The sequence below is a fragment of the Mesorhizobium sp. NPDC059025 genome (assembly GCF_042739655.1).
Lineage (GTDB): Bacteria > Pseudomonadota > Alphaproteobacteria > Rhizobiales > Rhizobiaceae > Mesorhizobium.
Genome location: NZ_JBHYIM010000008.1, coordinates 73,810 through 129,571, shown reverse-complemented (window position 1 = coordinate 129,571; position 55,762 = coordinate 73,810). Strand labels below are relative to the sequence as shown.

Genomic DNA, 55,762 nt, shown 5'->3' with positions numbered 1-55,762 from the left:
GGACATCTTCCGCCCGTCGGTTGCTGCTGCCGCACTCGGTTTTGCACGGCGTGCGCTCGACGAAGCGGTGGCGCATGCCAAGGCGCGCAAGATGTTCGGCGCCACACTGGCCGACCTGCCGACAGCGCAGAGCACTCTGGGCGAGATGGCGACAGCGATCGATGCCGCGTCGCTCCTGACCGTGCGCACCGCCTGGCGGCGCGATGTGCAGAAACTGCCGATCACCCGCGAAGCGGCGATGGCCAAGATGACGGCGACCGAAAACGCGCAATGGGTGATCGACCAGGCGCTGCAGATGTTCGGCGGGCGCGGCGTGCGTGTCGGCGAGATCACCGAGACGCTGTACCGCGAGATCAGGGCGCTGCGCATCTATGAGGGCGCCACCGAAGTTCAGAAGCTGATCATCGGCCGCGAGCTGATGAAGAGCGCGAAATGACTGGAGTAGACATGACTGTGACCGCAATCTCCGAACACAAGGCCGCCACGACGCCGCACCGGGTGCTGCAGCCCGAAGGCTGGGCGAAGCCGATCGGCTATGCCAACGGCATGGAAGCGCGCGGCCGTACCATCTTTGTCGGCGGCCAGATCGGTTGGAACAGCCAGTGCAAGTTCGAGGTGCATGATCTGCCGGGCCAGATCCGGCAGACCTTGGAGAACGTCATCGCCATCCTGCGTGAGGGCGGCGCCGGTCCCGAGCATATCACGACCATGACCTGGTACGTGATCGACCGCAAAGCCTACTCCTCGTCGCTGAAGGAGATCGGCGCGGCCTGGAAGGCGACCATGGGCCGCAACTTCCCGGCCATGGCCGTGGTTCAGGTGTCTGGCTTGATCGAGGACGAGGCGCTGGTGGAAATCCAGGCGACCGCGGTCGTTCCGGATTGACAGCCCTTTCCCTTCTCCCCTTGAGGGAGAAGGTGGCTCGGCGCGTAGCGCCGAGCCGGATGAGGGGTGTTGGAAGAAACCAGTATTATCAATATTTTACGCTGGTGTCGGTGTCGCTCAGGCCGGGGAGATCGCACTCCTTCCAGCACCCCTCATCCGACCTCGCCCATGGCGAGGCCACCTTCTCCCACAAGGGGAGAAGGCAAAGTTCGAGGCAAACGCTCTACAGCACCGTACGGACGGTCCACAATTCCGGGAACAGCACCACTTCCAGCATCTTGCGCAGGTAGGAAACGCCGCCGGTGCCGCCGGTGCCGCGCTTCAGCCCGATGATGCGCTCGACGGTGGTGACGTGGTTGAAGCGCCAGCGTCGGAAATAATCCTCGAAATCGACAAGCTTCTCGGCGAGTTCGTAGAGGTCCCAGTACTTCTGCGGCGCGGCATAGACCGCTTTCCAGGCCTCGAGCACCTGCGGGTTCTCATCGCGCGTCTCGCGCCAGCTGGTGCGGCTGGCGTCGGCGCCGATGTCAAAGCCGTTGCGTGACAAAAGCAGCAGCGCCTCATCATAGAGGCTGGGTTCCGCCAGGATTTCCTCGAGCCTGGCGATCAGCTCCGGCTGGTGTGCGTGCGGCCGGAGCATGGCGGTGTTGCGGTTGCCGACCAGGAACTCGACCGCGCGGTACTGATAGGACTGAAACCCGGAAGATTGGCCGAGCGAATTGCGGAACTCGGTGTATTCGCTGGGTGTCATGGTGCGCAGCACGTCCCAGGAATTGTTCAGCTGCTCGAAGATGCGCGCCACGCGCGTCAGCATCTTGAACGCCGGTTGCGGGCGATCGGAACGGATCTCGCGCATGGCCGAGCGGATCTCGTGGATCGCCAGCTTCATCCAAAGCTCGGATGTCTGGTGCTGCACGATGAACAGCAACTCGTCATGCGCGGTGGAAAGCGGCTCCTGTGCATCCAGCACGCGCTCGAGATGCAGATAGTCGCCATAGGACATGCGTTCCTTGAACGACATCTGCGCGCCTTCCTGGGAAGGATCGTAGGGCTTGCTCATGTCACCAGGGCTTTCTTGCGGTACTGCGGCTCGTCCCAGCGCTTGTTCTTCATGACGTCTTCGAGCACGCTGACCGCGCCGAGCACTTCCTGCTCGCCGATGTACAGCGGCGTGAAACCGAAGCGGACGGCGTCAGGCGCACGGAAGTCACCGATGACGCCGCGCGCAATCAGTGCCTGCATGATGGCGTAGCCTTCAGGATGGCGGAACGAAACCTGGCTGCCACGCTCTGCACCATTGCGCGGCGAGGCGAGCGTCAACTCGGGACAACGTGCCTCGACCTCGCGGATGAAGAGGTCGGCGAGTGCGATCGACTGCTTGCGCACATCGGCCATGGAAACGCCCTCCCATGCGTCCATCGCCGCATCGAGCGCGGCCATGGCGATCACCGCCGGCGTACCGACGCGCATGCGGTCGATGCCGGCGCCCGAACGGTAGTCGAGGTCGAAGGCGAAGGGACTTTCATGGCCGAGCCAGCCGGACAGGGCCGGGCGCACCTTGCCGGCATGTTTCGGCGCGACATAGATGAAGGCCGGAGCGCCAGGGCCGCCATTGAGATATTTGTAGGTGCAGCCGACGGCGAAGTCGGCCTTGGCGCCTTCGAGGTCGACGGCAAGCGCTCCGGCCGAATGCGCCAGGTCCCAGACGGTCAGCACGCCGGCTGCATGCGCCTTGGCGGTCAGCTTCTTCATGTCGTGCAGACGGCCGGTGCGGTAGTCGACCTCGGTGATCATCAGCACGGCGACGCTTTCATCGATCGCGGCCTCGACTTCTTCCGGATCGACCACCTTCAACTCGTAGCCCTTGTCGAGCGAGCGCAGCAGGCCCTGCGCCATGTACAGGTCGGACGGGAAATTGCCGTTGTCGGAGAGCACGACGCGCCGCGACGGATTGAGGTCCAACGCCGAGGCAAGCGCCTGGTAGACCTTGATCGACAGCGTATCGCCGACGACGACGGTGCCTTCCGGAGCGCCGATCAGCTTGCCGATGCGGTCGCCGAGCCTGCGCGGCTGCATCATCCAGCCGGAAGCATTCCAGCCACGGATCAGCTGTTCGCCCCATTGCGCGGTCATCATCTCCTGCACGCGCTGCGTAGCGCTTTTCGGCAGCGGCCCCAGCGAATTGCCGTCGAGATAGAACACGCCGTCCGGCATGTGGAAGAGGCTGCGTGTCCTTGTAAAGTCGGTCATGGTCAGTGCATGTCTTTCAAGCGGAAACGTTGGATCTTGCCGGTCTGGGTTTTCGGCAGCGCATCGATGAACTTGATCGAGCGCGGGTATTTGTAGGGGGCGATGGTCGCCTTGACATGGTCCTGCAGGCGCTTGGCGGTCAACTCATCGGCTGCCACGCCTTCCACCAGCACGACATGCGCCTGCACGATCTGGCCTCGCTCCTCGTCGGCCGCGCCGATGACGGCGCATTCCTTGACGTCGGTGTGCGACAGGAGTGCTGCCTCCACCTCCGGCCCGGCGATGTTGTAGCCGGCCGAGATGATCATGTCGTCTGAGCGCGCGGCGAAGTGCAGATAACCGTCCTCGTCCTGGAAGAAGGAATCGCCGGTCAGGTTCCAGCCCTTGCGCACATACTTCGTCTGGCGGTCGTCGGCCAGATAACGGCATCCGGTCGGGCCGCGCACGGCCAGCCGCCCGACTTCGCCACGCGGCAGCTCGTTCATGTCGTCGTCGACGATCTTGGCCTCATAGCCGTTGACGGGCTTGCCGGTGCAGGCCGGCTTGGAATCGCCGAAACGGTTGGAGATGAAGATATGCAGCATCTCGGTGGCGCCGATGCCGTCGAGCATCGGCTTGCCGGTCTTCTCCATCCATTCCTCGTAGACCGGCGCCGGCAATGTTTCCCCGGCGGAGACCGCGGCGCGCAGCGAGGACAGATCGGCCCCCTTGTCCATCGCCGCCAGCATGGCGCGATAGGCAGTCGGTGCCGTGAAGCACACGGTGGCGCGATAGGTCTGGATGATCTCGACCATGTTGGGCGGCGAGGCGTTCTCCAGCAGGGTCGCGGCGGCGCCGAAGCGCAGCGGGAAGATCGCCAGCCCGCCGAGGCCGAAGGTGAAGGCGAGCGGCGGCGAGCCGATGAAGACGTCTTCCGGCGTCACGCTCAGCACCTCGCGGGCATAGCCGTCGGCGATGATGAGAAGGTCGCGGTGGAAATGCATCGTCGCCTTCGGCATGCCGGTGGTGCCGGAGGTGAAGCCGAGAAGGGCGACGTCGTCGCGCCCGGTCTTGACTGCATCGAAGCGCACGGACTTGTCGAGCGCGACGCGATCGAGTTCCGCGTCATGGTTGGCGGTGCCGTCGAAACCGATGACCTGCTTCAGGAATTTACTCTGCTTGGCGCAGGCTACCATCTCTTCCATCAGCCTGGTGTCGCACAGCGCCAGCGTGATCTCGGCCTTGTCGACGATCTGGGCAAGCTCGCCGGCGCGCAGCATTGGCATGGTGTTGACCACCACCGCACCGGCCTTGGTGGCGGCAAGCCAGCAGGCGACCATGGCAGGATTGTTGGCCGAGCGGATCAGCACGCGGTTGCCCGGTTTGACACCGTAATTCTCGACCAGCGCATGCGCCAGGCGGCTGGTCCAGTCGGCCAGTTCCTTGTAGGTGCGGCGGCGGCCGTTGCCGATCAGCGCTGTGTGATCGCCGAAGCCCTGTTCGACCATGCGGTCGGTCAGTTCGACGCCGGCATTGATGTGGTCGGGATACTCGAAGCCTTCGAGCAGGAAATCGGGCCAAAGGTCCGGAGGCGGGAGATTGTCTCGTGCAAACGTGTCGGTATGCGCCGTCGGCCCAAGCATCTCGTTCGATCTCCCAGCTTCCGTAGGGTCTGCGTTGGCCATCTTGATGCAGCCTTGTCATGCGGTGGTGTGGAGTCGCCTTGCTGCGTGCTTGTCCGTTCCGCTAATGGAAACGCTCGCATAGCACCAAGGTTATTTCAAGCATAAAGTTTATCGTTGCGCTGGCCCGGCGCTTGCCTATGGTAGAGGCCGAGGATGCCGGCCGGAGCAGGTGGGAGAGGGACAGCGATCATGGTCGTTCACAAGATTGTCGACTGGGACAACGCCTATACCAATGGCGCCAACATTGCCGGAGGCGACCGTTGGCCCGAAGCCTGGGTAGCACCCGCGGCCGCTTATCGCGACGAGCTGACGGCATCTGGCCGCGCGCAGCTCGACATCGCTTATGGTCCGGGAACACGCAACCGGCTCGACCTGTTCCTGCCGACAGGCACGGCGAAGGGGCTCGTCGTCTTCGTGCATGGCGGCTACTGGATGGCACTCGACAAGAGCTTCTGGTCGCATCTGGCGCGCGGCGCCGTCGAAAGCGGCCATGCGGTGGCGATGCCGTCCTATACGCTGGCGCCCGAGGCACGCATCGGCCAGATCTCTGCTGAAATAGGCGCTGCCATAACGAAGGCAGCGGAGCTGGTCGCCGGTGATATCCGTCTGACCGGCCATTCGGCCGGAGGCCATCTGGTCACGCGCATGATCTCGGCGACATCGCCTCTGCCGGAAGCGGTGCGTCGCCGTATCGTCAACACGGTCTCGCTGTCGGGCGTGCATGACCTGCGGCCGATCATGAAGACGGGCATGAACAAGACGCTGAAAATCGATGCTGCCGAGGCAGCGGTCGAGAGCCCGGTGCTGCTGTCGCCGATGGATGGCGCACGGCTGGTGTGCTGGGTCGGCGGTGGCGAACGCTCGGAATTCATCCGCCAGTCCGAACTGCTCGCCAATATCTGGACCGGTCTCGGAGCGTCGACTGGCTTTTACGCCGAGCCGGATCGCCACCATTTCAGCGTCATCGACGGGCTGGTGGATTCGGCGCATCCGCTGACCAGGACCCTGCTCGAAAGCTAGGTTGGTCTCAGACCTGCTGCGCCTCGAAGCGGCAGGCCGGGGCGCCGCAGGCTGCGCATTCGATTTCACGTGCGATGACGACGCCTTTGTCCAGCACCATGCGACCGACTGCAGTGACCATACCTGCAATAGCATGGCAGACCGGTTGTGACGCGGAGCCATAGCCAGTCGCGAAGGGGCTGTTGCGGACGGTGAGTTCAATGCCGCCAGTGCCCCGGGCGAAAGACCAGACGCCCCAGCCGAGGTCAGGCGCGGTGTTGGCCACGGTCGACAAAAGGGCGTCGGCGTCGCCCCCGCCATGTGCCTTGTAGGCACGTGCGCTGTCGCCGCCCATTTCGATCACAGAAGCCGCAAGCGCCTCCAGCGCCTTCTGACGGGCTTCATCATCGAGCCGACGAAACATCCCCATCAGCGCCTCGGGCCGCATCAGCATGTAGCGGCGGCTTTCGTCGAGCACCTGGCCATTGGCGCCATCGAAGTCCAGCCGCTCGCGAAAAGGCGGTTTCACGATGCCGCTCCGGCAAAGTCGCGCACCACGCCGTTGAAGGCGTCTCGCACCACGTCGACATCGGAGGCGAGCACCACGAGGTGATACCCCTCGGCGCGTCGCTCGAGGGCCTTGTCGATGGTGCCGGTGAAGATGCCGCAAGGAACACCGGCGCTGGCACAGGCTTCCTTCACGCGCAGGCAGCCCGCTTCCGTCGCGTCGCCGCCCTTGCCTCGCGCCGCGTAGGAGATGCCGAGATCGCCGGTACCGATCAGCACGAAGTCCAGCCCGGGAGTGGTTACGATCGCATCTGCCTGTTCAACCCCCTCGGCGGTCTCGATCATCAGGCCGACGGCGACGCGGCCTGCCCGTTCGAGATAGGTGCCGAAACCCATGGCCAGTGGCCGCACGCCGCCGCCCGAGCGATGGCCATGCGGCGGAAAACGGGCGGCGGATATCGCCTGTTCAGCCTGTTCGCGGCTCTCGATCAGCGGCACCAGCACGCCGTCGCAACCGGCATCCAGCGCATTGCCGATCGCCGTCGTCGAACCGTCCGCAACGCGCGCGATCACCGGGGCGGCAGCGGCGGCGATGCCGACCGTCGTCTCCAGCGACCGGCGATCCCACAGCCCGTGCTGCAGGTCGATGACAAGCGCGTCGGCGCCGGAATGCGCCGCCATTTCGGTGATCGAGGCATGACCGAGCGTCAGCCAGACAAGGCCGAGCTGTTCTTTGGCGGCAAGTCGGGTCTTCAGCCGGCCGGACAGGACAGGGGACATCGGCTGGTCTCCGTTATTGGCCGTTTAGAGTGAGAAAGCGCCCGTGGGCGTAGAAGATCGGCTCGCGCTCGACGCGGTCGAGCGTCACCCTGGTCACCAGTCCGATCAGGATCAGATGCGAGGCGCGTGCGATGATCTCGCCAACCCGGCATTCGAAAACGGCGCGGGCGCCGACCAGCAGGGGCGCGCCGGTTTCGCCGCGCACCCATGAGCCCGCCGCAAAACGCGCCACGCCCTTGGCGGTTGTCATGCCGCCGAAGACGCGCGCGACATTTTCCTGATCCGCGGCCGGCAGGTTGACCGAAAAGGCCATATCCTGCCGCGTCAGCGAGGCGAAGGTGCTGTTCTTGTGCACGCAGGCGAGTAGCGACGGCGGCTCGGTACTGAACGAGCAGACGGCGGTTGCGGTTAGGCCGAAGCAGCCATGCTCGCCATCCTCTGCGGCCAGAATCGCGACCGCACCGGCCATCGCGCGCATGCCCTGCTTGAAACCACGCGGGTCGACGGTGCCGTGCACGGGCAACGCGCCGGTTGCAGTGTCCATCAGTTCATCCTCAGCCCGGCTTGGCGCATCAGCGGCAGCACGCGGTCGCAGAAGAACGGCAGGTCGTAGGTGTAGTTGACGAAGGAGAGTGCCGCGCCCGCATACCCCTGTTCCATGATGCGGATCAGGTCGTCGACGATCTTCTCCGGCGTGCCGACAAGTGGATAGGTGCCGGCGCCGCCGGCAAAACGCTGTCGGTATTCGGTGAATGCCTTGTCGTCGTGGGAATGCGCGAATTCCTTCTTTTTCTTCATATGCTCGTCGACGGCGCCCTTGTCGGCGAGTTCGAGCGCATAGCGGCGATAATAGTCCTCCGCCTCCTGCTGCGTTTCGCGGCAGACCACGTGGCAGACCGTATAGACGCCGACGTCGCGGCCGACTTCGGCAGCGCGGCTGGCGATGTCGACGACATGGGCGCGGCCTTCCGAGATTTCCGAGAAGGTCGAGAACAGATAGTCGCAATGGCGCGCCGCGTAGTCGCGGCCCGGAGCGCCGAACGCGGCGTTCATCGTCACCGGGCGCGGCGCCTGCAGGCTGGCCGGCCGGCTGACCACGCCCTTGAGGTCATAGAACTCGCCGGCGAAGTCGAACGGTTCGCGCGATTTGTAGGCGCGTTCGATAATGGTGATCCACTCCTCGGCCTGGTCGTAGGTGCGCTCGCCGACTGTCTGGCCGAACATCGCGAACTCGTCCGGGTTCCAGCCGCAGACGATATTGAGGCCGGCGCGGCCACCGGAGATATGGTCGACGGTGGCCAGTGCCTTGGCCGCCTGCAGCGGGTGGACCAGCGGCACATGCACGGTCATGAACAAAGCGATGTTTTCCGTCGCCGTCGCCAGTCCCGCTGCCCAGGTGAAGGTCTCGAACGACCATTCTCGCGCATGGGTGACGCCGCCGAAACCGCGCCAGCGCGCGATCGGCAGCAGGAATTCCAGCCCGGCGCTATCGGCGATGCGGGCTGCGTTGAGGTTGTCGTCCCAGCGCGCACGCCAGCGCTCCGGTGCCGTCGTCATCGCCAGGCCGCCGTCGGCATTCATGGAGAAGACGCCGAGCTTGAACTTGTTCGGGCCCTTGAGTGGATGCGGCTTGATCATAACGATTGTCCCTGGGAACGCCGTCCTTCTTCGCTGGCGGTTTCCAGCGCCCTGGTGAGTGCCACGAAGCGCTCCTCGGCGTGCTGGATGAAGGTTGTCATGTGGTCGAAAGCGGCCATCGAGTCGCGGCTTGCGAAGGCGTCGTAGAGCCTGCGCATGCCGGCAAGCACGACAGCCTGTGTTGGCTGGTGCGTCAGCGTGCCGAGGCGCACGACCTGCACGTGGTCGGCGAAACGGGCGATGGCGGAGGCCAGCCTGTCGTTGTCGACGGCTTCGAGCCACGAGCGGCGGAAGCGGACGTTGGCCTGGAACAGAAGTTCCGCATCGGCGGTCGCGACGGCGTCCTCGGCATCCTTGAGCGCTGCGGCCAGGCGTTCCATGCCGGACGCATCGAGCGTGCGGGCGGCATGAGCGGCGGCACGTGGTTCCAGGCAGCGCCGCACCTCGAAGATGTTGGCGACGTCGGTCGGTGTCAGTGTCGGTAGCATGAAGCCGCGCGTGGTGCCGACGAGATAGCCTTCATGCGTGAGTTGCAGCAGGGCTTCCCTCACCGGCATGCGCGACACACCGAGATTGCCCGCGATCTCCACATCGACCAGCCGGTCGTTGCGACCCAGCGCGCCGCGATGGATGCGGTCGCGGATGTCTTCGTAGATCTGGGCGCGCAGGCTGCCGCCGGAGCCTTTGAACGGTCTCTCGTCAGACATCAGACCTCTCCACAATCAGTATACTGTTTTTGCCCGATTTTCTTGTTGCACGAGTCTGAATGTTCGACCTGTCTGCGACGAGAAATGGCTCAAAACGTCGATTTCCATCAAAGGTAACGCGTATTCCAAGAGAAGTGCAAGCGGTTGGATAAAAAATTTTAGGCTTGAACAGTATACTGTTTCATGCGTTATTGAGTGAGTTGGTTGGACTGAGCCTGCACCGCACGGGAGCTGCGTTCCTGCGCGTCCTTGGCCTGTATGTCGTTGGGAGGGACTGCCATATGACCTTGAGCAGAAGTGGCGCATCCGCCTATCCGGCGAATGTCCGGCCCTTTCCGCCGCTCGAGGGCATTCGCCCGCAAATACAGGACCTGCGCACCGAAAACATCGCCCAGCTGGCCGCCAAGGCGCAGAGCCTCGGCGATGTCATTCCTCTCTGGTACGGCGAGGGCGACATGGTCACGCCGGGCTTCATCATCGATGCCGCCAAGGCGTCGCTCGATGCCGGCCAGACTTTCTATATTCCCAACATGCGCGGTCTCGGTTCGCTGACGACCACGCTTTCCGAATACCAGAGTAGATTGCATGGCCGTCCGATCGCGGTCGAACGCTCGACGGTGACGCCGGGCGGCATGCATGCGGTGATGCTGGCGATGGAACTGCTGGTCGATGTCGGCACCAACGCCGTCTACATCGAGCCGCAATGGCCCAACATCCATAACGCCATCCATCTGGTCGGAGGCGAACCACGACCGGTGGCGCTTGCCTTCGATGGCGAATGGCGGCTCGATCTCGACGCTGTGTTCGCGCGCTGCGATGCCCGAACGCGCGCCATCTTCCTGTCGACGCCAAGCAATCCGCTGGGCTGGACAGCGACGCGCGAGGAGTTGCAGGCACTGCTCGATTTCTCGCGGCGCACCGGCATCTGGATCGTCTCCGACGAGGTCTATGGACGTCTCTATTTCGATGGCGAGGTCGCCCCTTCCATGTTGCAGATCGCCGAGGACGACGACCGTGTCCTGGTGGTCAACTCCTTCTCCAAGGCCTGGGCAATGACCGGCTGGCGTATTGGCTGGCTGTCGCATCCGACCGGTGTCGCCGACCAGATCGCCGCCATGACGCAATATGCCAACAGCGGCACCGCCGCCTTCGTGCAGGCGGGGGCCGAGGCGGCATTGCGCCAGGGCGAGCCGCTGGTTGCCGAAATCCGCGAGCGGGCGAGGCTCGGCCTCGACATCGCCTACGAGGCGCTGGCCAGGCTGGACGGCATCATCCTGCCATCGAAGCCGAAGGGCGGCATGTATGCCTTCTTTGCTTTCGAAGGGCAGGAGGATTCGCGGGAAGCCTGCGCCCGCGTCATCGAGAAGGCACGCGTCGGCCTGTCGCCGGGATACCTGTTCGGCAACGCGTCGCGATCCTTCCTCAGAATGTGCGTGCTGCGCGATCCGGATCAGATCCGGGAGGCCGCCGCCCGCATGGTATCAGCACTTTCATGACGAAGGGTCGCGTCCTGACAGACCCATCCCGCGGCAACGAACCGGCGGGCAAACAGAAGGGGAACCAAAAATGCTTCTCAATCGCCGCAATCTGATCGGTGCTTTCGCGGCGCTGACGATGGGCCTCGGCGCATCGCTGGCACACGCCGAAACGCTGCTGGTGGGTGCCTATCCGGCCAATCCGCCATGGGAAAACAAGCTTGAGAACGGCCAGTTCGAAGGTTTCGAGGTCGACCTCGTCAAGGAGATCGGCAAGCGCATCGGCTCGGACGTCGAAATCCAGGACCTCGGCTTCCAGGCGCTGTTTTCGGCAACCGTTTCCGGCCGTATCGATCTCGCCATCTCCTCGATCACCATCAACAATGATCGTCTGCAGAACCAGGCCTTCACGCAAGGTTATTACGACAGCGACATCGCGCTGGTGGCCAAGAAGGACACGCCGCTGAAGACGCTGGAAGACATGAAGGGCAAGACGGTCGGCGCGATCTCGGCTTCGGTCGGCGAGGCCTGGATCAAGGCCAACACCGAGAAATACGGCATCAAGGAATATCGCGGCTACGACACGCAGCAGAACCTGATCCTCGACGTGCAGTCGGGCCGGCTCGACGGCGCCATCGGCGACATCGCCGGTTTCCAGTTCGCCTTCACCAAGATGCCCGACATGGCGGTGGTGACAGCGATCCCGACCGGCGACAAATTCGGCATCATGATGAAGAAGGGCTCGCCGCTGCTCGAAAAGGTCAACGGCGCCATCGATGCCATCAAGAAGGACGGCACCATGGCAGCGCTTCACAAGAAGTGGCTGGGTGCGGACGCCGCCGCGGATTCCTCCACCAACAAGATCCTGCCCATTCCGCAGGCTCAGTAAGCCGGGCGGGGGCTCGGCCGATGCCGGTGGCGACACGTTGGGCGCTGCCGGCATCGTGTTGTCCGGGAGGCTGCCACGGAGCAGGCCGCCGGGCTACAATTGTGATCAGCGCCAAGCCTGCCAGGACCAACCCTGATTGTCGCAGGATTGCCGGAAGTCCGAGGCTCCCGGCATGCGGCCGTAACGACGCGGACGGATCGTCACGATGGGATTGTTAGAAACCTTCTTCAACTGGGACGTTCTCGTCCGTGCCTTCCCCATGCTGATCCGGGGGCTCGGCAACACGCTGCTGCTCGGTTGCACTGCCATCGTCTTCGGCGGGCTGCTCGGCCTCGGTGTCTGCCTGATGCGGCTCTATGCGCCGAAACCGCTGCGCCTGCTGGCGGTAGGCTTCATCGATATCTTCCGTGCGACGCCGATCCTGGTCGTGCTGATCATGATCTACTACGCACTGCCCTTTGTCGGCATCCGTCTGTCTGCCTTCACCTCGGCAACGCTCGCCCTCTCCATGGTGCTGGGTGCGTTCACGGCGGAGGTTTGTCGCGCCGGCATCGAGAACATCCCCAAGGGCCAGTTCGAGGCCGCAGCGGCACTTGGCCTGCCGTTCTGGACAGCCATGCGCAAGGTGATCCTGCCACAGGCACTGCGCATCGTCGTGCCACCGCTGACCAGCAACGCGGTTTCCATCTTCAAGGATACCGCGCTGGCTTCGGTGGTGGCGATGCCGGACCTGCTCAAGCAGGCGACGGACGCGCAGGCATTGATGGCCAATCCGACGCCGCTGGTTGGCGCGGCGCTCATCTATCTGCTGTTCCTTTGGCCGCTGGTCCGGCTGGTCAGCTGGCTGGAGCAGCGCTCGAAGGCCGATCCGAGGGCGTAAAGCAGGATCCCGCAAATCATGCGGCAATAAAGGAAAAGGGCCGGCCAGGTGAACCCTGGCCGGCCCTTTTGCTGGTGGCGGTCAGCCCATGCGCGCGAGCACCGCTACGGCACGGCCGCGCCTGTCCAGCAAAGTGAGCTTGCGGCGACGCTGGTCGACGCGCCAGCTCCGTGTTTCGCGCAGTGCGGCGTGGAACTTGGTTTCCTGATCCAGGATCGCCGGCGCGCAGGCCATCTGCGTGCTGACCAGCATGCCGAAGCGGATGCGGTTGCCGGTGATGGTCGCCTTGCCGCCGTAACCGTTGCAGCCGCCCTTACCCGACACGGTGCCATTGTCTTCGATCTTGAGCGTGGTCTGCAGGTTGTCGATCACACCGCGGCCGTTGATGTCTTCGGCAAGCCATTCGCCGGCTATGCCGAGTTCGGCGCTCGGTTCGCCCGCGACACGCTCGACGCGGATCTCCGTGTCGTTCGGCCCGCCGTCGAAAACCGTATGGCGCGTCGTGTTGATGAACAGCAGCTGCTTGCCCTGGGTGATCCGGGCCTGCAGTGCATAGGTGCGGCCTTTGCGGATCTGGCTCGAATCGAACGCCAGCCTGTAGCGGATCGGGCTGGCACGAGCGCGCCGGATGACATGGCGGGCGATGGTCTTGGCAGGCGCGTCGGCCAGCGAGATGTCGACCAGCGAAACCTCGACCGTCGAATTCGGCAGCATCATCATCCGTTCGCGATAGGTCACCGTTCCGGTCAGCGTCATGCTTCGCGCTTCGGCCTGCACCGCTGGCAAGGCAAAGGCGACGGCCATCAGTCCGATCATGTGGCGGCGGTTGAGGTTCATCGTGGCAATCCTTTCCGTGGCTGGCCGGTCCTGCTTGATGGTGTGGACCGGCCGGACTGTCTCCCTGTGGTGCTCATAAGAAGCAAGGTATGAACCCTTGCTGAACAGCCTCCGGTTGCAGCTTTGTCGGCATCGACAATCAGGTTACAGTCCTGGGGGAAAAATGCATATTCCAGACGCAACGAGCTTGTTTGACTTTTGTCAGTCGTCGTGAATAATGTCGAAAACGAGATTTCGACCCATGGCGATCCGGGCGGCAGATCAGATCATTCACAAGGCGGCGTGGCTTTACTACACGCACGGGCTTCGCCAGGACGAGGTGGCCAGGAAGCTTGATATCTCGCGCGCTTCCGTCGCTACCTATCTGCGCAAGGCGCGTGAGACCGGCATCGTCAACATCTCCACGTCGACTCAGCTTTTCACCGAGGATACGCTGGCGCGGGAGGTGGAGGATGCGTTCGGGCTCACCACCGTCTGGATCGCACCGCAGGATCGCCAGGCGCTCGATGCCAGCGTGGAAGTACCGGCTCTTGCCGCCGGCGTCTTCCTCGAACTCGTCAATCGCGGCGACCGCATCGGCGTTGCCTGGGGGCGCACCGTTTATGCGGTAGCCGACGTTATGTCCTTTGCCGACCTGCAGGATGTCACCGTCGTGCAACTGTGCGGCAACCTCGGCGCGCCTTATTCGCAGCGCCCCGATCAGTGCACCATGGAGATCGCGCGGCGGCTCAATGCAAAGGGTCTCAACTTCTATGCGCCGCTGTCCCTGAGTTCGGAAAGACTGGCACGTGAATTGCGCGACGAGCCGGTCATCAAGGAACAGCTGTCGCTGGTTGCGCGCTGCGACCTCGCTCTGTTTTCAGTCGGCACCATCGATGCAGAAAGCCACATCGTCAAATGTGGTGCCTTGACCCCTGCCGAAATGTTCGCGTTGCGCGATCGGGGTGCGACAGGCGTCATCGCCGGCCAGCTCATCGACGCCACCGGCAACCTGCTCGACTGCGACTACAACCGTCGTGTCATTTCGGCCGATCTCGCCTCGATGCGTGCCATCCCCAAGCGCATGATGGTGGTGCAGGAGGACAACAAGCTGGAGCCGCTGCAAGCGGCGCTGGCCGGTGGTCTCTGTTCGCACCTCGTACTCCCTGCCGGCATGGCGCGGCGCCTGCTCGATACGCAGGATTCACGCCTGTCGCAAAAGCAAGATCGGCCTGACCTATAAGAATCTTGGAGCATCCGGCGAGCCGAAACGCTCGCCGGATGGCCGGTGCATGCAATCCGACCCTTCTATCCCAATTGAAAATGTGGACGACCCGATGAAAAATCTCTGGAACGACGCCGAAGCCGAAAACGTGGTCAAGGCCTATGCGGCAAAGGGCGTGGGCCGCGATCTGGCGCTGCGGGTCTACACGACGCGGCTGCTCGGCGGCGAGCCGAGGCTTGTCCTGCACGGCGGTGGCAACACGTCGGTCAAGACCAAGGTCACCGATTTCGTCGGCGACGAATGGGACGTGCTCTGCGTCAAGGGCAGTGGCTGGGACATGGCCGTCATCGAACCGCAGGGCCTTCCGGCGGTGAAACTCGGGGCGCTGCTCAAGGCGCGCAAGCTGGATAGCCTGTCGGATGAAGACATGGTCGCGCTGCAACGCGCCAACCTGATCGATCCGTCCTCGCCGAACCCGTCGGTGGAGACATTGCTGCATGCCTTCCTGCCGCACAAATTCGTCGACCACACCCATTCCACCGCGATCCTCGCCATCGTCGACCAGGGCGGCGACAGCGAAGCGCTGTCGAAGAAGGTGTTCGGCGACAAGATGGGTTTCGTGCCTTACATCAAGCCGGGTTTCGATCTCGCCAAGGTCGCCGCCGATGTCTATGACGCCGACCCGAGTGTCGAAGGCCTGATCCTCGACAAGCATGGCATCTTCACCTTCGGCGACGATGCCAGGCAGGCCTATGATCGCATGATCCACTATGTGACGGTGGCCGAGGACTATGTCGCCAGGAATGGCAGCAATCCGCTGAAGCCGGCATCCTTGCCGGCCAGCCTGGCGAAGCCGGAGGAGGTCGCTTCGATGCTGCGCGGCGCCGTCGCGGTCGCCAGGGGCGAGGGCCGCTTCGATCGCATGGTCAGCGATTTCCGCACTTCCGGCGCCATCCTGGAATTCGTCAATTCGGCGGCGATTGCCGACTACGCCGCCGCCGGTGTCTCGACGCCGGACCTGTCGATCCGCATCAAGACCGGGCCGATGGTGTTGCCGGCGCCTGATGCCTCTGATCTCGCCGGCTACAAGGCCGAGATCGGCAGGCGGGTCGCCGCCTACATGGCTGAATACACCCGTTATTTCGAAGAGAACGATGCGCTGGACGACGTCAAGCGCACCATGCTCGACCCGATGCCGCGCCTGTCGCTGGTGCCGGGCCTCGGCATGTTCGGTCACGGCCGCACGCTGAAGGACGCCAGGATCGCTTCGGATGTCGGCGAGATGTGGATCGAGGCGGTCAAGGGCGCGGCCAGCGTCGGCGCCTTCCGTCCGCTCGCCAAGTCCGATCTGTTCCCGCTCGAATACTGGTCGCTCGAACAGGCCAAGCTTGCTTCCAACAAGCCAAAGCCCCTGACCGGCCAGATCGTGCTGGTCACCGGCGGCGCCGGTGCCATAGGTGCTGCCACCGCCAGGGCTTTCGCCCGTGAAGGCGCGCATGTCGTGGTGGTCGACCTGGATGCCGCCAAGGCCGCGGAAGCCGCCAGGGCTGCCGGCAACAGTTCGATCGGTGTCGGCGCGGACATCACCAATCCGGCCGAAGTGCGCGCTGCCTTCGATCAGGCCGTGAAGGTGTTTGGTGGCATCGACATCGTCGTTTCCAACGCTGGCGCTGCCTGGGAGGGCATGATCGCCGACATCGATGACGCGCTGCTGCGCAAGAGCTTCGAGCTCAACTTCTTCTCGCACCAGAGTGTGGCGCAGAACGCGGTGCGCATCATGCGTGAGCAGGGCACAGGCGGCGTGCTTCTGTTCAACGCTTCCAAGCAGGCGGTGAACCCGGGCGCCAAGTTTGGCGCCTATGGCCTGCCCAAGGCGGCGACGCTGTTCCTGTCGCGCCAGTACGCGCTGGAGTATGGTCCGATCGGCATCCGTTCGAATGCCGTCAACGCCGACCGTATCCGCTCCGGCCTGTTGACCGATGCGATGATCGCCAGCCGTTCCACCGCACGCGGCCTGTCGGAAAAGGACTACATGTCCGGCAACCTGCTCGGGCAGGAAGTCACCGCCGACGACGTTGCCCAGGCCTTCCTGCATCAGGCTTTGGCCGAGCGTACCACTGCGGATGTGACGACCGTCGACGGCGGCAACATCGCGGCGGCGCTGCGATAATCGGGTCCCTCTGCCTGCGCAGAGAAATTCGATCGTTCTGAAACAACAATGAGCGTCCATCAGGGCGCTCATTGTTGTTTTGGACATAAGCTGGGGCCCCCGAACAGGCTGCGTACCAGAAGATTGCGCGCAACAAAAAAGAGCAGCCCGCCGAAGCGGGCTGCTCTCATGCTGTCTCTGTCGTCGATGCTTACTTCGCGTTCGGGTTCGGCATCCACTTCGGCATGGCGACATCAGCATGGGCGAATTGCGGCAGCTTGGCTGACAGTTCTTCCATGTTCTTGATGTCCTTTTCGACCAGTTCCTTCTGGGTGATCAGCGTCGGCGGCACGATCACGCTTTTGCCGGGATCTTCACCGGCCAGCAGCTGGGCCAGCGCGCGCACCGAGACCTGGCCGACGACGGCCGGGTTGGTGGCGGCGGTTGCTGCCCAGGCGCTGTCAGGCTCGCGCATCGCCGCGATGTCGGAGGTCGAAATGTCCGCCGAATAGATCTTGACGTCCTTCGACAGGCCGGCTTCGTCCACCGCGATCTTCACGCCCTTGGCGAATTCGTCGTAGGGCGCGAACATCACCTTGATGTCGGGGTTCGCCGACAGCACCGAACGGGCCTGGTTGGCGACCGAGTTGGCGATCGGGTTGTCGAGGGTGCCGAATTGCGCGGCTTCCTTGATGCCTGAATACTTCTTCTTGAATTCCACCCAGGTCTCGTTGCGGCGGTCGAGCGGCGCAATGCCTGCGACATAGACGTAGCCGGACTTCCAGCTTTCGCCATTGTCCTTGATCGCCTGTTCCAGAGCCAGTCGGGCAAGGTCGCGATCCGACTGCTCGATCTGCGGGATCTTCGGGTTCTCGACGTTGACGTCGAAGGCCACCACCTTGATGCCGGCGTCGACCGCGCGCTGGGCGGCTTCCTTCATCGATTCGGTCAGGCCGTGCTGGATGATGATGCCGTTGACGCCAAGTGCGATCGCCTGGTCGACCATGTCGGCCTGCAGGGCCGCGTCCTGCTTGGAATCCAGCACGCGAAGGTCAACGCCGAGCGCCTTGGCCTGCGATTCCACGCCGGCCAGATAGGCCTGGAAGAAGTCACCGGTGGAGAGATAGCGCACCAGCGCGATCTTGACCTGGCCCGGCTTGTCGAACGGCGCCGGCTTGTCTTGCGCCAGCGCTGGCGAAAAGCCCAGCGCCGTCGCGCCGAGCAGGCCGACGGCCAGCTTGGCGAATGTTCTGCGATCGAATTTCATCTAAGTCCTCCGCTTGGTTTTTTAGTCGTTGATTGCCGCAATTACCTTTTGGCCCTGGTCGACAGGGCAAATGTGAAGACGAGCGCGATCACCAGCACTGCGCCCTTCACGAAATCCTGGGTGTAGTAGGGCGCGTTCATCATGGTCAGTCCCTGCAGGAGCACGCCGACGAACAGCGCACCGACAGCAGTGCCGAAGGCGTTGGGCTTTGACGCACCCAGCACGGCAAAACCGATCAACGCCGCCGCCACCGCGTCGAGCAGCAGATTGTTACCCGAGGCGATGTCGCCGCGTCCAAGTCGGGCGGCGAGCAAAATCCCGCCGATTGAGGCGAATATACCGGAAATGACATAGGCCCAGATCTTGTATGCCTTGACAGGCGCGCCGGCGAGTTCGGCTGCACGTTCGTTGGAGCCGACCGCGTACATCATGCGGCCGAAACGCGTGTATTCAAGGAAGAACCAGATCGCCACCGCCAGCACCACCAGCACCACGACGGATACCGGAACCAGGTTCGGTGCGAAGAAATCGAAACGGTAGCGGCCGAGCGCCAGGAAAGCGTCGCTGAACTTGCCGGGCGCGACCGACCCGTCGGGCATGGTCATGCCGGCAGCGATCGAGCGGCCTTCGGTCGGGATGCGCTGCAGGCCGAGCAGCAGGAACATCATGCCGAGCGTCGCCAGGAGATCCGGCACGCGCATATAGACGATGAGGAAGCCGTTGATCAGGCCGATCAGCACGCCGATAGCCAGGCAGGCGAGAACCGCAACCAGCGCATTCTGGTCCAGCACAACCATGACATAGGCGGCCGCCATCATGGCGCTGGTCGCCACGGAACCGATGGAAAGGTCGAAACCGCCGACCACCAGGGTCGCTGTCACGCCGAGTGCCAGGATGCCGGTGATCGCCACCGACTGGAAGATGAACACCGCGCTTTGCGGCGACACGAAGCCATCGGCGGTGGAGGCAAAATAGGCGACCAGTGCCGCGAACAGCACCAGAAAGCCGTAACGCACGGCGATGTCACGCATTTAGGCGCAAACCTCGCTGCTCATGAAATCGCCGGATAGCTGCGCCATTCGCGCCCCCTTTATCGTTATCATTTTCAGGCAGCGCCCCGCGCCGTCTGGCCGGCGACCTCCGCCAGCAGGCGGTCCATGTCGATGCGCTCGTTCCTGTGCTCGCCGACGATCGTGTGCTCGGACATGACCAGGATGCGGTCGGCAGTCTCCAGTGCCTCATCGAGTTCGGTGACGAAGACCAGTGTCGCGCGCCCGGCGGCATTTGCCCTGAGTTTTGCGGCGATATCGCGCCGCGCGGCGATATCCACGCCCTGGAATGGCTCGTCCAGCATGAACAGTGAGGAGGGGTGCGTCATCCAGCGCGCCACCATCACCTTTTGCTGGTTGCCGCCCGAAAGCGTCGACATTTCGTCCTTCTCGGTCCGACAGACAATGCCCAGCTCGCTGATCTGACGGCGGGCGATGGCACGCTCGGTGCGGCGGCGCAGCACGCCGAAAGCCGAAATCCGTTTCAGGAACGGCAGGGTCATGTTCTCGTAGATGTTGAAAGCGCCGACGATGCCGCTTTCGCTGCGGTCCTTGGCCACCAGGAAGGCGCCGGCGCTGATCGCTTCGGCCGGTGTGCGGGGGCTGTAGCCGTGCCCGTTCAGGGCCATGGAACCGCTGAGCGGCTGGCGCAGTCCAAACAGCGTCTCGGCAAGCGCCGTCTTGCCGACGCCGACCAGGCCGGTGATGGCGACGATCTCTCCGTCGCCCAGGGAAAGCGAGATCGGCCTGGCGCCGTCGGCGATCACCAGATTGTCGGCGGCGAAGATCGTCTTGCCGCCCGCATTGGGGGCGAAAGCGCTTTGGTGAATCCTGCGCCCAAGCATGGCATTGACCGCGCCTTCATAGTCGAGCGGCTTGCTGTCGAACGTGCCGACGATCTGGCCGTCGCGCAGCGAGACGATGCGATCGGCCAGCCGGCGGATGTCCGACATGCGGTGCGAGATATAGAGAATGGCGACACCGTGCGATTTCAGCCGGTCGACGAGCGAAAACAGTCGGTTGGCCTCGGCACTGGACAGCGAGGATGTCGGCTCGTCGAGGATCAGCACCTTCGGCTCGTGCGCCATGGCGCGTGCGATCGCGACCATCTGGCGGTCCGCCAGCGTGAGATCCCCGATCGCGGCGCCAAGGTCGATGTCCAACCCCATGCGCTCGGCGACGGCGCGGGCTTCGCGCTGCACGCGGCGCGGGTTGAAGACGAGGGGCTGGCCTTTGCCGCTGAGACGATCCAGCGTCAGGTTGGTGCCGACGTCGAGCGCTGCGACGACGCCGTCATTGATGTTTTGGTGCACGGTGACGACGCCGGCGCGGATGGCTTCTGCCGGAGTTTTCGGCGCGAAGTCGGCGGCGCCCAATGTCATGGCGCCGCCATCACGCGAATAGACGCCGCTGATGACTTTCACCAGCGTCGACTTACCCGCTCCATTGGCGCCCATCAGCACCGTCACCTCGCCTGGATGCAGGTCGAGGCTGACGCCGCCAAGAACTTGGATCGGGCCGAAGGATTTCTTCAGATCCGCGATGCGGAACACGGCTTCTGCGGCCATATTCTCCTCCTTGACCCCGACGCTAGGAACAATCTCGTCATTTGTCAACACGATTGACAAATGACAGAATGGTTCCTAGCCTTTTACCCGTCATGACCGTTCGCTAACAGAAACGGGGACGCGGATCGGGAGGCCGACATGGCAAAAAATGCTTCGTTCGAGGCTCTGACGGTTGAAACTTTGGCCACGAGGCTCGGCGCTCTGCCGGCGCTGACCGATCAGCTCGGCGACGATGTTTCCGCCTGGCGTGTACGCGAGGTTGGCGACGGTAATTTGAACCTCGTCTTCATTGTCGAAGGGCCGGCCGGTTCGGCCGTCGTCAAACAGGCGCTGCCCTATGTCCGGCTGGTCGGCGAAAGCTGGCCGCTGCCGCTGAAGCGCTCCTTCTTCGAATACCGCGCGCTGGTCAGGCAGGAAGCCCGCGCTGGTCAAGGCACGGTGCCAGCGGTGCTGCATTTCGACGAAGCGCAGGCGCTGATCGTCATGGAATATCTGACGCCGCACATCATCCTGCGCAAGGAACTGATCGCCGGCCGCGAATTGCCGCGCATCGGCGTCGACCTCGGCCTGTTCGTGGCGCGTACGCTGTTCCGTGGCTCGGACCTGCACATGGCGGCGCGTGATCGCAAGGCCGACCTTGCGCTGTTCGCCGACAATGTCGAACTCTGCGACATCACCGAAAACCTGGTTTTCACCGATCCCTATTTCGAAGCGAAGCTGAACCACTACACGCCGGCGCTCGAGCCGCTCGTTGCCGAACTGCGTGCCGATCGCGATCTCAAGGTCGAAGCGCAGCGCCTCAAGCATCTGTTCGCGGCAAATGCCGAAACGTTGCTGCATGGCGACCTGCACACCGGCTCCGTCATGGTGACGGATACGGACACCCGCGTCATCGATCCCGAATTCGCCTTCTACGGGCCGATGGCGTTCGACGTCGGCATGCTGTTGGCCAATTTCTGGATGTCCTACTTCTCGCAGAGCGGGCACGAACAGGACGGCTCGCGCGAAACCATGCGCTCCTATCTGCTCGAGACGGTCACCTCGATCTGGGCCGTGTTCCGCTCCGAGTTCTCGCGCCTCTGGCGTAGTGAACGCACCGGCATGCTTTATGCCCGCAGCGTGTTCGAGGATCGCGGCGATGCGCTCGGCGCCGAACAGGCGCTCGATCGCATGCTGCATGACATCTGGCAGGATCTTCTGGGTTTCGCCGGCGTCGAATGCCACCGTCGCATACTCGGTCTCGCCCACAATGCGGATTTCGAGACCATCGAGGACGAAGCCAGGCGCGCCGTCTGCGAGGCCAGGGCGCTGCGTTTCGGTCGCCACATCGCGGTCAACCGCCGCGTCATCCACAGCATTGAAGAGGTCAACGCGTTCGCCGCGCTGATCGAAAAAGGAGCATACGCGTGAACGTCGGCGGCAAGCATTTTCGCACCATCTGGCTGAACGAAGACGGCCGTTCCGTCGATATCATCGACCAGCGCTGGCTGCCGCACGAGTTCCGCGTCGTCACACTGTCGACGGTGGAAGATGTCGCCGTCGCGATCCGCGACATGTGGGTGCGCGGCGCGCCGCTGATCGGCGTTACCGCTGCCTACGGCATGGCGATTCAGATGCTGGCTGATGCATCCGACGCTGCCCTCGATGCCGCCTGGGACCGGCTCCATGAGACGCGTCCGACGGCGATCAACCTGCGCTGGGCGCTTGACGAGATGCGCAAGCTTCTGAAGCCGTTGCCGGTTTCCGAGCGTGTTGCCGCCGCATACAAGCGCGCCGCCGAGATCGCCGACGAGGATGTCGAGCTCAACCGTTCGATCGGCGGCAACGGCCTTGCCATCATCAAGCAGATCGCCGCCAGGAAGAAACCGGGCGAGCGCGTCAACATCCTCACCCATTGCAACGCCGGCTGGCTGGCCACGGTCGACTATGGCACCGCCACCGCACCAATCTATCTGGCGGTCGAGGCCGGCATCCCGGTCCACGTCTATGTCGACGAGACGCGCCCGCGCAACCAGGGCGCGCAGCTCACCGCCTGGGAAATGGCCGGGCACGGCGTGCCGCACACGCTGATCGTCGACAATGCCGGCGGTCATCTGATGCAGCATGGCGAGGTCGACATGGTCATCGTCGGCACGGATCGCACCACCGCCAATGGCGATGTCTGCAACAAGATCGGCACCTATCTGAAGGCGCTCGCAGCCAGGGACAACGACATTCCCTTCTATGTCGCGCTGCCGTCGCCGACCATCGACTGGACCGTGTCGGACGGACTGAAGGAAATCCCGATCGAGGAACGTTCCGGTGATGAGGTTTCCTTCGTGCAGGGCAAGACCGAAACCGGTGAGATCGCCCGCGTGCGCGTGTCGCCGGAAGCGTCGCCCGCCGGCAATCCTGCCTTCGATGTGACGCCGGCGCGTCTCGTCACCGGCCTGATTACCGAACGCGGGGTCGCCGAGGCTTCCCGCGACGGACTGACGGCATTGTTTCCTGAGCGGAAATAGACCCGAAGCGGTCGGACTTCCATTCAACTCCGAGCTGCGAGAGCCCGCCGAGGCCGATTGAGCCTTGGCGGGCTTCGCGATTCGCGCAATATGGACGTTTCGGCGCGGTCGTCCTTTTGCTGTCACCGTCCGGGCGTATGGGAGGTGTGAGATGAATGTCGTCAACAAGCACAGGAGTGGCCAAGCCGCCGGCGCTGCCGCCTTCGCCAACCAGCCGCACCCCTACAACCCGCCGATACCGTTTTCGCTCGACCCGATCGAAGCTGTCCGCGTCAATCTGAGCGCCGCCGAACGGCGCACGTCGTCGCTCGGTGGCCGCCGCACGGTGAAGAAGGAATGGCAGGCAGCCTGGCTGGTGCGTGCGCTGCAATGCATCGATCTCACCACGCTGAACGGCGACGACACCGCCGGCCGCGTGCGCCGCCTCTGCGCCAAGGCGCGCCAGCCGCTGCGCGCCGATCTGCAGGACGCGCTTGGGCTTGGCGATCGCATCATCACCACCGGTGCGGTCTGCGTCTATCATCGTTTCGTCGCCACCGCGGTCGATGCGCTGCAGGGCTCGGGCATTCCGGTCGCCGCCGTCTCCACCGGCTTTCCGGCTGGCCTTTCGCCACTGGACACGCGGCTTAGGGAGATCGAGGCGTCGGTTGCCGATGGTGCCGAGGAGATCGACATCGTCATCACCCGCGAACATGTGCTGACCGGCAACTGGCAGGCGCTCTACGAGGAGGTGAAGGCCTGCAAGGAAGCCTGCGGGCCGGCGCACATGAAGACCATCCTCGCCACGGGCGACCTGCAGACCTTGCGCAATGTCGCCCGCGCGTCCTGGGTGTCGATGATGGCAGGCTCCGATTTCATCAAGACCTCGACCGGCAAGGAAGCGATCAATGCGACGCTGCCGGTCACGCTGGTGATGATCCGTGCCATCCGCGAATATCGCGAGATGACCGGCCATGTCGTCGGCTACAAGCCGGCCGGCGGCATTTCCACCGCCAAGGATGCGATGGCCTATCTCGCATTGATGAAGGAAGAGCTCGGCAACGACTGGCTGCAGCCCAATTTGTTCCGCTTCGGGGCTTCGTCGCTGCTTGCCGACATCGAGCGCCAGCTCGAGCATTACGTCACCGGTCGTTACGCGGCCTTCAGCCACCACGCTATGGCGTAACGGGGGTCTCCATGTCGATCGCAGAAATCCTGGACACGATGGAATACGGCCCGGCGCCGGAGAGCGACAAGGAAGCCCGCGCCTGGATCAAGGGGCTGGGCGCTGAAACCAGGCTGTTCATCGGCGGTGGCTGGAAGAAGGCCAAGTCGGGCGAAAGCTTCGAAACCACATCGCCGTCAAGCGGTGAGATCCTGACCCGGCTGGCGCAGGCAAATGCCGCCGATGTCGACGCGGCGGTCAAGGCCGCCGCCAAGGCACAGCCCGGCTGGGCCGCACTTCCCGGCCATGTCCGCGCCCGCTACCTCTACGCGATCGCCCGGCTGGTCCAACGCCACAGCCGCCTGTTCGCGGTGGTGGAGACGCTCGACAATGGCAAGCCGATCCGCGAGACCCGCGACATCGATATCCCGCTGGTCGCCCGTCATTTCTATCACCATGCCGGCTGGGCGCAGCTGATGGACGGTGAACTGGCCGACAGGGAACCGCTTGGCGTCTGCGGCCAGATCATCCCCTGGAATTTTCCGCTGTTGATGCTGGCCTGGAAGATCGCGCCGGCGATCGCGCTCGGCAACACGGTGGTGCTGAAACCGGCCGAATACACCTCGCTCACCGCGCTGCTGTTCGCCGAGATCTGCCAGAAAGCAGGCCTGCCGGAAGGTGTGGTCAACATCGTCACCGGCGACGGCGCGACCGGCGAAGCCATCGTCAATCATCCGGGCGTGGCCAAGATCGCTTTCACTGGTTCGACCGAGGTCGGCCGCCGCATCCGCGAGGCGACCGCCGGCTCGGGAAAGAGCCTGACCCTCGAACTCGGCGGCAAGTCGCCCTTCATCGTTTTCGATGACGCGGACCTCGATGCCGCGGTCGAAGGCGTCGTCGACGCCATCTGGTTCAACCAGGGTCAGGTCTGCTGTGCCGGCTCGCGCTTGCTGGTGCAGGAAAGCGTGCAGGAGCGTTTCATCGCCAAGCTGGTAGCCCGCATGGAGACGTTGCGTGTCGGCGATCCGCTCGACAAGGCGATCGACATCGGCGCCATCGTGCATCCGGTGCAGCTGGCGCGCATCCGCGAACTGGTCGATGTCGGAGTCAAGGAAGGAGCGGTTCTTCACCAGCCCAAATCAGGCGTGCCGGCGAAAGGGTGTTTCTATCCGCCAACGCTGCTGACCGGCGTGCACCCGGCCGCCACCGTCTCGCGCGTCGAGATCTTCGGGCCGGTGCTTGTCGCCACCACGTTCCGCACCCCGGCTGAAGCGGTCGAGCTTGCCAACAACACCGAATACGGCCTTGCCGCCTCGATCTGGTCGGAGACGCTGTCGCTGTCGCTGGACATCGCGCCCAAGCTGAAATGCGGCGTCGTCTGGGTCAACGGCACCAACATGTTCGACGCCGGCGTCGGCTTCGGCGGCTACAAGGAATCCGGTTATGGCCGCGAAGGTGGCCGCGAAGGTCTGGTCGCCTATTGCAAGCCGAAATGGCTGTCCAGGGCCAAGCCGATTGCCGCCGCGCCTGCCGTCGAGCCCAATGGCGATGTCGTCTCCACCGGCTTCATCGACCGCACCGCGAAACTTTATGTCGGCGGCAAGCAGGCGAGACCGGATGGCGGCTATTCCCGGCCGATCGTTTCACCGTCGGGTGCGCTGGTCGGCGAGGTTGGGGACGGCAACCGCAAGGATATCCGCAATGCCGTGGAGGCCGCGCGCAAGGCGACCGGCTGGGCGTCGACCGCCGAACACAGCCGCGCACAGATCCTCTACTACATCGCCGAGAACCTCGATGCGCGCTCGAGCGAGTTCGCCGACCGTCTTGCCGCAATGACCGGCAAGCGCAAGCAGGATGCGGCCAGAGAGGTTGCAGCCTCGGTGTCGCGGTTGTTCTCCTACGGCGCCTGGGCCGACAAGTTCGAGGGCGCGGTGCACAAACCGCCGCTGCGCGGCGTGGCGCTCGCCATGAACGAGCCGCTTGGTGTCCTGGGCATCGCCTGCCCGGAAGAGCTTGGTTTGCTCGGCTTCGTCTCAACCTTCGCCCCGGCGATTGCCATGGGCAACCGTATCGTGGTGCTGCCATCCTCACGCCAGGCGCTCGCCGCCACCGATTTCTACCAGGTGCTGGAGACGTCGGATGTACCGGACGGCGTCGTCAACATCGTCACCGGCGACCGTGATGCGCTCGCGCTCGAGCTGGCAAAGCACGAGGAAGTCGACGGCATCTGGTATTTCGGCGGCCGCGATGCGGCAGCGAAGATCGAAAAGGCCTCGACCGGTAACCTCAAGCAGGTTTGGGCCGAAACAGTCCAGCGTGACTGGTATGACGCGCGCCAGGGCGAGGGCAGGGAGTTCCTGTCCCGCGCCGTGCAGGTGAAGAACATCTGGGTGCCCTACGGCGAATAAGGAAGAGAGCGTCATCGCTCCGAATCGGCTACCCGGTATCGGACAAACCGAGGAACCCGGCCTTGACCATCACCATGTACGGCATCCCGAACTGCGACACGATCAAGAAGGCGCGCGTCTGGCTGGAAGGCCGCAAGGTCGAATATGTTTTTCATGATTATCGCGCCTCGGGCCTGGAAGCCGATCGCCTGCAGGGCTGGATCGACAAGCTCGGCTGGGAAGTGCTGCTCAACAAGGCGAGCACCACGTTCAGGGAATTGCCGGACGACAAGAAGCAGGGCCTCGATGCCGAGAAAGCCAAGGTGCTGATGTTGGCCAGCCCGACGATGATCAAGCGTCCGGTGCTTGATCTGGGCGACCATCTGCTGGTCGGCTTCAAGCCCGATATCTACGAGCGCGAGCTCGGCTGATCGAGGTGCGTCCTTCGAGGTTCGCCCACCTTGGACTGCGCAATCTATCGAGGGTTATGCGGGCTCACACCTCAGGATGAGGACCGTCGCGCTGACGCACTGCTGCGATGCCCCGAGTTGCGGGCACCCGCTCAATGGTCCTCATCCTGAGGTGTGAGCCCGCAATGTGTCCGAAGTAAAAGGTGCGGCTCCATGCGGGCGAGCCTCGAAGGACGCACCCCGGACAACCACGTCAGCGCTATGCCTTTTCTTGCAGATAATCCGCCAGCGCCAGCGCATTGTTGTAACGCTGCTCATGGGCGCCGTAGAGCAGGGTGACGCGGCCGTGCTCCAGCAGGCTGGCCAGTTCGCGCAACGGCTCCTGCCTGTCGGCCAGTTCGCTCCGGTATCGCTTTTGAAATTCTTCCCAGCGCTCGGGCTGATGATCGAACCATTTGCGCAAGCCATCGCTCGGTGCGATGTCCTTCAGCCACAGGGTCAGCGCCGCTTTTTCTTTGGTCAGGCCGCGTGGCCAGATGCGGTCGACCAACACGCGCTGACCATCTGAAGCTGCAGCCGGCTCGTAGACCCGCTTGACCACGATGTCGAAAGCCATCGGCTGCCTCCCAAGATCGGGCGGTATGACACCGCCCGACTGCTGGTCACAAGTCTCCGTCAGGCCCACTCGCCCTGGCGCATCACCGGCACAGTGCTGCCGTCCTTGTTGACGCCATCGATATCGACCTTGTTGGAGCCGATCATCCAGTCGATGTGGATGAAGCTCTTGTTGCCGCCGCGCGCGGCGATCTCGTCCTGCGAAAGCTTGTCACCGCCGACGAAACACTTTGAATAGCACTGGCCGAGCGCGATGTGGCAGGAGGCGTTTTCGTCGAACAGCGTGTTGTAGAACAGGATGCCACTTGCCGAGATCGGCGAGGAATGCGGCACCAGCGCCACTTCGCCCAGCCGGCGCGCGCCTTCGTCGGTGTCCAGCACTTTCTGCAGCACATCCTCGCCCTTGGCGGCCTTCGCTTCCACAATGCGGCCTTCTTCGAAACGCACCGAGATCTCATCGATCAGCGTGCCCTGATAGGACAGCGGCTTGGTCGAGGAGACGTGGCCGGTCACGCGCTGCGCATGCGGCGTCGTGAACACTTCCTCGGTCGGGATGTTCGGATTGCAGGTGATGCCGTTCTTGGCGGTCGAGGCGCCGCCCATCCATTCATGCCCCTCGGCGAGACCGACGGTCAGGTCGGTACCCGGACCCCTGAAATGCAAGGCATGGAAATTGTGCCCGTTCAGCCATTTCGTGCGTTCGGCAAGTGCTGCATTGTGTGCCTTCCAGGCGCCGATCGGATCGTCATTGTCGACGCGGCTGGCCGCGAAGATCGCGTCCGCCAGCTTGGCGACCGCCACGTCGTCGGTTTCGCCCGGGAACACCTGTTTTGCCCAGGCGAGTTCCGGATAGGCAACGATGTTCCAGTTGATGTCGAAGCCGGTGATCTTCTCCAGCGCCGGCTGGTAGGCGATCGAGTTCGCCTTGTTGGCGCGCGAGACCTTGGCCGGGTCCTGAGCCGACAGCAGCGACGGGTCGTCGCCGCGCACGGCAAGTCTAGCTGCATTGTTGGCGAACGCCTTGGCCATGCCTTCGTAGAGCCAGCCGGCGGCGCGGTCGAAACCGGCATCGGCGCCATAGCGGAAGCGGGCGAGCGTGATCTCGTCATCGTTGAAGATCGGCGTCACCAATCCGGCGCCGGCCTTGTAGGCATGCTCGACGATTCTGCGGGTCAGCGGCAGTGCCGCGATCGACGAGGTCAGCACGAGATCCTGGCCGGGCTGCAGCTGCAGACCCACCTTGACCACCACTTCGGCCAGGCGTTCGAGCTTCACCGGATCGATGGCAGCGGAAAAATCGCGGGCGTGGGATGTCATGGTCAGGCCTCGGCTGTTGGTGATGTCATTCTACATAGACCGCCCGGGCGTCGCTTTCCACAAATAGCGATTGGTCCTCGATTCAGGCGATGGCACGCTCGCTTGGCGTGGTGAATGTCGCCATGGTCGCTTCGATCTCTTCGCGCAGCCATGCCTTGAAGTCGCGCACCTTGCGGCTCTCCGGTTCCCCCGGTGCGGTCACCATCCAATAGCCGAGCCCGCTCGGCGCGCGTATGCCGAAAGGGGCAACCAGACGGCCGTCGGCCAGTGCGTCGGCGCACAGCAACTGCCAGCCCAGCATGACGCCATGGCCCGCAATGGTCGATTCCAGGCACAGCATCGGGTCGGTAAAGGAGGCGCCCTTGAGCAATGTCACCGGCTCGGCGCCGGCTGCCCGGAACCAGTTTTCCCAGGCGATCATCGTACGCTCATCCGTAATCGCATAGGCGTTGGCCAGGTCGGCGGGCGTCTTCAGCCTTGCCGCGATCGAAGGCGCGCAAACCGGAAAGATCTCCTGTGCCAGCAGCAATTCCGCATGCAGGCCTGGCCATTTGCCGTTGCCGAGCCGGATGCCGATGTCGATTTCGGAATTGCCGGGATCGACCAGCCGAACCGAAGCATCGATGCGCAGCAGCACATTCGGATAGCGCGTGAAATGCCGCGACAGCCTCGGCATCAGCCATTTCGAGGCGAAGGCCGGCGCCACCGACACCACCAGCGTGCAGCGGGAGGCATCGTCGGCGAGAGCCACGGCCTGTGTCAGTTCGCGAAAACCCTTGCCAAGCCTTGTCGCGAACTGGCTGCCGAAATCGGTCAGCACGAGGCCGGATGGCGTTCGCTCGAAAAGCGCGAGCCCAAGCTGTCTCTCGGTACGGTTGATCTGCTGGCTGACTGCGCTCGACGAAACACCGAGTTCTCCAGCCGCCGACGAAAGCGAGCCCAGCCGCGCAACGGCCTCCACCGCGCGAAGACCATTGAGATGGATTCGGTTCAAAGGAGCCATGAAGTTTTTCTAAACTCGTGCCGTGCAAATCTCAATTGAATCCCTGCGGTTTGGTGGCAAAATCGTTTCAGAAAAAGGAGTTGCCGCCATGACGCTTTTCTCCTTGCTGAACCCGTTCCGGGAACTGCTGCCGACCCCTTCGACCGATGGAGACATTGCCCGCTGGGTGCGTGATCCGCTTTCGCATCCGGTCCTCGACACCATGTCGGAGCGCGAACTGGGCGACATGCCGTTCAGGCTCACCGCGCGGCGGACTGCCTTCGAGACGCCACGCTGCTGCGGCGCCTGATCGTTACTTTATCCGAAGGGCCTGCAACTTTTTCGGGATCACGCTCCAGCCACGCAACTGGCCCAAACGAAACGCATTGCCTCGCAGGCGCACAGTTTTATTGTGCGCTGCAATGAACGGGACACCGGCCTCTCCGCTGCGCTTCGCCCTTGCCGGCATGGTTGCCATGGCGGTCGCCATGGGCATTGGCCGTTTTGTCTACACGCCGATCCTGCCCGGCATGATGGAAGAACTCCATTTGTCCGCCGGCGACGCCGGCCTGATCGCATCTTCCAACTATCTCGGTTACCTGCTTGGCGCCTTCGCTGCCGCGGGCGGCTGGGCGCATGGCCGCGAACGGATCGTCATGCTGGCCGCGCTGGCCGCCAGCGGTGTGCTGGCCGGGGCGATGGGATTGACGGACTCCACCCTGGCTTTCCTCGTCATCCGTTTCCTAGCGGGTGTTGCCAGCGCCTTCGTCATCGTCTTCCTGGCCGCGATCGTCTTCAGCCATCTCGCCGTAGCCGGCCGCAATGGACTGCAGGCGCTGCATTTCAGCGGTGTCGGCCTCGGCATTGCCGGTTCTTCCTTGATGATGGCCTTGCTGGTCAGCAGTCACGCCACCTGGGTGGCAGGCTGGATGATCGCCGCCGCGCTCTCGCTTGTGGGGTTCGTTGTCACGGTTCTGATGATCGATCGCGGTCCGGCGCTGACCACCGGCTCGGGGCGGGAGCCGGCTTTGAACTGGAGCGCACCGCTGGTGAAAGTCACCATCGCCTATGGCATGTTCGGCTTCGGCTACATCGTCACGGCCACCTTCCTCGTTGCCATCGTGCGCCAGGGCGGTGGCAGCCGCACTTTCGAGGCAATGGTCTGGATGGTGACCGGTCTTGCCGGCATGCCTTCCATCTGGGTCTGGCAGAAGATTGCCGGCAAGACCGGGCTATATGTCGCCTATGCCCTGGCCTCACTGGTCGAGGCTGTGGGGGTGACGGCCAGCGTGGCGATGAGCCTGCCGGTCGGTCCGCTGCTCGGCGGTTTCTTTCTCGGCTGCACTTTCATTGCCATCACCGCACTCGGCCTGCAGGCGGGCAGGGTGCTCTCGCCACTGGCGCCGCGCCGCGCCTTTGCGCTGATGACGGCGAGTTTCGGCATCGGCCAGTTGATCGGCCCGCTGGTGGCGGGCGTGCTGGCGGAGCGTTCCGGCGGCAGTTTCTTCGTGCCGTCGATCGCCGCAGCCATTGTCCTGGTCATTTCGGCCGTGGTCGTCTGGTCGGCGGGCCGTGACGTCAAACAACAAGTCCAAGAAGAAGCCCGCTCGCCAACGTGACGAAAAAGTAATTCGCCAGCAGGCCGGGCCACCATTCCTTTGCCGCAAAAACTGTGACTTGATGGTTGCGAATCGCAATCGCGCTCGCGCGTTATCTGGGGCAGGCCAACGTGTTCGTTTCTTTCTTTCCGAAGCCGAAGCTGTTTTTCCTTTCGGCCGCGGCGTGGACCTTGTTTGGTGTTTTGCTGTGGTTTGCAGGAGGACGGGATTTCGGAGCAATCATGGGGTTGCCCCCCGCGGCAGCCGGATCGCCGCCAATTCTCGGTATTCCGGTTTTCTGGTCAACCCCGTTTCTCTGGTTCTATGTCTATTTCGCCGTCCTGCTCGGTTTATTCTATCTTTTCTGGCGGTTTTACGCGCCGCATCCATGGCAGAACTGGTCGATCCTGGTATCCGCCCTCATATTGTTTTTCACATACATCAACGTTGAGATCTATGTTGCCATCAACAATTGGCGCGGGCCGTTCTTCGATCTCTTCCAGAAGGCTATCACCACCCCCAATTCGGTGACTGCTGCCGAGCTCTACAGCCTTTTCTGGATATACGCCCTTATCGGAATGATGTTCGTTTCCGTCTATGTGGTGATGCGCTTCATTGTCAGCCATTACATCTTCCGCTGGCGCACCGCGATGAACGATTTCTATGTTGCGAACTGGCCGAAGCTCCGCCACATCGAGGGTGCCTCCCAGCGTGTTCAGGAAGACACGATGCGTTTCTCCACCACCATGGAAGCGCTGGGCGTTGCCTTCGCCGACTCGATCCTCACGCTCATCGCATTCCTGCCGGTGCTTGCAGGGCTTTCACAGCACATAACGGCCCTGCCGCTGGTCGGGTCGATCCCATATTCCCTGGTCGTCGCCGCTCTGGCATGGTCCATCTTTGGCACGGTGCTTCTGGCAGTCGCCGGCATCAAGCTGCCTGGAATGGAATTCAGGAACCAGAGGGTCGAGGCAGCTTACCGCAAGGAACTCGTCTATGGAGAAGACGATCCCAACCGGGCGACGCCACCCACTTTGGGTGAACTGTTCCAGAATGTGCGCCGGACCTATTTCCGCTATTATTTCCACTACGCGTATTTCAACGTCTTCCGCGCAGGCTTTGGCCAGGCCGATGCGATCTTCTCGGCGGTGATTCTTATCCCGACCATAGCCGCGGGCCGCATTACGATGGGCATCTGGCAGCAGATCAGCACGGCGTTTGGCCAGGTCTCAAGTTCGTTCCAGTATCTGGTCACCGCGTGGCCGACGATCGTGGAACTGATTTCGATCTATAAGCGTCTTCAGGCGTTCGAGGCCACGCTTCATGGCGAACCGCTGCCTGAACTGGACCGTCGCTACATGGAGAAACACGCGCAGGACCAGGGTGCTGCGTAACGATCGATGTGGGCGGCATCAGCCGCCCACGGTCGCCGGCTTGATCGGTTTGCCCCTGGCCAGGTAGTCGCGATAGCTGATGCATTCGACATCGGCTTTCACGCAGACTTCTCCTGCGAAACGCTCGAGTGCGTTCCAATAGGTGCCGTCGTTCATCAACGTGAAATGGAAGCCGAGTTCGAGCGGAATGCGCTGGCCGCCATACTGCTTGTCGAAGGCCGTGCGGAAGGCTTCGTAGGTTCGTTCCTCGAATTCCTTGGCCTGGCTTGGCCGTTCGAAGCCGCCGGAATGGCGCACGAACAGATTGTAGTCCATCGCGATCACCGGCCGACGCTTCGGGCCTTCCGGGATCAATGGCAGCGAAAAACGCGTCACGCCGCCGGATTTCGTCGGCAAGGCAGGACCCTGCGAGACACCGCTGGCGTCATAACTGAAACCCGCTTCAGGCAGCGCCTGATAGAGGCCCTTGCCCGTTGAAAGATAAGGTGCCCGGAAACCTGTCACCGACCTGGCCACGTCGCGCCAGCCGGCAGGTTCAGAAGCGATGCCGTTGATCGTGTAGGCGTTCTCCAGGATGCGCCGCGCGGCGCCGAGTTCGGCCAGCCAGTCGCTCTTGCTCCAGTCCTTGCCGTCGAAATGGCCGCAGGCATGGCTGCCAAGGTCGTGCCCCTCGGCGACCGCCAGGTTGATCTGCTCCAGCCGCTCCGCCACTTCCTCTTTGGAAGCGGCAAAGCCGATATTCGATTTGCCGGTTCCCTTCGGCGGTGTGGCGTAGTCCTTGCGGGTCTCCTTCGACAGCAGGAAGACACAGGACAGGAAATAGCTGAAATGCGCGCCGGTGCGCTGCGCCAGCGCGCGGCTGCGTTTCCATTGCGCGATGTCGCGCGCATTGTCGAAGGAGATGATGACGACCTGCTTGGGCGCAGCCGGTAACCGTGAGCGCGGCGGATCGGCAAGCGCCGCCGTCGTGGTGGCGGCAATCAGGCAGGAACACGCAAGCACGCGCAACAAACTGGGCATCATCGGTACAAAAACTGCAATTCGTCCAGATGGATAAGCGATTGCCGCTGTCCGGGCAATGGTGAGGTGCAATCGCCTAGTCTTCAAATGTGGCGTCGATACGGTCCCCAAGAATGTTGAGGACAGGGGCGATCGTGCCGATTTTCCGGCTCCCCCCTTCCATGCCGACAAAATTCCGCTACAAGGCGGGGCTCATCTTTAGGCTCGGCATTTTGGCCGGGCGGCAACGGTTTGATTGATGTCCGACGACAGTTTTATCCGCGAAGTCAACGAAGAGATCCGCAGCGATCGCGCCAAGGCGCTATGGGACCGCTATGGTCCGGCACTGCTTGTCGCTGCCGTGCTGATCGTGCTGGGCACAGCTGCTTTCGTCGGCTACCGCTATTGGGACACCAGCCGCGCCAACCGTTCCGGCGACGCTTTCTCGCAGGCGCTGACGCTGGCCAATGCCGGCAAGCAGGACGAGGCGCTGACGGCGCTGTCCGCACTGGAAAAGGATGGCTACGGCGCTTATCCGCTGCTGGCCCGCATGCGCGCCGCCACCGTCAAGGCGGATAAGGGCGATTTCGCCGGCGCGGTGAAGGATTTCGATGACGTTGCTGCTGACGGTGCGATCCCTGCTTCGATCCGCGACATCGCACGCCTGCGCGCTGGCCTGCTTCTGGTCGACCACGGCAGCTTCGCCGATGTCTCCAGCCGCGTCGAGGCGCTGACCGCCGACACCAGCCCGTTGCGCCACACCGCGCGTGAGGCGCTCGGCCTGTCTGCCTGGAAGGAAGGCAAGTCCAAGGACGCGCTCAAGCTATTCGAACAGATCTCCGCGGACGAAGGCGCGCCGGGCAATGCCCGCCAGCGTGCCTCGATGATGGCTGATCTGATCCGCGGCTCCGGCAACGCATCGTGATGAGCAATGAGCTTCAAAGTCGCCATCATCGGCCGGCCTAACGTCGGCAAGTCCACGCTTTTCAACCGCCTTGCCGGGCGAAAGCTGGCCCTTGTCGACGACACGCCTGGCGTCACCCGCGATCGTCGCGTTCATCCAGCCAAGCTCTATGACATCACCTTCGATGTGGTCGATACGGCGGGTTTCGAGGACGCGCCAGCGTCGACGCTGCCTGGCCGCATGCGCCAACAGACCGAGATCGCCATCCGCGAAGCCGACCTGATCTTCTTCCTGATGGATGCCAAGGCCGGCCTGATGCCGGACGACCGCACCTTCGCCGAAGTCGTGCGCCGCTCCGGCAAGCCCGTGGTCCTGGTTGCCAACAAGGCGGAAGCCCGCGGTGCCCAGGGCGGCATGCTGGAAGCGTGGGAACTCGGCCTTGGCGAACCGGTGCCGGTTTCGGCGGAACACGGCCAGGGCATGCCCGACCTGCGCGATGCGGTGATCGCGGCACTCGGCGAGGAGCGGGTCTTCGGCGAAGACGAGGACGCCAACGATGAGGTCGCCATCTCCGAGGTGCTGATCGGCGAGGATATTGCTGATCCCGACGCGGAAGATATACCGGCCTACGACGAGGAAAAGCCGCTCCGCATCGCCGTGGTCGGCCGCCCCAATGCCGGAAAGTCGACGCTGATCAATGCACTGATCGGCGAAGAGCGCCTGCTGACCGGCCCGGAGGCCGGCATCACCCGCGATTCCATTTCGGTCGACTGGGACTGGCGCGGGCGCCAGATCAAGCTGTTCGACACGGCCGGCATGCGCCGCAAGGCCAAGGTGCAGGAAAAGCTGGAGAAGCTGTCGGTCCACGACGGCTTGCGTGCCATGCGCTTTGCCGAAGTCGTCATCATCGTGCTCGACGCAACGATTCCTTTCGAGAAGCAGGATCTTCAGATTGCCGACCTGATCATCCGCGAGGGCAGGGCACCCGTCATCGCCTTCAACAAGTGGGATCTCATCGATCATCCGCAGGAAGTGCTGGCGGAACTGCGCGAAAAGACCGAGCGGTTGCTGCCGCAGGCGCGTGGCATGCAGGCAGTCACCGTTTCGGCCGAGACCGGGCGTGGCCTCGACAAGCTGATGGATGCGGTCGTGCGCACCCACAAGGTCTGGAACAGCCGTGTTTCCACCGGCAAGCTGAACCGCTGGCTGGAAGGCATCCTGGCGCATCATCCGCCACCCGCCGTCGCCGGTCGCCGGCTCAAGATCAAATATGTCACGCAGGCCAAGACGCGCCCGCCGGGGTTTGTCGTCTCGTGCTCGCGGCCGGACGCCCTGCCGCAATCCTATGTGCGTTACCTGGTCAACAGCCTGCGCGAATCCTTCGACATGCCGGGCGTGCCGATCCGCATGGCATTGCGCACGTCCGACAATCCCTTCGCCAACCGCGCGAAGAAAAAAGGCTAAGCGACACTTCGCAAACGTGTCTGGCTTTGATCGCCAGGCAGGGCTGCGCGCGCCGCCTGCAGCAGGATGTCGGCCAGCCGTTGCGTGACGGGATCTGCCTCCGCGTCTTTCCGGTGCAGTCGCAATCCGATTTTCGGCAGGGCGGGCAATCCCGACGCTCCGGGTGTTAGGGCTTTCACCGTCGATGGCAGGCCGATGTCGGTGCGGATGGTCAGGCCGAGGCCGGCAGCGACGGCTGCCCAGATGCCGGCAAGGCTTGGGCTGGAAAAGGCCAGTCGCCATGCCCGGTCGGCGCGGTCGAGCCTCTCGGTCGCGATCGTGCGCAGCAGGCAGGGCGCTTCCAGGGACACCAGCGGCAGCGCTGAACCGTGCCAGTCCGCGATGTCGAAATTGGCCGGTCCGATCCAGCGCAACTGCACATCGGCGACCGGATCGCTGTTGGGCAGCGCCGCACCATTGTCCCATGCCAGTGCCAGATCGAGGTTACCTGCCACCACGCGCTCAGCCAGTTCCTGGCTGCGGGTGATCCTGGCTTCGATCTTCACCTTGGGGTGGGCGCGTGCGAAGCGGCCGAGCACCTGCGGCAACACCATTTCGCCGAAGTCCTCCTGCAGCCCGAGCCGTACCCAGCCTTCCAGTTCAACGTCGCGCACGGCGGCTGCCGCTTCATCGTTGAGGTCGATCAGCCGGCGGGCGTAGCCGAGCATGGCCTCGCCCGCTTCCGTCAGTGTCAGCCCACGTCCGGCCTTGCGGAAGAGGGCAGTGTTCGCCTGTTCTTCGAGTTTCTTGAGCTGAGCACTCACTGCCGACGTTGACCGGCCGAGGCGTTCCGATGCCCTTGCGAAGCTGCCGAGTTCCATGCCGGTAACGAAACTGCGCAAAGCGTCGAGATCAAAGGTGGTGCGGCTCATGCGATTAATCCCGGTTTTCAGGACTATTTGTCAAAAACTTCCTGATTTTTCGGATGAAGCTATGGGTGTAGTCAGGTTTCGTCAAGGCCGCTGTCGGGCGGCATGCCGAAACAAGGACACCGGGAATGTCGATAGACCACCTCTCGCCGCAAGCAGGCGCCTGCGCCGTAGCGGATAGCCTCACCACTGGTCCGCAGTTTGCTGCGGGCCATCGCTGGAAAGTGCTGGGTGTCGGCGTCGCCGCCAATGCCTGCTTTTCGATGATCTTCGCCGGCCTGCCCAGCACCGCCGTCGCGATGCGGAGCGACTACTATCTTTCCAATTCCGACCTTGGCCTGGTGCTGGGCTGTCTTGGTCTTGGTGTTGCCCTCAGTGAATTGCCCTGGGGCCTGCTCACCGATCGCTGGGGTGATCGTCGCGTGCTGCTGGCCGGGCTCGGCTCCCTGGTGGTTTGGCTCGTGCTGATGCTCACCTGGCTCGTGCCGTCGCAGGCCTATGCTCCGACAGTTCCTTTCCTGGCCGCCAATATGCTGGTCGTCGGCCTGCTTGGCGGAAGCGTCAACGGCTCCAGCGGCCGCGCGATCATGGCATGGTTCAGCGAAGGCGAACGCGGCTTCGCCATGAGCATCCGGCAGACCGCGATTCCGCTCGGCGGCGGTCTCGGCGCCTTGTTGCTGCCGTCGCTGGCCGAAGCCCTTGGCTTCGCGGCGGTCTATGCAGTGCTGGCCGTAGCAGCGGCGGTCTGCACTTTTTTTGCCTGGCTCTGGCTGCATGAGCCGCAGTCGCATCGGGCGGCGAAGCCTGCTTTGTCTTCGGCGAAGGTCGCGACCGCTCCCTTGCGTAGTGTCGCCATCTGGCGTCTTGCCATGGCCGTCGGCGTTCTCTGCTTTCCGCAGGTGGCGGTGCTGACCTTCACCACGGTGTTCCTGCACGACTTTGCCGGCATCGGCACGCTCGTCACCAGTGCATCACTGGCTGCTGTCCAGATCGGTGCAATGGTGATGCGCGTCTGGAGTGGGCGCTGGACCGACCGCCATCGCAACCGCCGCGCCTATCTGCGTTTCTGCGCACTGTTGAGTGGGATCGCCTTCGCCGTCCTGGCGCTGCTGGTCATGCTCTCCGGTATTGCTTCGGTAAGCAGCATGGGGCTTGCCGCCGCGCTCGTTGCCACTTTGGTGTTCGCCGGCATCAGCGTCTCGTCGTGGCATGGCGTCGCCTATGCCGAGATTGCCACGCTGGCCGGTGCCGACCATGCCGGAAGCGCGCTCGGCCTTGCCAATACACTGGTTTTCATCGGCTTTTTCCTGGTGCCGCTGTCGATCCCCCATCTCCTGGCGGCAACGTCCTGGGCCGGCATCTGGATGGCCGCGGCGGCATGTGCGCTGGTTGCCTGGCCGATCCTGCTGAAGCCTGAATTGCGGGCTTGAGACGGCAGCACCCAGCAAGCGTCCCGGTTTCGGACAGATGGTCGGCCGATCGTTAACCGACCATCAAGGTTAATGCTTCATTTTGTTTTCCAGTGGCTTTTGATCAGCGTCCTGGAGAGTTCCGTGCATCGACGAATCGCAAAGCGGCTTCTTGCCGCCGCCGGTGACCGCAAAAGCTCCCTCCTGCCTCCACTCGCCGTTGGTCTTGGTATCTGGATCGGTTTTCCCACCGCGGTTGCCTATCAGGACATGACCAGCCTGATCTCCGGCCTCGAATCCTCAAATGCCCGCTGGAACGCCTATGTGCAGAAGGCCGCCGCCGGCTCCATCCATGCGGCCGAATTGCCCTTCGTCGACAAGGATGCCGTCACCGGGTCGCTCGCCGGCTCGGGCGTTCAATTGCCCGGTATCGGCACCGTCGCTTTCAGCGGTAAGGTCGCCAAGACCGGAGAAGTTTCCGACGAAGGCCGTGTGCAACGCGCGGACAAGAAGGGCCGCATCGTCAAGATCGCTCCCGTCGCGCCGCCGAAGAACTTTTCCGCCGGCTCTATTTTCCAGCGCACGTCCTCGCTGCTGCGGCCGAGTCTGGACAGTGGGTTGAAACTCGCCTTCGCCAAGCCCGACATCAAGGGCAAGGAAGTCCAGATCGCTTCGGCTTTCCACCTGCGTGAAGAAAAGAAGAAGGATGACGGCGTGCCGACGATGCTGGCAAGCCTCGTCAACAACAACAACGCCGATGTCCTTGCCACTGCTTACGCGCCTGCCGAGCCAGACTACGCAAAGGCATCGCCTTTCGAGGCGCTGTTGCAGGATGAAAAGCCGGCCGGCGGACGTTTCATCCCACCGCTGGGCAAAGGCGACCATGCCTGGATGCAGACCCCATTGCCGGCTTCGGTATTCTCGCAGCCTGAGCAGAAATGCCTCGCCAACGGGATCTATTTCGAGGCGCGCAGCGAATCGCTGCGCGGCCAGGCCGCCGTCGCCCAGGTCATCCTCAACCGCGTCCGCAATCCGGCCTATCCGAAGTCGATCTGCGGCGTCGTCTACCAGAATGACGACTGGCTGAACCGCTGCCAGTTCTCCTTCGCCTGCGACGGTCGTCGCAAGCGCATCACGGAGCCGCAGAACTACAAGGTTGCGCAGGAAATCGGCATGGCCGTCACCGCCGGCAAGATCTTCCTGCCTGAAGTCGGTTCCTCGACTCATTATTACGCCGCCTATGTGAGCCCTGGCTGGGCGCGTGCGATGAAGAAGATGACCAGGATCGGCCTGCACATCTTCTATCGCACCTATGGCGGCGGCTGGAGCTGACCGCAGCACACCCGAGTTGGGCTCGGTCGAAGGGGTGGATTCTCTCCCTTGCCTGTCCACTTCATGCCGGGCACGATGTCGCACTTGCTTAACTGATTGATTTAGCAGCAGAAAATACTTGCCGACAAAGCTTCCCCCTCGGCTTGACGGGGGGATGGCCTCTAACTATGTTGCCCGCGACTTGAAAGCGGGCGAACGGCGACGTTTTGGCCGGGTAGGGAGGTTACGATGGCCGATAAGCCAGACGGAACCGGACGGACAGGCGGCGACGGCAAGCCGGGCTTTCACGACGATGATCTTGAGCGCCGCCGGCGCGCCCTTGAAGCAGGTCTTGCGACAAGGCATCCGGGCAGGGGCCAGGGGGAAGAAGCAGCGAATGCCGGTCGTACCAGCGGGTATGGTCAGGCTTTCAAGCTATCGAGCGAGTTCATTGCCGGCATTGCCGTCGGCACCGGGCTTGGCTGGATGATCGATCGTCTGGCGGGTTCATCGCCCTGGGGGTTGATCGTCGGCTTGCTGCTCGGCTTCGGAGCCGGCATATTGAATGTGCTGCGCTCTGCGGGATCTATCGCCGAGTTCGGACAGGGCGGAAAAGGCCCGGACGAACCGAAGAAATGAAATGCGGCCTCGTACCGAAGCCGGCATGAACGCAAAAAGCCTGAAGTGGCTTTCGAGAGGGTTAGAAAGTGGCAGCAGCTGACAAGGTCGATCCGATCCATCAGTTCCACATCAACAACATCGTTCCGCTTAACATCGGCGGCTATGATGTTTCCTTCACCAATTCCGCGCTGTTCATGGTCGTCACCGTGGTGCTGGCGTCGGGTTTCCTTCTCCTGACCACCTCGGGACGTGCGCTGATCCCGACCCGCCTGCAGTCGGTGTCGGAAATGTCCTATGAATTCGTCGCCTCGATGCTGCGCGATTCAGCCGGCTCGCACGGCATGAAGTTCTTCCCGCTGGTGTTCTCGCTGTTCATGTTCGTGCTGACCGCGAACCTGCTCGGCCTGTTCCCTTACTTCTTCACCGTCACCACCCACATCATCGTCACCTTCGCGCTGGCCGCGCTGGTGATCGGAACCGTGATCCTCTACGGTTTCTACAAGCATGGCTTCGGCTTCCTGAAGCTGTTCGTTCCTAGCGGTGTGCCTGGTGTTCTGCTGCCGCTGGTGGTTGCGATCGAGGTCATCTCGTTCCTCTCGCGCCCGATCAGCCTCTCCGTCCGTCTTTTCGCCAACATGCTGGCCGGTCACATCACGCTCAAGGTCTTCGCCGGTTTCGTGGTGACCCTGACTTCGATGGGTGCCGTCGGCATTGCCGGTGCGGTGCTGCCGCTGATCATGACGGTCGCCATCACCGCGCTCGAAATCCTGGTCGCTTTCCTACAGGCCTACGTCTTCGCGGTGTTGACCTGCATGTATCTCAACGACGCCGTCCATCCGGGCGGACACTGACGAATACCCGGCGCAACCCGCCGGCCAATCCAAGTAATCCAGATTCATCAAGGAGTTAATTGAAATGGACGCTGAAGCCGCAAAGTACATCGGTGCTGGTATCGCTTGCCTGGGCATGGGCGGCGCAGGCATCGGCCTCGGCAACATCTTCGGCAGCTACCTGGCTGGCGCTCTGCGTAACCCGTCGGCTGCTGACGGCCAGTTCGGCCGCCTGATTTTCGGCTTCGCCGTGACGGAAGCTCTGGGCATCTTCTCGCTGCTCATCGCCCTTCTGGCGCTGTTCGGCTGATACAGACCTGATGCCGGCCGGTGGCTGTTCTGCTGCCGGCCTGACTTTCGGGCAAGAATGACAGGAACCACGAGATGTTCGTGACACCAGCCTATGCTGAAGAGGCCGCGCCTGCCGCTGCCGGCGACCATGCCGCGCAAGGCCAGACGCACGCCGGCACTGAAGTGCCAGCCGAAGGCGGCCATGGCGGAAATACCTTCCCGCCTTTCAATCCAGCCACCTTCTCCTCGCAGCTGTTCTGGCTGGTGATCACCTTCGGCCTGTTCTACATCTTCCTGAAGAAGGTCGTGATGCCGCGTCTCGGCGGCATTCTTGAAGTGCGCTCCAACCGCATCGCTCAGGATCTCGACCAGGCGGCCAAGCTGAAAGGCGAGGCGGATGCCGCGGTTGCTGCTTATGAGCAGGAGCTGGCGGAGGCCAAGGCCAACGCCAACACGATCGGCCAGAAGTCCCGCGACGAAGCCAAGGCGGAAGCTGAGACGGCTCGCAAGAGTGTCGAAGCCGGCCTCGAGAAGAAGCTGGCCGAAGCCGAAGAGCGCATCACCGCGATCAAGACAAGCGCCATGAAGGATGTCGGCTCGATCGCCGAGACGACCGCCACCGCCATTCTCGACAGCCTGGTCGGCAAGTCCGACAAGGCCGAAGTGGCTGCCGCTGTCAAAGCCGCTCGCTGAGGAGAACCGTCATGGACGCCACATCTCTCGCGACAGTCTGGGCAACGATTTCGCTGTTCATCCTGCTCGGAGCCATGGTCTATCTCAAGGTTCCGGGTACGCTGGCGAAGTCGCTCGACAGCCGCGCCGACAAGATCCGCTCCGAACTGGACGAAGCCCGCAAGCTGCGCGAAGAAGCGCAGGCGCTGCTGGCCGAATACCAGAAGAAGCGCAAGGAAGCCGAGAAGGAAGCCGCCGACATCGTCGAGGCGGCCAAGCGCGAGGCCAAGGCCTTTGCCGAGGAAGCGCACAAGAAGACCGAGGATTATGTCTCGCGTCGTACCGCGGTTGCCGAGCAGAAGATCGGCCAGGCCGAGCGCGAGGCGATTGCCGAGGTTCGCGCCAGCGCGGTCGACCTGGCGGTTGAGGCTGCCCGCACCGTTCTCGCAGGCAAGGTCGACGCCAAGGCTGCTGCCGATCTGTTCAAGAGCTCGCTTCAGGACGTGAAGTCCAAGCTCAACTGAGCCGTCCACTCGATGGATATTTAAAAAGCCGCTGGGGAAACCCGGCGGCTTTTTTCATGTCGTTGGAATGCTTTCAAAGCATGCCATTCCAAATGAGTGTTCAGTCTTCAACTGCTACAGCATCGAGACGAAATGGCGCAAAGGAGATCCGGTGCAGCCGCTGCAGCGGGCCGTGTGCCGCGATAGCCGAGCGATGACGCGCCGTGGCGTAACCCATATGCACCTCGAAGCCATAATGCTCATGGCGACGACCGCAGCCGGTCATCATGCGGTCGCGCATCACCTTGGCGACGATCGAAGCGGCCGCGATCGACTGCGAGCGTTGATCTCCCTTGATCAGCGCACGGCCCTCGCAGGGCAGGCCTGGAGGAATGTCGCGGCCGTCGGCCAGCGCCAGCTTTGGCTGTAGTGAAAGCCCGTTGAGCGATCTCCGCATCGCTTCCAGGCTCGCGCGCAGGATGTTGGAGCCGTCGATGCCCTCGGCACAGATCGAGGCCATGCCGATTGCCTGCGCCTTGGCCAGGATCACTTCGAACAGTGCCTCGCGCTGCGGCAGTGTCAGCCGTTTTGAATCATCCAGGCCTTCGGGAATGTCGTCGGGATTGAGCACCACCGCGGCAGCGACAACAGGACCTGCGAGTGGCCCGCGTCCCGCCTCGTCCATGCCCGCAACCGGCCACAGGCCTTGCGCAATGGCCTTCTTCTCGATCGAGAAGTCCGGCTTTTCGACGATTTCGAACAAGAGCGGAGAATCAGGACGCATACGAGCCATAATACGGCGAAGACTCGCACCCGTCCCGATTCTCCGCAAGCCCTCAGGCCAGCCGGGGTAGCTGGCGGAGGGCACCGTCTGACGGCCGGGGGACAGGGCCGGACGGGATCCTGGCCCCGAGCACATGTATCAGTGCCCGGGAGAGCGGCAGGGCGAGCCTGCCATCGTGGTCTACAGCAGCGTCAGCTGCTCGAACGGACGCGCGGCCGGAACGAACTGGTCCGTCCTCAATTGCCGGCGCTCGAGATTGAAACCGAGCCGCTTGGCGGCGATCTCGAAACGCCGGCCGATCTGCCAGGCATAGGGGCCGGCACCCTTCATGCGCTTGCCCCATTCCGAATCGTAGTCCTTGCCGTCGCGCATCGACCGGATCAGCGACATCACGTGCCGGTAGCGATCGGGATAGTGACGCAGCAGCCAATCCTTGAAGATCGGGCTGACTTCCAGAGGCAGCCGCAGCACCACGTATCCGGCCTCCCGTGCACCGGCGGCATAGGCGGAATCGAGAATGCGCTCGATCTCGGGGTCAGTGAGGCCGGGAACGATCGGCGCCACCATCACGGAGGCAGGGATGCCGGCGTCCGACAATTGCCGGATGGCTTCCAGCCGCTTCGTCGGTGTCGATGCGCGCGGCTCCATGGTGCGGGCGAGCATGCGATCCAGCGTCGTCACGGACAGCGCGACCTTGGCCAGGCCACGCTCGGCCATGCGGGACAGTATGTCGATGTCGCGTGTCACCAGTGCAGATTTGGTGACGATGCCGACAGGATGGCCGCGGGCTTCCAGCACTTCCAGGACTTCGCGCATGATCCGGTACTGCCGTTCGATCGGCTGGTACGGATCGGTATTTGTGCCGATGGCGATTGTGCGTGGCTGGTAGCCCTCCTTCGACAGTTCCTTGTCGAGCAGGCGTGCTGCGTCCGGCTTGGCAAACAGCTTGGCCTCGAAGTCGAGCCCGGCCGAAAGACCCATGAAGGCGTGCGTCGGCCGTGCAAAACAATAGACACAGCCATGCTCACAGCCTCGATAGGGGTTGATCGACCGATCGAAGGAGATGTCGGGCGATTCATTTCGCGTGATGATGGTGCGCGGCTTCTCCACCTGCACCTCGGTCTTGAACGGCGGCAACTCCTCGAGTGACTCCCAGCCGTCGTCGAAGACATGGCGGCTGACCGGCTCGAAGCGCCCCGAGGGGTTGATGCCGGCCGAGCGGCCGCGATTGCGCTCGGGGCGCACGCGCATTCCGCTCTGGTCAAGGATGGCATTCGCCATCTCTGCCCTTCCTGCGCCGAAAGCGGCAATGTCGGCACGCACAACCTGTTCCATCTTGGCTCTTTCCCAGGGGCTCTCTGCAGGGCGTCGAATCGCTGTCCTCATGAAATTATTCCTATCTCTGTTTTGAGAACAAATCAAGAACTCTGATGGATGAAGGTGGCTGGCGCCGATCGTGGCTTTCCGCTATTCGGCAGGAATGCTCAGTGTTCTGATCGAAACGCGAAACAACGAAGAGGGCTTGGCGCGCACCCTGGCGTCGCTGGTCGGCGGTGTCGTCGAAGGCATGGTGCGCGAAGTGATCGTCTGCGATCTCGGCTCGACCGATCAGACCGCCAAGGTGGCCGAGCACGCGGGCTGCCGCCATCTGACAGCTGGCGGCATCGGCGCCGGCATCGCCGCGGCGAAGGGCGACTGGTTGCTGTTCCTGGAGCCGGGGGCGAGGCTCGTCGAGGGCTGGGCAGATGTCGTCGCCGACCATATCGCGCACTCTGGCAAGCCGGCACGGTTTTCATCGGCTCGCGGCGCTCGCTCGCACTGGATCAGGAGGTTGTTTTCGCGGCGGAATGCCGTTGCCAACGGCCTTGTCATCAGTCGCAAACAGGCGGCGGCATCACAGCTCGCGGCAAACGGGGCGCAGGCGCTTGCCGCCAGCGTGCGCGCCGCGTCGTTGCCGGCGGATATCTGGCCGGCTCCCGGGCGCTAGAGCCAGGGTCACGTACCGGCTGGCGCGCCGGCGATCGATCCCCTGACAACGAGGTCGACGGGCCAGACCTCGCCGCGCGCGCCATCCTCCAGGCCGGACAGTCGCGCGATCAGCCGCTCCGCCACCCTGGCGCCCGCAGCTCGGATCGAGGAGCGGGTCGTCGACAGCGGCACCGAGAAATTCTCCGGCTTCAGCCAGGAGAACACGTCGTCATGCGCAATCAGCGACAGGTCGCCTGGTATGGTGAGACCGAGCTCACGAACCGCCCGTGCGATGCCCAGCGACATGATGAGGCTGGAACACAGGATAGCCGTCGGTGCAGCATCGCCCTCAAGCAGGCGTCGAGCTGCGCGATAGCCATTTTCTTCGGTCATCACGGTCGAAGAGATTCGATGGTCGGGTAAGACGAGACCACTGCCGGATAGCGCGCGCCGCATCCCACGCTCGCGGTGTATTGCGAATGTCTCCCTGTCGTCGCCATTGATCAACGCGATACGCTGGTGGCCGAGCTGTATCAGCAGACGGGTTGCTTCATGGAACGCACCCTCATTATCGATGTCGAGATAGGGGTAGTCGAAATCGAAGCCGTCGCTGCGCCCATGCACCAGGAAGGGCAGGCCGAGCGTGTCGAGCAGGGCGACACGGCTGTCCTGCGGGCGCGGCGAGGAGACATAGACGGCGTCCACCTGCTTGTTGGCCACGATACGTCGATAGGTGGTTTCCTGCTCCTCGGCATCGGCGGGCGACAGCACGAGGTCAAGTTCATGCGCGCGGGCATAGTCGCCCAGTCCGGACAGGAACTCGACGAAATGCGGGTCGATGTCGACAGCCGAACCCGTTGGCAGGACGTAGCCGATCATGCCGGTCTTGCCGGTGGCCAGTCGACGCGCGGAGGGGTTGGGACGATAGCCGTGGCGCTTGGCGGCGTCGACGACCCTCCGGCGTGTTTGCTCATTGACTTCGGGATAGCCATTCAGCGCGCGGCTCACCGTGGTCTGAGACAGCTCCAGCATCTGCGATAGCTGCTTGAGGTTCAATTGCGCCTCCCAAAGCGCTTGGAGAGCCTTCTCGGCCTTGTCGGCCAAGTCTGCAAAGAGGACTACATTAGGTCCAAGTGATGCGGCTTTGAAGCGAATTTGCTGCTGCAATGCCGAAAAACCATGCTGCAATGCGATTTTCACGCCATGTTTCAGTCATTTAAATCGATTAATTGTCGCCACCCTTGACTCTTTCTGGTTTCGGTGGCGAGATGCGTAAAGCCAAAGCGCTTTGAATGCCGGTTTCGGAAGGTTGCAGACCTTTCCGGGCTCGGGCACAGTCAGGTGACGTCGGCGGCGGAATGGAGGTTCCGTCGGTATCCGATCCAGAGGGAGGATTGCAGATGAAGAAGCTTTTGTTGCTGGGCACGGCGTTTGCCGCGCTGGCCCTTGCCGTGCCTGCACACGCCGCCGAGCTGAAATTCAAGCCTGGCGAGGATTCCAAATTCAACTGGGCCAATTACGAGGACCTGAAGAAAGTCGATCTCAAGGGCGAGACGCTGACCGTCTTCGGCCCGTGGCGAGGTCCGGACGAGACGCAGTTCCAGTCCGTCCTGGATTACTTCCGCGAGGCGACCGGAGTGACCATCAATTATTCCTCGTCAGAAAACTACGAACAGCAGATCGTCATCGACACGCAGGCCGGCAGCCCACCCAACATCGCCATTCTTCCGCAGCCGGGTCTTATCCAGGATCTCGCGTCGAAGGGCATGCTGACGCCGCTGGACGATGCCACTGCCGCCTATGTGAAGGACAATTACGGCGCCGGCCAAAGCTGGGTCGATCTCGGCACCTACAAGGACAAGGATGGCAACGCCAAGTTCTTTGCCTATCCCTGGAAACAGGACCTGAAATCGATGGTCTGGTACGTGCCGGAGAATTTCGAGGAGAGCGGCTACAAGGTCCCCGAGACCTGGGAAGACATGATGGCTCTTTCCGAAAAGATCATTGCCGACGGCGGTGTACCATGGTGCATCGGTCTCGGCTCCGGCGGTGCCACCGGCTGGCCGGCCACCGACTGGGTCGAAGACATCATGTTGCGCACGGTCAAGCCCGACGTTTATGTCAAGTGGACCAAGAACGAGGTTCCGTTCACCGATCCGCAGGTCGTCAACGCCCTGAAGGTCTTCAACGACATCGTGCAGAACCCGAAAATGGTCGATGGCGGTACCGCCGCGGTCGCGGCGACAGACTTCCGCGATTCACCCAAGGGTCTCTTCAGCGTACCGCCGAAATGCTACATGCACCGCATGGCGTCGTTCATCCCGTCCTTCTTCCCGGAAGGCAAGAAACTTGGCGAAGATGCCGACTTCTTCTACCTGCCGCCGATGGCAGCTCACGCAGACCTCGGCAAGCCGGTGCTGGGCGCAGGCACTTTCGCGATGGTCACCAAGGACTCCAAGGCGGCCCGCGCCTTCATCGAGTTCCTGAAGATGCCACTGTCGCATGAGATCTGGATGGCGCAGTCCGGCTTCCTTTCGGCTCTGAAGACAACGAAGCCGGAAGCTTATGCCAACGACATCCTAAGGCGTGAAGGCGAGGTGCTGCTGAACGCTTCGACCTTCGGTTTCGACGGGTCGGACCTGATGCCCGGCAAGATCGGCGCCGGTTCGTTCTGGACCGGTATGATCGACATGGTCGGCGGCAAGGCTCCCGACGCGGTTGCGGCCGATATCCAGAAGAGCTGGGACGGTATCAAGTAATCCAGGAGTGCGGCCTCCCAAGGCATGCCGGTCCGGGCAAATTGGCCCCGGATCGGCCTGAGGATACGAGGTCGGGGAAGGGGAAACGGCAACGGTCCGGTGGCGTGCCTGCGCTGCCCGGTCTTGGCGCTGGCACAGAGCGTTTCCGCTTTTCGCGGAAACGCGGGAACACTCTGACTGTTGTTTCTACGCAATTCCGGTCGCAAAACCGCTGCGCACTTTTGCTGGAATTGCTCTGGATCCGTAGCGAGGGGAGGAACCCATGGCGGCACAGATCTTTTCGGCCATTCTTGTGATTTTTATCGGCGTCGGCGGCTGCGTCGCCTATTTCTGGGGCGCCAACAAATTTGTCGATCTCATCTTTCCCTCAAGGGGCGTCAGCGGCCAGGCGGCGATCGACAATCTGCGCCGGCAGGGACTGATCCGGCCCTGGCTGTTCATCGGGCCGGCACTGATCCTCCTGGTCACCTATCTCATCTATCCTGTCATCAGCACGCTCATCACCTCGTTCCAGGACAAGTCGGGTCATGGTTTCGTCGGGCTCGCGAACTACCAATGGGCATTCAGCGACGGGCAGTTCCGCAACTCGATCTTCAACAATCTGCTGTGGCTGCTTGTCGTGCCGGCCGCCTGCACCTTCCTCGGCCTTGTCATCGCCGTGCTCACCGACAAGATCTGGTGGGGCACGATCGCCAAATCGCTGATCTTCCTGCCGCTCGCCATCTCCTTTGTCGGCGCGAGCGTGATCTGGAAGTTCATCTACGAATATCGCGGCGAGGGGCAGGTGCAGATCGGCGCACTCAATGCACTCGTGCAGTGGCTCGGTGGTGATCCGCAGGTATGGATCTCGATGCCGTTCTGGAACAACTTCTTCCTGATGATCATCCTGATCTGGATCCAGACCGGTTTCGCCATGGTCATCCTCTCCTCGGCGTTGCGCGGCATCCCGGAGGAGACCATCGAGGCGGCCGTCATCGACGGCGCCAACCCTTTCCAGATATTCTGGAAGATCATGATCCCGCAGATCTGGGGCACGATCATCGTGGTGTGGACCACCATCACCATCCTGGTGCTCAAGGTCTTCGACATCGTGCTGACCATGACCAACGGGCAATGGAACAGCCAGGTGCTCGCCAATCTGATGTTCGACTGGATGTTCCGGGGCGGTGGTGATTTCGGCAAGGGCGCGACCATTGCGGTCATCATCATGATCGCCGTCCTGCCCATCATGATCTGGAACATCCGCCAGGCAAACCGGGAGGGCTTGTGAGATGGCGCAGGCAAGCGGCAAATCGGCGGGTCGGTCTTCCCTTGGCACTTGGGGGGTCCATATCGCTGCACTGCTTTTCGTCGTGGTCTGGACGATCCCGACACTCGGCATTCTGGTCACATCGCTGCGCGACAAGGACCAGATCGTCGGCTCGGGCTGGTGGGCTTCCTTCTTCAGTTCGACGCAGGTGCAGCAGGTGCGCCTGGCCGCGCCTGACAAACAGACCGAGAAGGACGGCAAGTTCATCATCGAAGGCAATGTCTTTGAAAATCCGAGCACCAGCCAGGTTTCGGCTTTCGGTGCCCGCGCCCAGGAGCCGACCAAGTTCCAGGTTGGAACAACGGCCGATCTCGGCGAGGGCGAAACGCTGCAGATCAACGCCGACGGCAGCTACGTGCAATCCTCCACGAAGAAGTTCGAAGGAACGCGCGGCCAGCGCGTCTACTTCTCGTCGACCGTCCCGCCAAGGTTCACGACCGAGAACTATGGCAACGTGCTGACCTCAGAGGGCGTCGGCCGTTCCTTCCTGAATTCGCTGACTGTGACCATTCCCGCGACGATCATCCCGATCATGATTGCCGCTTTCGCCGCTTATGCCCTGGCCTGGATGCGGTTTCCGGGGCGCGCGCTGCTGATCGCCGTCATCATCGGCCTGCTGGTCGTGCCGTTGCAGATGGCGCTCATCCCGTTGCTTGAAATGTACAATGGCGTCGGCAATCTGTTCGGCGTTCCCTCCAAGACTTATCTCGGTATATGGCTTGCGCATACGGGCTTCGGTCTGCCTTTCGCCATCTACCTGCTCAGGAGCTATATCGCCGGCCTGCCGCGCGAGATCATGGAATCGGCTCGCATCGACGGCGCCAGCGATTTCGAGATATTCATGAAGATCGTTCTGCCGCTGTCCTTCCCGGTGCTGGCCTCCTTCGCCATCTTCCAGTTCCTGTGGGTATGGAACGATCTTCTGGTGGCGATGGTTTTCCTGGGGACCGGCTCCAACGAGCTGGTGCTCACCGGCAAGCTCAACGCGCTGTTGGGATCGCGTGGCGGTGACTGGGACATCCTGACGACGTCCGCCTTCATCACGATCATCCTGCCGCTGATCGTGTTTTTCTCATTGCAGCGCTACTTCGTGCGTGGCCTGCTGGCAGGTTCGGTAAAAGGAGGTTGATGGTGAAGCAAGCGGTGCAGCGCATGGCCAAGGCAGCCATGCCGGCGGTCGATCGCGACTGGTGGCGCGGCGCGGTGATCTACCAGATCTATCCGCGCTCCTACCAGGACACGAATGGCGACGGCATAGGCGATCTCAAGGGCATCACCGCCCGGCTTGGCTACATCGCTTCACTGGGGGTGGATGCGATCTGGATATCGCCCTTCTTCAAATCGCCGATGAAGGATTTCGGTTACGACGTCAGCGACTATTGCGACGTCGATCCGATGTTCGGCTCGCTCGCGGATTTCGATGCGCTGGTGGCGGAGGCTCATCGTCTCGGCCTCAAGGTGATGATCGACGAAGTGTTGTCGCACACCGCCGACATCCACCCCTGGTTCGTCGAAAGCCGGTCCAGCCGCAACAATGCGAAGGCGGATTGGTATGTCTGGGCCGACGCCCGACCGGACGGCACGCCACCCAACAACTGGCTGTCGATCTTTGGTGGTTCAGCCTGGCAGTGGGACACCCGCCGCCAGCAATATTACCTGCACAACTTCCTCTCCGAGCAGCCGGACCTGAATTTCCACAACCGGGAGGTCCAGGACGCGCTGCTCGGCATCACCCGTTTCTGGCTGGAGCGCGGCGTCGATGGCTTCCGTCTCGACACGATCAATTTCTATTTCCACAGCGAGGGCCTGGAGAACAATCCGGCGCTTCCGCCGGAAGAGCGCAATGACCAGACCGCGCCGTCGGTGAACCCTTATAACTACCAGGACCACATCTACGACAAGAGCCGGCCGGAAAACCTTGGTTTCCTCGAGCGCTTCCGCTCCCTGCTGGATGAATATCCGGCGGCCGCGGCCGTCGGCGAAGTCGGCGACTCCCAGCGTGGGCTGGAGGTGGTCGCTGCCTACACCGCGGGCGGCAAGCGCGTGCACATGTGCTATTCCTTCGATTTTCTGGCGCCCGAAAAGATCAGTGCCGCCAAAGTGCGCGCCGTGCTCGAAGCCTTCGGCCGTGTCGCCAGCGACGGCTGGTCCTGCTGGGCTTTCTCCAACCACGATGTGGTGCGCCACGCCTCGCGCTGGGCCACCAGCGAGGCTGACCCGGTTGCCTATCTCAAGGTCGTGTCGGCCCTGCTGCTGTCGCTGCGCGGCTCCGCCTGTATCTATCAGGGCGAGGAGCTTGGTCTCGGCGAAGCCAATCTGGCCTTCGAGGACCTTCAGGATCCGTACGGCATCCGGTTCTGGCCGGAATTCAAGGGCCGCGACGGCTGCCGCACGCCCATGGTTTGGGAAGCCGCATCAGCCAATGGCGGTTTCTCGAGCGCCAAGCCATGGCTACCGGTACCGGGCGAACATTTGTCCAAGGCCGTCAATGTCCAGGAAAGCGACAGCACCTCCCTGCTCCAGCACTATCGCCGCTTCCTTGCCTTCCGCCGCGCCCATCCGGCGCTGGCGAAGGGAGACATCGAGTTCGTGCAGGGGCAGGGTGACGTCGTCGTCTTCTCGCGTCAGGAAGGCAATGAACGCATCGTCTGCGCCTTCAATCTCGGCAACAGCATCACCGAAGTGGATCTCGGTGGCGGACGTTCCTTGCAACCTTTGCCGGGGCATGGTTTTTCTTCGCAGTCGGGGACCGGCAAGCTTCGCCTTGGCGGTTATGGAGCCTGGTTCGGGCGTCTTGCCTGAGCCGACAGAACAAAAGGGAGGAAACAATGGCCGATCTGACCCTCAGGCAGGTGAAGAAGTCCTACGGCAACATCCACATTCTTCACGGCATCGACCTCGACATCAAATCGGGCGAGTTCATCGTGTTTGTCGGTCCGTCCGGCTGCGGCAAATCCACTTTGCTGCGTTCCATCGCCGGCCTTGAGGAAATCACCTCGGGCGATTTGAACATCGCCGGCGAGCGGGTCAACGACGTACCGCCGTCGAAGCGTGGCATCGCCATGGTCTTCCAGTCCTACGCGCTCTATCCGCATATGACGGTCTACGACAACATGGCTTTCGGCATGAAGATCGCTGGCGAGAAGAAGGAAGAGATCGACCGCCGCGTCAAGCAGGCCGCGGAGATCCTGCAATTGACCAAATATCTCGACCGTCTGCCCAAGGCGATGTCTGGTGGTCAGCGTCAGCGTGTCGCCATTGGCCGCGCCATCGTTCGCAATCCAAAGGTGTTCCTGTTCGACGAGCCCTTGTCGAACCTCGACGCTGCCCTGCGCGTCGCTACCCGCATCGAGATCGCCAAATTGAAGGAATCGATGCCCAACACCACCATGATCTACGTTACCCACGACCAGGTCGAAGCGATGACGCTGGCCGACCGCATCGTCGTGCTGAAGGACGGCCATATCGAGCAGGTCGGTACCCCGATGGAACTCTACAAGCGGCCGGGCAACCTGTTCGTCGCGCAGTTCATCGGCTCGCCTGCCATGAACATCCTGCCGGCGACGGTTGAAAAGTCGGGAGCTTCGACCTCAATCAGCCATGTCGACGGCCGCAAGGCTTCGGTGCCGATCGCAACGCCGGCCGGCGCGCAGGGGGCGGCAATCTCGTTCGGCGTGCGGCCGGAAGATCTCTCCATCGCCACGGGTTCGGACTACCTGTTCGAAGGCAAGGTCGACTACATTGAACAGCTTGGCGAAGTGCAACTGGTCTATGTCGATATCGGCCGTGGTGACCAGCCGCTTACCGCCAAGTTGCCAGGCAATGTCGAAGTACAGCGGGGCAGCAGCCTGAAGCTCACCGCCAGTGCCGAGGACCTGCATATCTTCGACGCGGATGGTCGCTCGTTCGCTCACTATGAAGCGGCAGCCAAGGCCGCTTGAGGCTGGCCAAAACTACGGACAACAAGAGGGCTGCGCGGCCCTCTTGTATTTTGAACGCCTGACAGGCCGATGTCAGTTGTCGTCTCTGGCGACAGTGAGGTGCGTCGCTTTTTTCGTCAGCACCCGATCGGTGATGCGATAGCCAAGCGCCGCAAGGTCGATATCCGAGAACAGGTTTTCGCCGGAACCCATCAGGAAGGGCGAGACGGCGAGATGCAGGTCGTCGATGAGCCGCGCCTTGAGATATTGCTTCAGCGTCTCTACGCCGCCGCCGATCCGGATATCCTTGCCCGCCGCCGCTTGCCTGGCTTGCACTAGCGCGTCCTCGATGCCGCCAGTGACGAAATGGAAAGTTGTGCCGCCTTCCATTGTGATGGGCGCACGGGGGTGGTGCGTCAGCACGAACACCGGCACGTGATAGGGCGGGTTGTTGCCCCACCAGCCTTTCCAATTTTCGTCCGGCCATGGACCGCGTACGGGCCCGAACATGTTGCGGCCGAGAATCCAGGCACCAAGATTGTCGAAACTGCGCATGGCGAATTCATTGTCGACGTCCTTCAATCCCTCTCGCTGGCCAACCATCTTCTGGAAGGTGTCGGTTTCGAAAAACCATTCATGCAACTTTTCGCCATTCTCACCGAGCGGGTTTTCCAGGCTCTGGTTCGGCCCGGCGCCGTAACCATCCTGCGAAATCGAGAATGCGCGAACCACCAGTTTGGACATCACAAGCTCCTATAACCGATTGTTATTTGCAACTGGTTATACGGTGGCTGATTGTGAAATGCAACTGGTTTTCCTGCGCACCGAAACTCGCCGCAGGTCAAACGGGTTGCGACAAAACAAAAGCGGCGGGCAAGCCCACCGCTTTTCGCATTTCGGATAAAGCCAGCTGTCAGCGGTTGCCGAAATGGTCAACCCGATAGTCGATGGCTGCCTGGTCGGCCTTGTCGGCGGAACTCAGCTTGCCACCACCTAGCCACTCGGCAGCAACACTGTGGGTGGCGATCGAGGCGGTGTGTCCCGTATCGACAGTCGTCGCATAGGGATTCGAGCCGGCATAGGCATCAAAATTGTCGCTACCTGCGAAAGCGGCGCCAGAGGCAACCAGAAGAGCGGCAGCGGTAAGGGCAAGGGTCTTCATTTTCAAACTCCAACGTTCGGGTTTTTTCCGTCCGTCAGCGGCGTGTTTCTTGGGAGGTCATCGCGTCGTTCGGACAAGACATAAATGAAAACAGATGGCCAAAGGTTCCCATCACAAGAATGTTTATCGCGATGTGATGATTGCCTCTTGAAGTTTTGCGTGATCTTCACAGCAACAAGCAAAGATGTTTGTTTTCAAGGGGGTGAGGGGAGGTGAATTTATCCTCGGATAATCCGACACTGCGATGCGCGGAATTTCGTGAGCCGAGTGTCAGATGTTGATAGAAATCGGAGTCTGGTCGGAGATAGTCACAAGAAGACTATTCCAGGTTGCCATATAAACAGAAAAAGCGGCGGGCAAGCCCACCGCTTTTTGAGGCTGGATGCCGGCTGGCGCCGGCTGCCAGATTAGCTGTTGCCGCCGAGACGCGGAGCACCGTCGGTGACCGTCTTCACGGTTTCCTGCGAGGAAGCCGAACCATTCTGGATCGAAGCGGTATAGGAGCTGTCGACGTTCGAATAGGTGTTGTTCGAGCCGTAGTGGTCGCTGCCGTTGGCGAAAGCGGAGCCGGCGGCAACCAGGAGGGCGGCGGCGGTGAGAGCAATGGTCTTCATTTTCGTATCTCCAATTGGGATGATCAGTTGATGTTTCGGTTGGTGATTAGCTGTTGCCGCCGAGACGCGGGGCACCGTCGGTGACCGGCTTCGCGATCGTACCGAAGTCATGCTTGGCAGCGTCAGCCTTGACCGAAGCGGTGTAGGAGCTGTCGACGTTCGAATAGGTGTTGTTCGAGCCGTAGTGGTCGCTGCCGTTGGCGAAAGCGGAGCCGGCGGCAACCAGGAGGGCGGCGGC

At 62.7% G+C, this 55,762-nt stretch carries 55 protein-coding genes (1 of these 55 cut by a window edge); 31 read left to right on the top strand and 24 right to left on the bottom strand.

The window, feature by feature from the left end; translation table 11 throughout:
* Together ACFWYE_RS19940 and ACFWYE_RS19935 are read left to right on the top strand one after the other, a co-directional pair.
* Positions 1–436, top strand: the end of a protein-coding gene (locus ACFWYE_RS19940; protein WP_379062247.1) for an acyl-CoA dehydrogenase family protein. The gene continues 755 nt to the left of window position 1, outside the view; 436 of the gene's 1,191 nt are visible here — the last part of the coding sequence; its start codon lies off the left edge, out of view; it ends in the stop codon at positions 434–436.
* An 11-nt stretch (positions 437–447) separates the two neighbouring features.
* Positions 448–885, top strand: a complete 438-nt coding sequence (locus tag ACFWYE_RS19935) for a RidA family protein (RefSeq protein ID WP_379062245.1) — start codon at positions 448–450, stop codon at positions 883–885.
* A gap of 223 nt (positions 886–1,108) precedes the next feature.
* Here the strand turns inward: ACFWYE_RS19935 and kynA are convergent, their stop codons facing one another.
* Genes kynA through ACFWYE_RS19920 form a run of 3 tightly spaced genes read right to left on the bottom strand, consistent with a single transcriptional unit; the run spans position 1,109 to position 4,757 of the window.
* The gene (kynA, locus tag ACFWYE_RS19930) at positions 1,109–1,945 is read right to left on the bottom strand and encodes a tryptophan 2,3-dioxygenase (RefSeq protein ID WP_379062243.1); all 837 of its coding nucleotides are present in this window, start codon (positions 1,943–1,945) and stop codon (positions 1,109–1,111) included.
* Positions 1,942–3,135 (bottom strand): kynureninase, encoded by a 1,194-nt coding sequence (kynU, locus tag ACFWYE_RS19925; protein WP_379113761.1) that lies wholly within the window; start codon positions 3,133–3,135, stop codon positions 1,942–1,944. The genes kynA and kynU overlap by 4 nt, the downstream gene beginning before the upstream one ends.
* A gap of 2 nt (positions 3,136–3,137) precedes the next feature.
* Positions 3,138–4,757, bottom strand: a complete 1,620-nt coding sequence (locus tag ACFWYE_RS19920) for an AMP-binding protein (protein WP_379062239.1) — start codon at positions 4,755–4,757, stop codon at positions 3,138–3,140.
* A 231-nt stretch (positions 4,758–4,988) separates the two neighbouring features.
* On the opposite strand from ACFWYE_RS19920, the gene ACFWYE_RS19915 reads away from it, so the two are divergent.
* A complete protein-coding gene (locus tag ACFWYE_RS19915) occupies positions 4,989–5,819 on the top strand; it encodes an alpha/beta hydrolase (RefSeq protein ID WP_379113759.1) in 831 nt (276 codons plus the stop codon).
* A 7-nt stretch (positions 5,820–5,826) separates the two neighbouring features.
* On the opposite strand, the gene ACFWYE_RS19910 is transcribed toward ACFWYE_RS19915, so the two are convergent.
* From ACFWYE_RS19910 to ACFWYE_RS19890, 5 genes are read right to left on the bottom strand one after another with little or no spacing between them, the layout of a single operon-like run.
* A complete protein-coding gene (locus ACFWYE_RS19910; RefSeq protein WP_379113757.1) occupies positions 5,827–6,327 on the bottom strand; it encodes a V4R domain-containing protein in 501 nt (166 codons plus the stop codon).
* Positions 6,324–7,085: an HpcH/HpaI aldolase/citrate lyase family protein gene (locus ACFWYE_RS19905; RefSeq protein ID WP_379062233.1), complete on the bottom strand. Its 762-nt coding sequence runs from the start codon at positions 7,083–7,085 to the stop codon at positions 6,324–6,326. The genes ACFWYE_RS19910 and ACFWYE_RS19905 overlap by 4 nt, the downstream gene beginning before the upstream one ends.
* 13 nt (positions 7,086–7,098) lie before the next feature.
* Positions 7,099–7,629, bottom strand: a complete 531-nt coding sequence (locus tag ACFWYE_RS19900) for a flavin reductase family protein (protein ID WP_379062230.1) — start codon at positions 7,627–7,629, stop codon at positions 7,099–7,101.
* Entirely contained in the window at positions 7,629–8,723 is a 1,095-nt protein-coding gene (locus ACFWYE_RS19895) for an LLM class flavin-dependent oxidoreductase (RefSeq protein WP_379113756.1), read from the bottom strand. The genes ACFWYE_RS19900 and ACFWYE_RS19895 overlap by 1 nt, the downstream gene beginning before the upstream one ends.
* Positions 8,720–9,430, bottom strand: coding sequence for a GntR family transcriptional regulator (locus ACFWYE_RS19890; RefSeq protein WP_379062224.1), 711 nt, complete (start codon positions 9,428–9,430; stop codon positions 8,720–8,722). The genes ACFWYE_RS19895 and ACFWYE_RS19890 overlap by 4 nt, the downstream gene beginning before the upstream one ends.
* 281 nt (positions 9,431–9,711) lie before the next feature.
* Here ACFWYE_RS19890 and ACFWYE_RS19885 point away from each other — a divergent pair, with 281 nt between their 5' ends.
* The 3 genes from ACFWYE_RS19885 (at position 9,712) to ACFWYE_RS19875 (ending at position 12,674) form a co-directional block, all read left to right on the top strand.
* The gene (locus tag ACFWYE_RS19885; RefSeq protein WP_379113755.1) at positions 9,712–10,926 is read left to right on the top strand and encodes a pyridoxal phosphate-dependent aminotransferase; all 1,215 of its coding nucleotides are present in this window, start codon (positions 9,712–9,714) and stop codon (positions 10,924–10,926) included.
* 70 nt (positions 10,927–10,996) lie between these two features.
* A complete protein-coding gene (locus tag ACFWYE_RS19880) occupies positions 10,997–11,794 on the top strand; it encodes an ABC transporter substrate-binding protein (protein WP_379113754.1) in 798 nt (265 codons plus the stop codon).
* 205 nt (positions 11,795–11,999) lie between these two features.
* Entirely contained in the window at positions 12,000–12,674 is a 675-nt protein-coding gene (locus ACFWYE_RS19875) for an amino acid ABC transporter permease (protein WP_379062215.1), read from the top strand.
* A gap of 81 nt (positions 12,675–12,755) precedes the next feature.
* Here the strand turns inward: ACFWYE_RS19875 and ACFWYE_RS19870 are convergent, their stop codons facing one another.
* A complete protein-coding gene (locus tag ACFWYE_RS19870; protein ID WP_379113752.1) occupies positions 12,756–13,511 on the bottom strand; it encodes a YbaY family lipoprotein in 756 nt (251 codons plus the stop codon).
* A 241-nt stretch (positions 13,512–13,752) separates the two neighbouring features.
* On the opposite strand from ACFWYE_RS19870, the gene ACFWYE_RS19865 reads away from it, so the two are divergent.
* Positions 13,753–14,733 carry a sugar-binding transcriptional regulator gene (locus ACFWYE_RS19865; protein WP_379113750.1) on the top strand — a complete coding sequence of 327 codons (981 nt, stop codon included), beginning with the start codon at positions 13,753–13,755 and terminating at the stop codon, positions 14,731–14,733.
* Between the two features lie 94 nt (positions 14,734–14,827).
* Positions 14,828–16,885, top strand: a complete 2,058-nt coding sequence (locus ACFWYE_RS19860; protein WP_379113748.1) for a bifunctional aldolase/short-chain dehydrogenase — start codon at positions 14,828–14,830, stop codon at positions 16,883–16,885.
* Positions 16,886–17,075: 190 nt separating this feature from the next.
* Here ACFWYE_RS19860 and ACFWYE_RS19855 read toward each other — a convergent pair whose 3' ends face one another.
* From ACFWYE_RS19855 to ACFWYE_RS19845, 3 genes are all read right to left on the bottom strand, one after another.
* Positions 17,076–18,131: a substrate-binding domain-containing protein gene (locus tag ACFWYE_RS19855; RefSeq protein WP_101937991.1), complete on the bottom strand. Its 1,056-nt coding sequence runs from the start codon at positions 18,129–18,131 to the stop codon at positions 17,076–17,078.
* A gap of 41 nt (positions 18,132–18,172) precedes the next feature.
* A complete protein-coding gene (locus tag ACFWYE_RS19850; RefSeq protein WP_379113746.1) occupies positions 18,173–19,162 on the bottom strand; it encodes an ABC transporter permease in 990 nt (329 codons plus the stop codon).
* 74 nt (positions 19,163–19,236) lie between these two features.
* The gene (locus tag ACFWYE_RS19845; RefSeq protein ID WP_379113744.1) at positions 19,237–20,748 is read right to left on the bottom strand and encodes a sugar ABC transporter ATP-binding protein; all 1,512 of its coding nucleotides are present in this window, start codon (positions 20,746–20,748) and stop codon (positions 19,237–19,239) included.
* A 138-nt stretch (positions 20,749–20,886) separates the two neighbouring features.
* Between ACFWYE_RS19845 and mtnK the strand changes: the two genes are divergently transcribed.
* From mtnK to ACFWYE_RS19820, 5 genes are all read left to right on the top strand, one after another.
* The gene (gene mtnK / locus ACFWYE_RS19840; protein WP_379113742.1) at positions 20,887–22,158 is read left to right on the top strand and encodes an S-methyl-5-thioribose kinase; all 1,272 of its coding nucleotides are present in this window, start codon (positions 20,887–20,889) and stop codon (positions 22,156–22,158) included.
* Positions 22,155–23,249: an S-methyl-5-thioribose-1-phosphate isomerase gene (gene mtnA / locus ACFWYE_RS19835; RefSeq protein ID WP_379062195.1), complete on the top strand. Its 1,095-nt coding sequence runs from the start codon at positions 22,155–22,157 to the stop codon at positions 23,247–23,249. Before mtnK ends, mtnA begins: the two co-directional genes overlap by 4 nt.
* 151 nt (positions 23,250–23,400) lie before the next feature.
* Entirely contained in the window at positions 23,401–24,414 is a 1,014-nt protein-coding gene (deoC, locus tag ACFWYE_RS19830; protein WP_379113740.1) for a deoxyribose-phosphate aldolase, read from the top strand.
* Positions 24,415–24,425: 11 nt separating this feature from the next.
* Positions 24,426–26,801: an aldehyde dehydrogenase family protein gene (locus ACFWYE_RS19825; protein WP_379113738.1), complete on the top strand. Its 2,376-nt coding sequence runs from the start codon at positions 24,426–24,428 to the stop codon at positions 26,799–26,801.
* A gap of 62 nt (positions 26,802–26,863) precedes the next feature.
* Complete coding sequence (locus ACFWYE_RS19820) at positions 26,864–27,211, top strand: ArsC family reductase (protein WP_379113736.1); 348 nt, start codon at positions 26,864–26,866, stop codon at positions 27,209–27,211.
* Between the two features lie 238 nt (positions 27,212–27,449).
* On the opposite strand, the gene ACFWYE_RS19815 is transcribed toward ACFWYE_RS19820, so the two are convergent.
* From ACFWYE_RS19815 to ACFWYE_RS19805, 3 genes are all read right to left on the bottom strand, one after another.
* Positions 27,450–27,806 carry a DUF488 domain-containing protein gene (locus ACFWYE_RS19815; RefSeq protein ID WP_379113734.1) on the bottom strand — a complete coding sequence of 119 codons (357 nt, stop codon included), beginning with the start codon at positions 27,804–27,806 and terminating at the stop codon, positions 27,450–27,452.
* 59 nt (positions 27,807–27,865) lie between these two features.
* Complete coding sequence (locus ACFWYE_RS19810; protein ID WP_379113732.1) at positions 27,866–29,122, bottom strand: aminopeptidase; 1,257 nt, start codon at positions 29,120–29,122, stop codon at positions 27,866–27,868.
* Between the two features lie 82 nt (positions 29,123–29,204).
* Positions 29,205–30,125, bottom strand: a complete 921-nt coding sequence (locus ACFWYE_RS19805) for a LysR substrate-binding domain-containing protein (RefSeq protein WP_379113730.1) — start codon at positions 30,123–30,125, stop codon at positions 29,205–29,207.
* Between the two features lie 88 nt (positions 30,126–30,213).
* Here ACFWYE_RS19805 and ACFWYE_RS19800 point away from each other — a divergent pair, with 88 nt between their 5' ends.
* The 3 genes from ACFWYE_RS19800 (at position 30,214) to sbmA (ending at position 33,096) form a co-directional block, all read left to right on the top strand.
* The gene (locus ACFWYE_RS19800; protein ID WP_379113728.1) at positions 30,214–30,414 is read left to right on the top strand and encodes a hypothetical protein; all 201 of its coding nucleotides are present in this window, start codon (positions 30,214–30,216) and stop codon (positions 30,412–30,414) included.
* A 112-nt stretch (positions 30,415–30,526) separates the two neighbouring features.
* Positions 30,527–31,723, top strand: coding sequence for a YbfB/YjiJ family MFS transporter (locus tag ACFWYE_RS19795; protein WP_379113726.1), 1,197 nt, complete (start codon positions 30,527–30,529; stop codon positions 31,721–31,723).
* Between the two features lie 110 nt (positions 31,724–31,833).
* The gene (gene sbmA, locus ACFWYE_RS19790; RefSeq protein ID WP_379113724.1) at positions 31,834–33,096 is read left to right on the top strand and encodes a peptide antibiotic transporter SbmA; all 1,263 of its coding nucleotides are present in this window, start codon (positions 31,834–31,836) and stop codon (positions 33,094–33,096) included.
* An 18-nt stretch (positions 33,097–33,114) separates the two neighbouring features.
* Here the strand turns inward: sbmA and ACFWYE_RS19785 are convergent, their stop codons facing one another.
* A complete protein-coding gene (locus ACFWYE_RS19785) occupies positions 33,115–34,116 on the bottom strand; it encodes a polysaccharide deacetylase (RefSeq protein ID WP_379113941.1) in 1,002 nt (333 codons plus the stop codon).
* 238 nt (positions 34,117–34,354) lie between these two features.
* Here ACFWYE_RS19785 and ACFWYE_RS19780 point away from each other — a divergent pair, with 238 nt between their 5' ends.
* A complete protein-coding gene (locus ACFWYE_RS19780; RefSeq protein WP_379062168.1) occupies positions 34,355–35,020 on the top strand; it encodes a tetratricopeptide repeat protein in 666 nt (221 codons plus the stop codon).
* A 6-nt stretch (positions 35,021–35,026) separates the two neighbouring features.
* Positions 35,027–36,463 (top strand): ribosome biogenesis GTPase Der, encoded by a 1,437-nt coding sequence (gene der, locus ACFWYE_RS19775; protein ID WP_379062165.1) that lies wholly within the window; start codon positions 35,027–35,029, stop codon positions 36,461–36,463.
* On the opposite strand, the gene ACFWYE_RS19770 is transcribed toward der, so the two are convergent.
* Positions 36,460–37,374, bottom strand: a complete 915-nt coding sequence (locus ACFWYE_RS19770) for a LysR substrate-binding domain-containing protein (protein ID WP_379062162.1) — start codon at positions 37,372–37,374, stop codon at positions 36,460–36,462. The two genes, der and ACFWYE_RS19770, sit on opposite strands and share 4 nt — an antisense overlap.
* Before the next feature lie 125 nt (positions 37,375–37,499).
* On the opposite strand from ACFWYE_RS19770, the gene ACFWYE_RS19765 reads away from it, so the two are divergent.
* From ACFWYE_RS19765 to ACFWYE_RS19735, 7 genes are all read left to right on the top strand, one after another.
* Positions 37,500–38,801: an MFS transporter gene (locus ACFWYE_RS19765; RefSeq protein ID WP_379113722.1), complete on the top strand. Its 1,302-nt coding sequence runs from the start codon at positions 37,500–37,502 to the stop codon at positions 38,799–38,801.
* A gap of 123 nt (positions 38,802–38,924) precedes the next feature.
* Entirely contained in the window at positions 38,925–40,112 is a 1,188-nt protein-coding gene (locus tag ACFWYE_RS19760) for a cell wall hydrolase (RefSeq protein ID WP_379062157.1), read from the top strand.
* Between the two features lie 228 nt (positions 40,113–40,340).
* Entirely contained in the window at positions 40,341–40,730 is a 390-nt protein-coding gene (locus ACFWYE_RS19755; RefSeq protein ID WP_379113720.1) for an AtpZ/AtpI family protein, read from the top strand.
* A gap of 68 nt (positions 40,731–40,798) precedes the next feature.
* Positions 40,799–41,563 (top strand): F0F1 ATP synthase subunit A, encoded by a 765-nt coding sequence (locus ACFWYE_RS19750; protein WP_379062151.1) that lies wholly within the window; start codon positions 40,799–40,801, stop codon positions 41,561–41,563.
* A 64-nt stretch (positions 41,564–41,627) separates the two neighbouring features.
* Positions 41,628–41,852 carry a F0F1 ATP synthase subunit C gene (locus ACFWYE_RS19745; protein ID WP_006206606.1) on the top strand — a complete coding sequence of 75 codons (225 nt, stop codon included), beginning with the start codon at positions 41,628–41,630 and terminating at the stop codon, positions 41,850–41,852.
* Between the two features lie 74 nt (positions 41,853–41,926).
* Positions 41,927–42,526 carry a F0F1 ATP synthase subunit B gene (locus ACFWYE_RS19740; protein ID WP_379113718.1) on the top strand — a complete coding sequence of 200 codons (600 nt, stop codon included), beginning with the start codon at positions 41,927–41,929 and terminating at the stop codon, positions 42,524–42,526.
* Positions 42,527–42,537: 11 nt separating this feature from the next.
* Positions 42,538–43,029 carry a F0F1 ATP synthase subunit B gene (locus tag ACFWYE_RS19735; RefSeq protein WP_379113717.1) on the top strand — a complete coding sequence of 164 codons (492 nt, stop codon included), beginning with the start codon at positions 42,538–42,540 and terminating at the stop codon, positions 43,027–43,029.
* A 100-nt stretch (positions 43,030–43,129) separates the two neighbouring features.
* Here the strand turns inward: ACFWYE_RS19735 and ACFWYE_RS19730 are convergent, their stop codons facing one another.
* A complete protein-coding gene (locus tag ACFWYE_RS19730; protein WP_379113716.1) occupies positions 43,130–43,801 on the bottom strand; it encodes a ribonuclease HII in 672 nt (223 codons plus the stop codon).
* A gap of 171 nt (positions 43,802–43,972) precedes the next feature.
* The gene (locus ACFWYE_RS19725; protein WP_379062142.1) at positions 43,973–45,127 is read right to left on the bottom strand and encodes a PA0069 family radical SAM protein; all 1,155 of its coding nucleotides are present in this window, start codon (positions 45,125–45,127) and stop codon (positions 43,973–43,975) included.
* A gap of 187 nt (positions 45,128–45,314) precedes the next feature.
* Between ACFWYE_RS19725 and ACFWYE_RS19720 the strand changes: the two genes are divergently transcribed.
* Positions 45,315–45,779, top strand: a complete 465-nt coding sequence (locus ACFWYE_RS19720; protein WP_379062140.1) for a glycosyl transferase family 2 — start codon at positions 45,315–45,317, stop codon at positions 45,777–45,779.
* Between the two features lie 8 nt (positions 45,780–45,787).
* Here the strand turns inward: ACFWYE_RS19720 and ACFWYE_RS19715 are convergent, their stop codons facing one another.
* Positions 45,788–46,816 carry a substrate-binding domain-containing protein gene (locus tag ACFWYE_RS19715; protein WP_379062138.1) on the bottom strand — a complete coding sequence of 343 codons (1,029 nt, stop codon included), beginning with the start codon at positions 46,814–46,816 and terminating at the stop codon, positions 45,788–45,790.
* A gap of 344 nt (positions 46,817–47,160) precedes the next feature.
* Here ACFWYE_RS19715 and ACFWYE_RS19710 point away from each other — a divergent pair, with 344 nt between their 5' ends.
* The 5 genes from ACFWYE_RS19710 (at position 47,161) to ACFWYE_RS19690 (ending at position 53,769) form a co-directional block, all read left to right on the top strand.
* A complete protein-coding gene (locus tag ACFWYE_RS19710) occupies positions 47,161–48,519 on the top strand; it encodes an ABC transporter substrate-binding protein (RefSeq protein ID WP_379062136.1) in 1,359 nt (452 codons plus the stop codon).
* A gap of 262 nt (positions 48,520–48,781) precedes the next feature.
* The gene (locus ACFWYE_RS19705) at positions 48,782–49,789 is read left to right on the top strand and encodes a carbohydrate ABC transporter permease (RefSeq protein ID WP_379113714.1); all 1,008 of its coding nucleotides are present in this window, start codon (positions 48,782–48,784) and stop codon (positions 49,787–49,789) included.
* 1 nt (position 49,790) lies between these two features.
* Positions 49,791–50,957, top strand: coding sequence for a carbohydrate ABC transporter permease (locus tag ACFWYE_RS19700; protein ID WP_379113712.1), 1,167 nt, complete (start codon positions 49,791–49,793; stop codon positions 50,955–50,957).
* A 23-nt stretch (positions 50,958–50,980) separates the two neighbouring features.
* Positions 50,981–52,630 carry an alpha-glucosidase gene (locus tag ACFWYE_RS19695; protein WP_379113939.1) on the top strand — a complete coding sequence of 550 codons (1,650 nt, stop codon included), beginning with the start codon at positions 50,981–50,983 and terminating at the stop codon, positions 52,628–52,630.
* A 26-nt stretch (positions 52,631–52,656) separates the two neighbouring features.
* Positions 52,657–53,769: an ABC transporter ATP-binding protein gene (locus tag ACFWYE_RS19690; RefSeq protein ID WP_379062129.1), complete on the top strand. Its 1,113-nt coding sequence runs from the start codon at positions 52,657–52,659 to the stop codon at positions 53,767–53,769.
* Positions 53,770–53,841: 72 nt separating this feature from the next.
* Here the strand turns inward: ACFWYE_RS19690 and ACFWYE_RS19685 are convergent, their stop codons facing one another.
* The 4 genes from ACFWYE_RS19685 to ACFWYE_RS19670 all read right to left on the bottom strand — a co-directional run.
* Entirely contained in the window at positions 53,842–54,492 is a 651-nt protein-coding gene (locus ACFWYE_RS19685; protein WP_379113710.1) for a dihydrofolate reductase family protein, read from the bottom strand.
* A gap of 169 nt (positions 54,493–54,661) precedes the next feature.
* Entirely contained in the window at positions 54,662–54,910 is a 249-nt protein-coding gene (locus ACFWYE_RS19680) for a DUF680 domain-containing protein (RefSeq protein ID WP_379062123.1), read from the bottom strand.
* A gap of 407 nt (positions 54,911–55,317) precedes the next feature.
* Positions 55,318–55,524, bottom strand: a complete 207-nt coding sequence (locus ACFWYE_RS19675; RefSeq protein ID WP_379062121.1) for a DUF680 domain-containing protein — start codon at positions 55,522–55,524, stop codon at positions 55,318–55,320.
* Positions 55,525–55,570: 46 nt separating this feature from the next.
* The coding region (locus tag ACFWYE_RS19670; RefSeq protein WP_379113708.1) for a hypothetical protein at positions 55,571–55,762 on the bottom strand (192 nt) is incomplete at its 5' end.

Bases quoted from the DNA above. Each gene is read 5' to 3' on its own strand.
- ACFWYE_RS19770 (WP_379062162.1), bottom strand. From the start codon at position 37,374: ATGAGCCGCACCACCTTTGATCTCGACGCTTTGCGCAGTTTCGTTACC.
- ACFWYE_RS19730 (WP_379113716.1), bottom strand. From the start codon at position 43,801: ATGGCTCGTATGCGTCCTGATTCTCCGCTCTTGTTCGAAATCGTCGAA.
- ACFWYE_RS19810 (WP_379113732.1), bottom strand. From the start codon at position 29,122: ATGACATCCCACGCCCGCGATTTTTCCGCTGCCATCGATCCGGTGAAG.
- ACFWYE_RS19710 (WP_379062136.1), top strand. From the start codon at position 47,161: ATGAAGAAGCTTTTGTTGCTGGGCACGGCGTTTGCCGCGCTGGCCCTT.
- ACFWYE_RS19915 (WP_379113759.1), top strand. From the start codon at position 4,989: ATGGTCGTTCACAAGATTGTCGACTGGGACAACGCCTATACCAATGGC.
- ACFWYE_RS19785 (WP_379113941.1), bottom strand. From the start codon at position 34,116: ATGCCCAGTTTGTTGCGCGTGCTTGCGTGTTCCTGCCTGATTGCCGCC.
- ACFWYE_RS19935 (WP_379062245.1), top strand. From the start codon at position 448: ATGACTGTGACCGCAATCTCCGAACACAAGGCCGCCACGACGCCGCAC.
- kynU (WP_379113761.1), bottom strand. From the start codon at position 3,135: ATGACCGACTTTACAAGGACACGCAGCCTCTTCCACATGCCGGACGGC.
- ACFWYE_RS19780 (WP_379062168.1), top strand. From the start codon at position 34,355: ATGTCCGACGACAGTTTTATCCGCGAAGTCAACGAAGAGATCCGCAGC.
- kynA (WP_379062243.1), bottom strand. From the start codon at position 1,945: ATGAGCAAGCCCTACGATCCTTCCCAGGAAGGCGCGCAGATGTCGTTC.
- ACFWYE_RS19875 (WP_379062215.1), top strand. From the start codon at position 12,000: ATGGGATTGTTAGAAACCTTCTTCAACTGGGACGTTCTCGTCCGTGCC.
- ACFWYE_RS19865 (WP_379113750.1), top strand. From the start codon at position 13,753: ATGGCGATCCGGGCGGCAGATCAGATCATTCACAAGGCGGCGTGGCTT.
- ACFWYE_RS19855 (WP_101937991.1), bottom strand. From the start codon at position 18,131: ATGAAATTCGATCGCAGAACATTCGCCAAGCTGGCCGTCGGCCTGCTC.
- ACFWYE_RS19880 (WP_379113754.1), top strand. From the start codon at position 10,997: ATGCTTCTCAATCGCCGCAATCTGATCGGTGCTTTCGCGGCGCTGACG.
- mtnK (WP_379113742.1), top strand. From the start codon at position 20,887: ATGGCAAAAAATGCTTCGTTCGAGGCTCTGACGGTTGAAACTTTGGCC.
- deoC (WP_379113740.1), top strand. From the start codon at position 23,401: ATGAATGTCGTCAACAAGCACAGGAGTGGCCAAGCCGCCGGCGCTGCC.
- ACFWYE_RS19740 (WP_379113718.1), top strand. From the start codon at position 41,927: ATGTTCGTGACACCAGCCTATGCTGAAGAGGCCGCGCCTGCCGCTGCC.
- ACFWYE_RS19675 (WP_379062121.1), bottom strand. From the start codon at position 55,524: ATGAAGACCATTGCTCTCACCGCCGCCGCCCTCCTGGTTGCCGCCGGC.
- ACFWYE_RS19890 (WP_379062224.1), bottom strand. From the start codon at position 9,430: ATGTCTGACGAGAGACCGTTCAAAGGCTCCGGCGGCAGCCTGCGCGCC.
- ACFWYE_RS19815 (WP_379113734.1), bottom strand. From the start codon at position 27,806: ATGGCTTTCGACATCGTGGTCAAGCGGGTCTACGAGCCGGCTGCAGCT.
- ACFWYE_RS19725 (WP_379062142.1), bottom strand. From the start codon at position 45,127: ATGGAACAGGTTGTGCGTGCCGACATTGCCGCTTTCGGCGCAGGAAGG.
- ACFWYE_RS19845 (WP_379113744.1), bottom strand. From the start codon at position 20,748: ATGGCCGCAGAAGCCGTGTTCCGCATCGCGGATCTGAAGAAATCCTTC.
- ACFWYE_RS19885 (WP_379113755.1), top strand. From the start codon at position 9,712: ATGACCTTGAGCAGAAGTGGCGCATCCGCCTATCCGGCGAATGTCCGG.
- ACFWYE_RS19805 (WP_379113730.1), bottom strand. From the start codon at position 30,125: ATGGCTCCTTTGAACCGAATCCATCTCAATGGTCTTCGCGCGGTGGAG.
- ACFWYE_RS19700 (WP_379113712.1), top strand. From the start codon at position 49,791: ATGGCGCAGGCAAGCGGCAAATCGGCGGGTCGGTCTTCCCTTGGCACT.
- ACFWYE_RS19825 (WP_379113738.1), top strand. From the start codon at position 24,426: ATGTCGATCGCAGAAATCCTGGACACGATGGAATACGGCCCGGCGCCG.
- der (WP_379062165.1), top strand. From the start codon at position 35,027: ATGAGCTTCAAAGTCGCCATCATCGGCCGGCCTAACGTCGGCAAGTCC.
- ACFWYE_RS19680 (WP_379062123.1), bottom strand. From the start codon at position 54,910: ATGAAGACCCTTGCCCTTACCGCTGCCGCTCTTCTGGTTGCCTCTGGC.
- ACFWYE_RS19695 (WP_379113939.1), top strand. From the start codon at position 50,981: ATGGCCAAGGCAGCCATGCCGGCGGTCGATCGCGACTGGTGGCGCGGC.
- ACFWYE_RS19900 (WP_379062230.1), bottom strand. From the start codon at position 7,629: ATGGACACTGCAACCGGCGCGTTGCCCGTGCACGGCACCGTCGACCCG.
- ACFWYE_RS19735 (WP_379113717.1), top strand. From the start codon at position 42,538: ATGGACGCCACATCTCTCGCGACAGTCTGGGCAACGATTTCGCTGTTC.
- ACFWYE_RS19800 (WP_379113728.1), top strand. From the start codon at position 30,214: ATGACGCTTTTCTCCTTGCTGAACCCGTTCCGGGAACTGCTGCCGACC.
- ACFWYE_RS19905 (WP_379062233.1), bottom strand. From the start codon at position 7,085: ATGTCCCCTGTCCTGTCCGGCCGGCTGAAGACCCGACTTGCCGCCAAA.
- ACFWYE_RS19705 (WP_379113714.1), top strand. From the start codon at position 48,782: ATGGCGGCACAGATCTTTTCGGCCATTCTTGTGATTTTTATCGGCGTC.
- ACFWYE_RS19795 (WP_379113726.1), top strand. From the start codon at position 30,527: ATGAACGGGACACCGGCCTCTCCGCTGCGCTTCGCCCTTGCCGGCATG.
- ACFWYE_RS19755 (WP_379113720.1), top strand. From the start codon at position 40,341: ATGGCCGATAAGCCAGACGGAACCGGACGGACAGGCGGCGACGGCAAG.
- ACFWYE_RS19870 (WP_379113752.1), bottom strand. From the start codon at position 13,511: ATGAACCTCAACCGCCGCCACATGATCGGACTGATGGCCGTCGCCTTT.
- ACFWYE_RS19895 (WP_379113756.1), bottom strand. From the start codon at position 8,723: ATGATCAAGCCGCATCCACTCAAGGGCCCGAACAAGTTCAAGCTCGGC.
- ACFWYE_RS19850 (WP_379113746.1), bottom strand. From the start codon at position 19,162: ATGCGTGACATCGCCGTGCGTTACGGCTTTCTGGTGCTGTTCGCGGCA.
- ACFWYE_RS19860 (WP_379113748.1), top strand. From the start codon at position 14,828: ATGAAAAATCTCTGGAACGACGCCGAAGCCGAAAACGTGGTCAAGGCC.
- ACFWYE_RS19685 (WP_379113710.1), bottom strand. From the start codon at position 54,492: ATGTCCAAACTGGTGGTTCGCGCATTCTCGATTTCGCAGGATGGTTAC.
- ACFWYE_RS19765 (WP_379113722.1), top strand. From the start codon at position 37,500: ATGTCGATAGACCACCTCTCGCCGCAAGCAGGCGCCTGCGCCGTAGCG.
- ACFWYE_RS19690 (WP_379062129.1), top strand. From the start codon at position 52,657: ATGGCCGATCTGACCCTCAGGCAGGTGAAGAAGTCCTACGGCAACATC.
- ACFWYE_RS19745 (WP_006206606.1), top strand. From the start codon at position 41,628: ATGGACGCTGAAGCCGCAAAGTACATCGGTGCTGGTATCGCTTGCCTG.
- ACFWYE_RS19920 (WP_379062239.1), bottom strand. From the start codon at position 4,757: ATGCTTGGGCCGACGGCGCATACCGACACGTTTGCACGAGACAATCTC.